Raw genomic sequence first — 57,671 nt, 5'->3', positions numbered from 1 at the left:
GCAGGTTCAAATTGTCCAATTGAAGTTATGAAGGCAGTAATCGAAAAAATGGGAATAACTGAGATTACAATTGCATATGGACAAACGGAGTCTTCTCCAGTTATTACACAAACTAGAACGAATGATCCAATTGAGGTACGGGTTGAAACGGTTGGTAAGGCATTACCAAATGTTGAAGTGAAAATAGTAGAACCTGGCACTTCTAATGAGGTACCACGTGGAGTACAAGGTGAACTTTGTACTAGAGGCTATCATGTAATGAAAGGCTACTACAAAAATGAAGAAGCTACTCTTACTGCAATTGATGAGGATGGATGGTTACATACAGGAGATTTAGCAATCATGGATGAGAATGGCTATTGCAAAGTTACAGGTAGGCTCAAAGACATGATTATCCGTGGTGGGGAAAACATTTACCCTCGTGAAATAGAAGAATTTTTATATACTCATCCAGATGTGTTAGATGTTCAAGTTGTTGGAGTTCCCGATGATGTATATGGGGAAGAAGTGATGGCTTGCATTATTCTTAAAGAAGGAATAAAAATTACATCAGAAGATATTCGAATGTACTGTAAAGGAAAAATTTCAAAACATAAAATTCCTCGATATATAGAATTTGTAAAAGAGTATCCTATGACTGCCTCAGGAAAAATACAGAAATTCCGACTAAGAGAGCAAGCAGTAGAAACTGCCTCAAAACAAGTTTAATTAAACAGATTTAATCAAGAAGAAATAGCAAAGTGAAACAGAAAGCTTTGCTATTTTTTCATTATTTATTTGTAAGGAATATTCAAATAATTAACCGTATTATGGTAAAATGTGGAGACAATAAATTTAAAGGGGATACAAATTTGAAACTACGAAAAAAGGAATCTTCATGGCAAACTTTTAAAATAATAGTCTATTCTTTTACAATCGCATTAATTGTTAAGATTTTTATTTTTTCACCCTTTATTGTTCAAGGTGCTTCGATGCAACCAACCCTACATAATCAGGATTATTTGTTTGTTAACAAAGTCTCATTTCATATTTCATCAATAAATAGAGGTGAAGTAGTCATTATAAAAAAACAAAATGACCCTAAGTATTATGTTAAAAGAATCATTGGTTTGCCAAGTGACAAAGTTAATTTAACGAATGGGCTCCTATATATTAATGGAAAACATATAACTGAAAACTATTTAAACGACCATTTAAAAAATGTCTATAAAGAATATCTTCAATTTAATCAAGTTAAAGTACCTAGCGGGTCATATTTAGTAATGGGTGATAATCGGCTAAATAGTAAAGATAGCAGAAATGGATTAGGGTATATTAAGCAGTCTGAAATAGTCGGCAAAGTTGAAGGCGTTTTTTTTCCTTTTGATCGAGTAAGAATAATACATTAAAAGAAAAAGTAAAATGAATTAAAAAAGGTTTTTTAAAATTAGAAAAAGGTTTTTCATTAAAATTTCATTTTCATTATATAAAGTAAAAAAGTAACAAAATTGATACTTACAGGTATTTTAAGCTGTATTTAAGGAAATAAATCTTAAATATAAGAATAAATTAATCAAAACTGAAAGTAGGAATATATAATGAAAAAAAGTGAAGAGCTGTTATTGGAGGAAGAAATTACAATTAAGAAGAATAATTGGTTATTAATGATCGTAGCGATCATCACGATACCTTTTTTAGTAATAAATATGTAATACGTAAAAGCCTGGAATAGTAAAATACCAGGCTTTTACGCTGTTTAAAGACAATTAAATTAAATTTTCGTAAAAGAAGAATCGCGATCCTGTGGGGTCTCAGGCTTCCTTGATTGTCCATAGGAGTCACCCCTTTAGTTCCAATCAAATTGTTCATCAAAAAATGGATAGATAAAAACCAATCTAATATCCTTTTCTTAAAGTAAAATTACTGTTTCATTTCAGTTTAATGGTGAATTCGTATCGAACAACAACTATAAAACTACACGGACTCATTTAACATTTAAATAATTAATAGATTATTAAAAATAAGAATTTATCATCAAAAATATACACTGAATTTCTACTAATCAAAACTGGACAACAATTTAATTGACTTCATACCTATCTGGGTATATTATTCAATTTATCTAATGTGAAAATTTTACTAAGAAAGGAAAGATTTTTATGACTTATGATGATCAAATAAAAAATAGAGTAAAAAGAATTGAAGGGCAGCTTCGAGGCATTTTAAAAATGATGGATGAGGATAAAGGGTGTAAAGATGTTATCACTCAATTATCAGCAGTAAGAGCAGCAATGGATCGTACAATTGGAGTCATCGTAAGTACAAATCTAATTGAATGTGTAAGATTAGCTGATGAAAATGGAGAAAATGCTGAAGAGCTAGTAAAAGAAGCAGTTAACTTATTAGTAAAAAGTAGATAAAAAACATTCGTAAAACCTATCATTGCCCCAAAAATATTTCTGAATATCATCTTCTTGAAAGTAGGTCTTAAATGGAAATGTTAAATATTCTAATCATCGTATTAATTGCTTATTTTCTAGTACAAACTTTTCTTCCAATTAAAGGGGTTAAGCAAATTTCAACAAATGAATTAAAAAATGAATTGAAAAGTAAGGAAAAACAATTCATTGATGTTAGAACACCTGCAGAATATAAAGGAAGACATATTAAGGAATTCAAAAATATTCCGCTGCATTTGTTAAAGCAAAATTTAAATCATCTTTCAAAAGATCAAGAAACAATCATTATTTGCCAGAGTGGAATGAGAAGTAAAAAAGCATGTAAAGTTCTAAAAAAAATGGGTTATACCAATATTACAAATGTAAAAGGCGGAATGAGTTCCTGGTCTTTATAAAGGAGAATAATGAATGAGAGAAATTACAGCAGAAAAACTAGAAGATCTATTAAAGAATGGAAAATCACTTAATATCATTGATGTTCGAGAGGCTGATGAAGTAGCAAACGGGATGATCCCAGGTGCAACGCATATTCCACTTGGTTTAATCGAATTTCGCATGGCGGATTTAGATAAAAATAATGAATACATTGTTGTCTGTCATGCTGGTGGCAGAAGTAGTCGAGCAGTACAGTTTTTAGAAAGCCATGGATTTAATGTTGTGAATATGACTGGTGGTATGCTTGCTTGGACAGGAGAAATTGAATAAAAAAATGATTAAAATTGCTTATAAATTAATATAGGCAATTTTTTTATTTCGATTGAAAGATCGCCGCATAACTAGTTTTATCGTTCATGAGTAAGGAGATTAGCTAGCTAATAAGTTTGTTTATTGAGTAAGTAAAAAGGAAAAAAAGCAGAGATATAGGACCTCATGAAGGTGTTATGAGTAAGCAAAAAAACGAAAAGCTGATTAAGTCCTTCAAAACTTTCTATTAAAATGCACATTAAATCGGACAAGCTATTGATATAAAAACAGAATATTCTTATAATTAATTAAAATCTAATGTAACAAAAAACAAAAAAAATACAATGTTTATCTTCTATCTGGTTTAACTTATTTGAACAATCTATTTTTATTCTAATATAAAGGGTGTTCAGATGAATCAAGTTAATGAATTAGAAAGTATTACCTATCCGTTTAAAGAGCAGATTTATCGTTACTCTAATAATTCTATTCTATTAGATCCACCTGAAAGCATCGAGATTACTCCTAAATATGAGAATGAAATAAAATTAAAAAGAAGCTTGGTACACAATTCACCTAGCAGTTGTTATCAAGCACTTCCTACTAGTTTTGAAGAGCAATGGGAGATTGTAGAATTAATTATAAATCATTTAATAAGGTATTATCCAAATTATTTAGAAGTTCATAAGACGCCTGAATATTGGACTATTTATAATAAGATTCTAATGGAGGAGGAACAATTACAGCTTTGGGAATCGAAGTTCGGTTTTAGGAAAACCTTTGAATTTCATAGGTAGACACGTCCAAGAGGATTTAATTTATATGAGTCAACGAGATGGCGACTTATTTTTAGATGCTGGACATCTCTATTTCCTTCTAATTGGTCACTTACTTTTAAACTAGGAATGAGATTGAAAGAGATACATCATCCAATCCCTATGTTTAGTGAAAATTCATTAGAGATCGAATTCTCCGTTTCTTAAAAAATATTGAACAAGGAACTCCTTGGAATCGTAAAAATTGGTCACTAATGGCAGGAAAAAGATTAGATACTTCATTAGAAACATTGAATCAATGGGGTAAAGAAAGAAAAAAAGTTACAGTTGATAATGTCGGGAATTTTGTCCATTTACGTGTTGAAGTTCAAAAAGTTATTTAGGTTGGCTACTAGTAATGGGCTCCTATTTACGATTCATACTCACTTATTACCACTAGAGCAATTAAGCTTAAATAAGGAATGGTTAGAGCAATTTTATAAAATTCTATGTGAATTACCGGATTTCATTTTAGATTATAAAGGAATCTCTACATATAAAAAAGAAGTAATAACATATTTAAAAAATAAACTTGATGAAGTTGGGTAGAATGCGATGAATAATTTAATAGTTGAAAGAGCTAGTTTTATAGATGGAAAAAGAAAATATTTAATCTGTTCGAATCATAGGGGGAGGCCGTTAATTCAGCCAATTTTAGAAAGGTTACTTGAGAAAAACTATTCTTTTGATTTTGTCTTCATCGGATTCGATTCAAGTCCAGAACAATTGCAAAATAATCTTAAAACTTGGTTGCAAAGTCAGAAAATGGGTAGTTATTTATATCTAGCTTTAAGTAAAGAAGAGCTTAAAAATTTGCGACCAATTCTAGAAGATGTTGGATTTTTTGAAGATGAAGTACAATATGTTGGATATGGTGAATTGAACTCGAAGGTTTTTTGTTGTCGCTGTCATAGTTTAACTGAATTAAAAAATTTAGAAATTGGTAATGAAGTTCAGTGTCAAAACTGTTATTTATTACTTTCAGTTTCTGACCATTATTCTGTCCATTATGACGCATATTTAGGAAATATCGCTAAATTGTAGATGGGAGTGAATGGATTGATTGAGAATACGATACTAGTTCGTGTTAATGAAATAAAGCAAATAACACAACAGGTTAAAGAATTTAGTTTTATTCCAATTGATGAATTTAATCTTCCAACTTTTAGTGGAGGTTCTCATATTAATACATATGTAGCTGCAGAAAATGAGATTATTTGCAGACCTTATTCTTTAGTTCATCATTCACTTATTAATAACACTTATAAAATTGCCATTCATTTAAGTTCGGAATCAAGGGGCGGTTCAAAATTTTGGCATGAACGAATGAAAGTAGGTGATCGACTACGCATTAGCTATCCAAAAAATCATTTTCCATTAAGTTCAAGAGCGAAACATCATGTGTTTTATGCGGCAGGTATTGGCATAACGCCATTTTTATCGATGATGAAAGAATTAAAGGGTAAGAATAAATCTTTTGAACTTCACTATACTTCCGCAACAAAATCAAATAGTGCATTTTACGATTTTTTAAATGAATATTATAGAGAAGAGACTACTTTTTACTTTACGAAAGAGCTTAATTCTAGTCGAATAAAAGTTGAAACGCTTTTAGACCATTCAATCGGTACTCATGTATATTTTTGTGGTCCGAATCGGTTTATTTCGCAATTTAATGAATCAGCATATGCATTTGGCTATCCGAAATCAAGTGTCCATATTGAGGTTTTTACACCACAATTATTGGCTAAATCAAGACCTTTTGAGGTAAGGCTGGCAAATGGTATGACAAAACAAGTGCCCGTTGATAAAACTTTATTAGATGTTTTACTCGATGAGGGCTTAAAAGTATCCTATTCCTGTAGGGTTGGTAGATGTGGGACATGCGAAGTAAATGTGGTCGATGGTCAAATTGAGCATCACGACTACATATTGGATGAGGATCAAAGAAAAAGTAATAAAATGATTTTACCCTGTGTCTCTAGGGCTAAATCAAATCAAATAATTCTTGAGATATAGTGTTCAATTTTAGTTAAACAGCTAGACTGCCTATTTGGTAGACTAGCTGTTTTATTTTTATACTTTTTTAGAAAAAACTAAAATCATAATCTATTTATAAGTTAGAGGATTTAAAAAATACGTAATTTTCATAATTTTAAAGGATTTCCGAAAGCATTTGTCGAAATTTTAATTATTCTTTGCATTTATATTCTTAATGAAAAGAAAATTCGACTTTATTACTTAGATAATTTCGATGATCTAATTTATTTTTACATCTTATTAAATTAAGAGTTAAAGAAAGGAGTGGCTTTATACATGTCAGAAAATACGAAAACTTCGAACCATCACTTGGAAGAGAATTTATTTGCTGAATTTCCAAAGCCTACTGTACAAGAGTGGAGAGATGTTGTTGAAAAATCCTTAAAAGGAGCCACTATTGAGGAAAAACTTGTAACAAAAACGTATGAAGAAATAAATTTGAAGCCGATGTATGGCCAAGAAGATATCGCTAACTGTCCTTATTTAAACGCACAACCAGGAGAATTTCCTTTCGTTAGAGGAACAAGTGAACAAGGCTATCTTGAAAAGCCATGGGAAATTAGTCAGGAAATAGATTGTTCAACGCCTGAGGAGTTCAATCTTGTTGCAAAACATGATTTAGACAAAGGTCAAACGATGTTAAAGATTCAACTTAATGAGTCTTTTGAAACGAACAGTAAAAATAATCTTTCAAAAAAAGGGTTAATCTTAACATCTATGAATGATTTTAGAATAGCCTTTCAAAATATAAATTTAGAGGAAGTCCCTTTATATATTGAAACAGTTAGCGGCGGACAAGCATTTTTTGGGTCATTTGTCGCATATTTGCAACAACAAAATTACGATTTTAATAAAATAAATGGATTTATTGGTATGGATCCGATTAGTAATTTAGTGAAAGAAGGGACACTTCCTTATTCTCTTGAAAATGCTTACAAAATGATGGCTGAGATCACAAAATGGTCGGTTAGACATACTGCAAATTTAAGAAATATTTTAGTGCAGTCACATCCTTATCACGATGCTGGGGGAAATGCAGTGCAAGAATTAGCATTTGCAATTTCTACTGGTTTAGAGTATTTACGCGAAATGGATAAACTACAAATTCAACTTGATGATGCAGCTACGAAAATACTATTCTCGTTTTCTGTCGGATCGAACTTCTTTATGGAAATCGCAAAATTAAGAGCAGCTAGAATGATTTGGGCAAGAATGATCAAAGAATTAGGTGGGAATGAAGCTTCACAAAAAATGACTATTCATTCTCGTACATCTGCATGGACGAAAACGATTTATGATCCTTATGTAAATATACTTAGAGGAACTGTTGAAGCTTTTGCAGGCGTAATTGGAGGATCTGATTCACTTCATGTTTCACCATTCGATGAATCGATTAAATCGTCTGATGAGTTTTCTAGACGTATTGCGAGAAATACACATTTAATTCTTGAAAAAGAATCAAATTTATCAAAAGTCGCTGATCCAGCGGGTGGTTCTTGGTATATAGAATCACTTACTTACTCTTTGGCGGAAAAAGCATGGGAACTATTCCAAAAGATTGAAGAAAAGGGTGGGTTGGTTAAAGCAATACAAGAAGGCTTCCCTCAAGCATTAGTTAGACAGGTTGCAGAAAAAAAATCGAGCAACATTAAAAATAGAAAAGATAAGTTTATTGGGACTAATATTTATCCAAATCTGAATGAAAAAGGGATAGAGAAAAAAGAATTGGACCTTAAAGAAATTAAAGTGAATAAAGTAAACTTGGAGAGCAGTTTTGAACAATTAACCTTACAGAGTGGTTGTTCAGTTGAGAATATTATTGATGCAGCAAGTAATGGCGCAACAATAACGAGCATTTTAACTGCAATGAATTTAATAAACTCAGAACTTCCTAGAGTTAATCAATTAAACATACATCGTGGTGCGCAACCATATGAATTATTGCGCCAAAATTCTCAAAACTATAAAAATAGTACAGGTGAATTCCCAACTGTTTTTGTAGCTAATTTTGGACAAGTTGCAGCATATAAACCTCGAACGGACTTTGTGACTGATTTCTTTGAAGTTGGAGGATTTAAGGTTCTTCAAAATAAAGGCTTTGCATCAATTGATGAAATAATTGGTGCTTTTAAAAAATCAGAATCGACAATTGCTGTCATTTGTTCAACTGATGATCAATATGTAAAGGTTGTACCTTCTATTACAAATCAGATTAAGACAATTAATCCGAATGCAAAAGTACTTTTAGCAGGAAAACCATCAAAAGAGGATATGAATCTATATAAAGAAGTTGGTATTGATGATTTCATTCATATCAGTGTAAATAGTTTCGAGAAGTTGCAAAATCTTCAAAAGGATGGAGGGATTATGAAATGAACAAACTAACAGACTTTACAAAGATGCCATTTAATACAACATTTTCAGCACCAAATATCGCACCTCCTAAAAAAATGCTAGGAATTCATGATGATTGGAAAACGTTAGAACAAATAGATGTAAAACCATTATATGACTCAAATGATCTTAATCAAATGGATCATTTAGGTTACGTTTCGGGAATTGCTCCGTTTCTACGTGGACCTTACCCTGCGATGTATATCAATAAGCCTTGGACAATTCGTCAATATGCTGGCTTTTCAACTGCAGAAGAGAGTAATGCATTTTACCGAAGAAATTTAGCTGCTGGTCAAAAAGGCTTATCGATAGCGTTTGATTTAGCTACACACCGTGGATATGATTCAGATCATCCTCGTGTTGAAGGGGATGTTGGAAAAGCAGGGGTTGCAATTGATTCAATCCTTGATATGAAAATTTTATTTGATGGTATTCCTTTAGATAAAATGTCAGTTTCAATGACAATGAATGGTGCAGTACTTCCCGTTTTAGCATTTTATATTGTTGCTGCTGAAGAACAAGGGGTACATCAATCACAGCTTACAGGAACGATTCAAAACGATATTTTGAAAGAATATATGGTGAGAAATACTTATATTTATCCACCAGAAGCATCAATGCGTATTATTGCTGATATTTTTTCTTATACTTCACAACATATGCCAAAATTCAACAGCATTAGTATATCTGGATACCATATGCAAGAAGCAGGGGCAACTGCAGATATCGAATTAGGCTATACTTTGGCAAATGGATTGGAATATGTTCGAACTGGTTTAAAAGCAGGAATCGATATTGATTCGTTTGCTCCTCGTTTATCATTTTTCTGGGGAATTGGAATGAACTATTTCATGGAAATTGCAAAAATGAGAGCAGCACGTTTACTTTGGGCTAAATTGATCAAATCATTTGATCCAAAGAACGAAAAATCGATGGCTCTAAGAACGCATTCACAAACATCTGGTTGGAGTTTAACCGAACAAGATCCATTTAATAATGTGACTCGTACTTGTATTGAAGCGATGGCTGCTGTGTTAGGACATACTCAATCACTACATACGAATGCTTTAGATGAAGCAATCGCATTACCAACTGATTTCTCTGCTCGTATTGCCCGTAATACGCAGCTTTATTTACAAGAAGAAACTGGGATTTGTAATGTAGTGGACCCTTGGGGAGGCTCATATTACGTTGAAACGTTAACAAATGAATTAGTTCAAAAAGCTTGGGCACATATTCAAGAGGTTGAGTCGTTAGGTGGTATGGCAAAAGCGATTGAAACTGGTTTACCAAAGATGAGAATCGAAGAAGCCGCAGCAAGACGTCAAGCTCACATTGATTCAGGTAAAGAAACAATTATTGGCGTTAATAAATACCGTCTTGAAAAAGAAGATCCATTAGATGTTTTAGAAGTTGACAATACTGCGGTTCGTGAAGCGCAAATTTTGCGATTACAAGAGCTTCGAGCTTCGAGAGATGAGACGAAAGTTCAGTCAGCATTAGCCGCAATAACTGAGGCAGCTGAGTCTGGGGAAGGTAATTTGTTAGCGCTTGCAATTGAGGCTGCTAGAGCTCGTGCAACATTAGGTGAAATATCAGATGCTTATGAAAAAGTAGTCGGTAGACATAAAGCTGTTATCCGTTCAATTATGGGAGTTTATAGTGCGGAATACGGTGAAAAAGATGAGATTGAGATTGTGCGCAAAATGGCTGATGATTTTGAAGAAAAAGAAGGTCGTCGTCCTCGTATTATGATTGCTAAGCTGGGACAAGACGGTCATGATCGTGGAGCGAAAGTAATTGCAACAGCATTTGCTGATTTAGGCTTTGATGTAGATATCGGTCCATTATTCCAAACACCAGCGGAAACGGCACTTCAAGCAGTTGAAAACGATGTTCATGTTATCGGAATGAGTTCTTTAGCAGGAGGCCATAAAACGCTACTTCCACAATTGATGGAAGAGTTAAAAAAACTAGGTCGACAAGACATTGTCCTTGTTGCTGGTGGGGTAATACCAGCAGGGGACTATGAGTTTTTATTGAAGAACGGAGCGGCGGCAATCTTCGGACCAGGTACTGTTATCCCAGTTGCGGCACAAAAGGTTATTGAAGAAATTAATCGCCGACTTGAGGATTCGATATAAATGGATTACGAAAACAAAAGAAAGAAAAAGCTTTCAGAAGACGACTATGTAAGTGGGGTACTTGAAGGCAATCGAACTATTTTAGCACAAACAATTACCCTTATAGAAAGTAATTCGTCAGCACATATGAATTCTGCACAAAATGTGTTGACGAGGTTACTTCCTCATTCAGGTCGTTCGATCCGGATTGGAATAACTGGGGTTCCAGGAGCCGGTAAAAGTAGTTTAATCGAAAGTTTTGGAACATACTTGTGTGAACAAGGTCATAAAGTAGCCGTTTTAACGATCGATCCAAGTAGCACAATTACTAAAGGTAGTATTTTAGGAGACAAAACAAGAATGGATTCTCTTTCAAAGAATCCCAATGCATTTATTAGACCTTCTGCATCTGGTGGGTCTCTTGGTGGGATTGCACGCAAAACAAGAGAATCAATGCTAGTATGCGAAGCAGCAGGCTATGATGTGATTTTAATCGAAACTGTCGGTGTTGGACAAAGTGAAGTACAAGTTCGTTCTATGGTAGATTTTTTTCTTTTAGTTATGCTAACTGGAGCAGGAGATGAGTTACAAGGAATTAAAAAAGGCATCATGGAATTAGCAGATTCTATTGTGATCAATAAAGCCGATGGACAAAACATATTAAAGGCCAAAGCGGCTAAGGCTGAATTTAATCGAATCCTTCATTTATTACAGCCTTCAACTCCTGGTTGGTCTAGTAAAGCATATACAGCTTCCGCATTACTTGGAGAAGGTATCGAAGAAATTTGGAATGAAATTAATGCTTTCAAAGATTTAACAACTGAATCTGGCTATTTTTCTATGCGCCGTCAAAAACAAATGATTGATTGGATGTATAACATGGTTTTTGAACAGTTGAAACACAGTTTTATGAATCATGAAAGTGTAAAACTAAATTTAAAAACGATTGAAAGCTCAATTATAAATGGTGAATTGACAGCAACTTCAGCTGCAAACTATTTATTATCCATTTTTGAAGGCAATAGGAAGGAGACATTGTAATGCATGAGACTAGTCCAAAAAAAATAAATCATATTGGAATTGCAGTAAGAGATTTAGAATCTTCTATTCAATTGTATACGAATGTACTTGGCTTAAAACTTAAAGGAATTGAAACTGTTGAAAGTGAAAAAGTACGAGTAGCATTTATCGAAATCGGTGAAGTGAAAATTGAACTTTTAGAAGCAACAAGCCCAGAAAGCCCAATTGCAAAGTTTATTGAGAAAAAAGGTGAAGGAATTCACCATATCGCTTTGGAAACAGAAAACTGTGAGAAACAGCTTGAAATGATAAAAGAACACGGAATAAAACTAATAAATGAAGTTCCAAAAAAGGGTGCGCACGATAGCTTAGTTGCATTCCTTCATCCAAATTCAACAAATAAAGTATTGTTCGAGCTATGCCAACCATCATCTAGTGTTAACGGAAAGGAAGTTGAATAAAGTTATGACGACAGCGTATGAGAAAATTAATGAATTAATGGATCGAAAGAGAGTCATTGAACTAGGCGGTGGAGATGAACGAATAGATTCACAGCATAATAGAGGGAAATTAACTGCTAGAGAACGTATTAATCTTTTATTAGATGAAGATACTTTTGTCGAATTAAATCCTTTTATTAAACATCGCGCTACTAATTTTGGAATGGATAAAATGGATAGTCCGGGTGAAGGTGTTGTCACAGGTTACGGTAAAGTCCATGGACGGTTAGTATATGTTTTTGCACAAGATTTTACAGTATTTGGTGGAGCATTAGGTGAAATGCATGCTATAAAAATTGCAAAAGCTATGGATTTAGCTGCAAAAGTAGGTGCTCCATTTATTGGCTTAAACGATTCTGGTGGTGCTAGAATACAAGAAGGAGTAGTTTCTTTAGACGGTTACGGTCATGTGTTTTATCGTAATTCAATCTATTCTGGCGTTATTCCGCAAATATCTGTCATAATGGGACCATGTGCAGGAGGAGCAGTCTATTCACCAGCTATTACTGATTTTGTTTTTATGGTTGAAAAGACAAGCCAAATGTTTATTACAGGTCCAAAAGTAATTGAAACAATTACTGGAGAAAAAATTACAACGGAAAATCTTGGTGGGGCAAAAGTTCATTCTTCGATTAGCGGAGTAGCTCATTTCACCGAAGAATCAGAACCTGAAATATTAGAACAGGTACGCAGATTAATCAGTTTTTTACCTCAAAATAATAGTGAAAAACCAGAAGGAGTTCCATTCTTCGAAAAAGATGATTGGAGAGAAGATCTAATTGATCTAGTTCCAATCGAATCTACGAAAGTTTACGATGTAAGAAAAGTAATTGAACAAATTCTTGATAATGGAGACTTCATGGAAGTTCAATCAAATTTTGCGAAGAACATCGTTATTGGATTTGGTCGAATTGATGGACACAGTGTTGGAATCATAGCAAACCAGCCTAAAGTAATGGCAGGTGGTCTTGACATTAATTCTTCTGATAAACTTTCAAGATTTATCCGTTTCTGTGATTCATTTAATATTCCTTTAATAACATTTGAAGATGTAACAGGCTTCTTCCCAGGTGTAAACCAGGAGCATGGAGGAATTATTCGTCACGGCGCTAAAATTTTATATGCATATTCAGAAGCTACTGTTCCAAAAATTACTGTAATCTTAAGAAAAGCATATGGAGGGGCATACGTAGCAATGAATTCTAAAGCAATTGGTGCGGATGTAGTATATGCTTGGCCAAATGCAGAAATTGCCGTAATGGGACCAGAAGGTGCAGCAAATATTATCTTTGCAAAAGAAATTAATCAAAGTATCGATCCAATTGCAACACGTGCTGAAAAAATTTCAGAATACAGAGAAATGTTTGCAAACCCATATGTTGCAGCTTCTCACGGCATGGTCGATGATGTTATTGATCCAAGAGAAACACGTAAGGTCTTAAAACAATCCTTAGAAATGTTAAGTACAAAAAGTGAAACTCGACCTAAGAAGAAACATGGGAATATCCCGCTTTAAACATTAGGGGATGATAATCACTAAACAGACTATACTATGAATATTTTGATCTAGGTAACAGTCCTTAATACAATAGAAAGACTAGATATACTTTAAGATTAGTATATCTAGTTTTTTTGTGAGAAAATGTTAAAAATTGCATGTTAATAAAAACTACAATTGTATTGACAAATAAAAATATTTGTGATACAATTAAATATTTTAGTGTTGACTGAAAGGGCTGATACCGTTACGATAGTATTTGGAAATGATTACTTAATACAGTTCAGGAGTGATAGTATGCTTAGTAACAGTAAGATTCAAATGTTAAGTATTACAATGAATTCAGGTGGTATGACAAATACAATTCATCCAACATTAATTTGGGATGACGCAGATGTGGTATTAATTGATACTGGTTATCCAGGACAATTAAACGAATTCAGAAATTGTTTTGAACAAGTAGGAGTACCATTGGAAAAACTAAACAAAATACTGATTACTCATCAAGATATTGATCATATTGGGAGTCTATCTGAAATCGTAGAAGAGTCTACTAACAAAATTGAAGTCTATGCGAGTGAAGTAGAAAAACCTTATATTCAAGGTGATAAGTTACTTATTAAAATTACACCCGAAAAAATTGAAAAAGCTGTAGCGTCATTGCCATCTGATATAACAGATGAATTTCGAAAAGCATTTAAAAATAGATTAGAAAACCCGCCCAATGGTAATGTTGACCAGATTGTTATACCAGGAAATGATTTGGCGATTTGTGGTGGTATTACTGTTATTGACACTGCTGGGCATACACCAGGACATGTAAGTTTTTATCATAAAGAGTCGAAAACATTAATTGCCGGAGATGCACTAATCATTGAAAATGGTCAATTAAACCCATCAAACCCTCAATACACATTTGAAATTGAACAATCCTTAAAATCAATCGAGGCATTATTGTCATTAGATATTGAAAAAGTGATTTGCTATCATGGTGGTTTATTTGAGGGGAATGTACAAGAAAGATTAAGTCAAATCATTAAATAAAATTGTCAAAAAATATTTTTGGAGGTTAGAAAAATGAGCAACAAGAATTATCAAGAATTAATTAAGGATCGTGTCTTTTTCGGTGGAGCAGATGACGTTAAAGAGATGATGGAAAACGAAAATGCAGATATTGTTTTTGATCTTAGAGTAAAAAATTACGAAGTTGACCCCAAAATTAACCGTGTACATACTCCGATTGTAGATGATAAAGACGAACAAGCAGAAACGCTTAAAAGAGCGATTGATCATGTAGTAGATGCTTATCAAAATTATCAAAAAGTGTATTTCCATTGTGGTGGTGGTAATACTCGTGCTGGTACAGTGGCAATAGGTGCATTAATTGCACTAAACAAAGCTGAAACAATTGAAGAAGCTGAAGAATTGGCTAGATCAATACGTCCTACAATTAAATCGAATCCTGATATGAAGGAATCGTTAAAAAAGATATTTCCTAATGCTTAAATAAAAATAAAAAAAACGCTAATTATACAAATCCTTTTGTATCATTTAGCGTTTTTTATTAAGAAATACCATTTAAATGATCTTTTACACACTTTATGAATTCATTTCTGTCACTTGTATTTTCTTTCGTAATAGGAGATATTACCCAAAAGTCTTGATAAATATAATCTGTTTCTTTAATTGGGATTATTTTTAATTCGCCACTTAATACTTCAGGAAAATATTTTAAAGTTGTATTATGCACAAAAGTAAATACGCGTCCTTCCTTAATAATTTCAATCAGTGTCATAGTACGATTCGATTTAAGAACAATCTCATTTTTAAATTTTTTAGCTAATTGTACAAAATTTTTATTAGAAAAAGTATACATTACGACTTTTTGATGAAGTAACTCTTCAGCTGTAACATAATCTAATTCAAATAAAGGAGAATTTTTGCCTACTATAATGCACACAATTCCTTTACTTAAGAATTCGAATTTAATATTATTTTCCTTTTCTAATTCCGCTTTTGAAGATACAACTAACGCTAAGTCATAGTCCTCTTTTGTTAAATTGTTAATAATTTGAGGTGTACCTTGTTCAATTAATTCAATAGTAGCTCCATTGTTTTTGCCAGAGTATTTTTTTAAAACATCGTGAATTGTATAAGTAAAAGTAGGTGCACATGCAATTTTCATATGTTTTACTCTTGTTTCCTTAAAATCCGCAAGCTGTTCTTTTAATTCTTTTAAATTCTTTAAAATTTCAATTGATCTAGATAATACTAACTCTCCCTCAAAAGTTAACGTAATGCCGCCTCTAGAACGATTAAATATATTTATTTCTAATTCTCTTTCAAGTTGAGTAATGGCTTGACTAACTCCAGAAGGAGAAATATGCAATTTTTTAGCTGCTTTCGAAATCGACTTCTCATTCGCGATACTAACAACATATTCTAGTTGTTCAAAGTTCATATTTACCTCCTAATACAAAAACTAATATATTCTATCCTAACAATAGTTTAATATATTTAAGTGCTTTACATTGTTAAGTTTTACTTAACAATAGCTTAACATATTAGAAATATAATTTCCGCCTTAATCGATGTAAAATACTACTTAATTCCACAAAACTTTATAGGAATAATTAGAATTAGGCAATGAAATTTCAGTAACTAAAATCTAGTTACTGCTGAAAGTTGGGTATAAAAATGTTTACTAACAATGAATTTAATCACCTAGAAAATAAAACATTTATTTTTGTTGAAAATATTCTTTTCGTATCTGGAATATGTACAATTTTAGAACACCATAATCTAGTTGCTAGAAAAATAGATTTCCATGAAATAAATACAAGCAATCTAAATGAATCATTTTTTATTTGTCATGTGAAAATTGAAGAGATGGAAGTAAAATCTCAGCTTTTAAAATTAATTGATAAAAACATTAATATAGTAATCATTAAAAATAATTTAGATTATAAGGAAATTGAAAGTTTGATGAAAATTGGGGTAAATGGAATTTGCTTAACTGACATTGATGAACAATATTTACTTTATATAGTAAGACAAGTTCAAAAAGGTCAATTCTTCTTAGATTCTCGATTAACAAATTTAATCATTCAAGAAAATACACGACTGCTTGAGACAGGAAACAAAAAGAGAGAACTAGATTATGAAGCTATGAATAATCTTTTGACGAAAAGAGAAATTGAAATTTTACAACTTTTAGCTCTTGGATATTCCAATATACAAATAGGATCTGAATTATTTATTTCGAGTAAAACTGTTAAAAATCATGTTTCAAATATCATTCAAAAATTACAAGTATCTGATCGATTAAATGCTGTGATTTTTGCAATCAGAAATAATTGGATTTCGTTTGATTAAGTAAAAAATTATTAAATTATCGTAACAAAATCGAGCACACTTACGTTCCGATGTACGTTATCCTTTAAGGAACGTTTACTGTTGTATACTTCAAAAAACACTAATCTTTTGCATAAAAAGATTAGTGTTTTTTGAAGTTTTAAGCGCTTTTATAATTTTTACGAAATAATTCCTTATCGAACTAATTCAAACCGCATGAGAGCGATTGTTTGCACCGATTTTTTTATAGGCGGATTTTACATATTGTTTTACTGTAAGTTCACTAATATTCATGGAATCTGCCATTTTTTATGCTTTCGCCCCAAGCAATTCGTTTCATTACTTCTAGTTCTCTTTTGCTTAAAATGATTGAATCTAACTCATTTGCAGTTAATGTAAAAACAGAAAAAGGTGAATATCCTACTCATGAATGGTTAGAGGTGAATAAAATAGAGACTTCCAATTATTAAATTTCATTTATTGTAAGTTGAATTAATCCACAAATTCAGAGTAAAAATAGTATAATGATATGTATTTAAATTTCATTAATAGTATAAATATTCAATTTGTGAGAGTTAAAAAGGGAGAGTTTGAATTTGTCTGCATCAAAAAAATCGATTTTTAAAGGGACTTCATTTAAAAATTTTTGGGTCTCACGGATGTTTACTTCAACTTCATTTCAGATGCTATCGGTAGCAATTGGGTGGCAAATGTATGATTTGACACATGACGCGTTTAGTCTTGGGCTAGTAGGTTTGGCACAATTTATTCCAATGGTCTTACTTACTTTAGTAGTCGGTCAAGTTGCTGACAGAGTGGATCGTCGGAAAATTGTTTTCATTTGCCAAATGGTAGAAGCTTTAATAGCAGGACTTCTATTGTATGGTAATTTTGCTAATTGGCTTAGTAGAGAGGAAATATTAATTGCAGCTTTTATACTCGGTGCATGCCGATCTTTTGAAGGACCTGCTTCTTCGGCGTTACTACCTCAAGTAGTGCCAAAATCTATTTTACAACAAGCTATTTCTTGGAGTACATCTGCAGGTCAAACAGCTCAAATACTTGGGCCATCTCTTGGTGGTGTATTATTTTCTGTAGGACCAGCATACGTATATGCAACGTCAGCAATTGCTTTGTTACTTTCATCAATCTTAACAATTTTTATTAAATTAGATAGTGAATTTATCCGTAAAGCAGAGCCAGTTACTTTACGTACAATGCTTATGGGGTTAGAATTTGTCTATAAACACCCAATCATTTTAGGAACTATATCACTTGATCTATTTGCCGTTTTACTTGGGGGAGCTACAGCACTATTACCAATTTATGCGCAAGATATATTACATACCAAGGCATGGGGATTAGGTCTAATGCGTACAGCTCCAGCTGTTGGAGCATTAATCATGTCATTAATTTTAGCTTATTTCCCACTTAAAAGATCTTTTGGTCCGATTTTATTTGCAGCGTTAGGTATTTTTGGTTTGGCAACAATGCTATTTGCTATTTCAACAAATTTAGTCATCTCATTAATTGCATTATTTATTATCGGAGCTTCAGATGTGGTCAGCGTAGTAATACGTTCTTCTCTTGTTTTGCTACAGACTCCGGATGATATGAGAGGTAGAGTAAATGCTGTAAATTCGCTATTTATTGGTACTTCAAATCAGCTCGGGGAATTTGAATCTGGAACGATGGCTGGATTAATTGGTGCTGTGCCAGCCGCATTTGTAGGAGGCTTTGGAACGATACTAGTCACAGGTCTATGGATGTATTTATTCCCTTCACTTAGAAGAATTAATTCACTTTCTGGAGACACAACAGAAAAAGTAGGATAATAAAGGAGAATTTATGGAAAATACTAAAAAAACATTTGAAACGATTGATGAATATATATCACAATTTCAGCCTGATGTTCAGGAAAAATTACAAGCCCTAAGAAAGATTGTAAAAGAAGTTGTACCAAATGCTGTAGAGAGAATTAGTTACCAAATGCCTACATTTGCTTTAAATAAAAATTTAGTACATTTCGCTGCATTTAAAAATCATATTGGATTTTATCCTGGCGCAAGTGGTATTGCAGCATTTAAAGAAGAATTATCAGTTTATAAAGGCGCTAAAGGATCTGTACAATTTCCAATAAACGATCCACTTCCTTTCGATTTGATAAAAAAGATTGTAAAGTATAGAGAACTTGAGGATATCAAAAAAGCTGAAGAAAAATTAAAAAAGAAAAAATAGTTAATATTTTCTAAAGCTAATTTTTGTTATAGAGTATCTTTAGTAAAAAGTACTGCTTACTTTAAATCGTCACTAAAAAAACATAAAATTACAAAAAGAAACATTCTTGGATTATTAATCTAAACAGGTTGTTTCTTTTTATTATATAAATATGAGTGGGTAGTAGTGTGACCATTTTAAATAGTTAAAGGAATTTTGACCATTTTTGGTAAAATATAGTAATAATAAGGGGCGTAAAAAATGGGATATATTGAAGAGTTAAGGAGTTTTGTTGGACATAGACCTTTAATATTTGTTGGCTCAGTTACAATCATCATTGACCAATCCGGTAAATGAATATTACAACTTAGGAAATTTCCAAATGGCTATTGGGGAATACCAGTAGGACTAATGGAGTTAGGAGAATCTACTAAAGATGTAGCCAAAAGGGAAGTTTTTGAAGAAACAGGACTAATTGTAGATGAATTTAATAAATGTTTATTCAGGACCACAAAACTTCGTTAAAGCTGAAAAAGGAGATGAAGTTTTCGTAGTTACGGTTGCTTATTATACAAAAGATTATAAAGGGAAATTAAGTGTTAATGATTCTGAATCTATTACATTTGAGTTCTTTTATCCAAATGATTTACCAAACAATATTGTTAAAAGTCAAAAGGTTATTTTAAATGAATTTTTAACAAAAATTTATCATGAATTGGGTTACGAATGAGCTTACGACAATAGTTCTTATTTTTTATTTGATGAAATGTTAATAGACTACTAGGAATCGAATTAAAAAAATAGAATTATTAATTACAGTTGAAAAAATATGGGGTGACTTATTTGGGTAAAATTGTGCATTGTGATCGGTGTTTAAAAGAAATAAAGATTAGAGGAGATCTCGTTACTGCTACGATGTTTTTTCAAGTCGTTCCATATCATGAAGATTGTTATGCAAAAGATTTAAAAGGTGCCAAAACACTTTTTTTAAACAATCAACCAATTAATGGTTTCTCAGGAAACTTTCTTACATTACTAGCATTTGCGGTTTTTATCGCGTCATTTTTTATTGATGACAATTCGATGATCTATTTATCAATTTTAGCACTAATCGCAATATTGTATAGATTTTATTCTTTCATTATTTTTGAAAGACACTTAGAGAAATAGAAGTATTAATTGAAGGTGAAAAGGCTAAGTGATCTATTTGGTTGGAAGTTAAAAAAAATATTCGTGAAATAAAGGAAAAAAACTCTGATAAACAGAGTTTTTTCTTTATTATTTACCAAAATTTCCAGCGAATTGCATTACAACTGCCTTAACTTCTTCAAGTTTATCAGGCTTTAATAAAGTAATCATCTTAGGAACAAATTGTTGAACTTCTTCTAATGAAAAAGTACCTTCATCTTGTTTTCTGAAGTTTTCTAAAAGAATTTCCCTTGCTTCATCTTCTTTACCTTCTTGAACTCTTTGTAAAATGAAATTTAAAAACATTTCTTGACCTTGCTTGTCCATTTTTGTTGCCTCCTATAAATAATTTATACAACCATAAGGTGTTATTTAAATTATAACACCTTATGGTTGTATGTCAATTTTATTTTTCTGTGAATCGTTCTTCGTTATTTATTCGCTATTTAATAAAAATTTATTATCTATTTTTAAACATTAATCATATTTCGGCGCTCTTATTTAATTTAAATGAATATTAATTGATTGAAAATGCTATAATTTTTTTATGGTAGATGATGGAAACTTTGACAAATAGGAGACTTAAAAATTTTTATCTCATAAAAAAGGTGGTAATCCCAATTAATAAGAAAAAAATAGCAGTATCTTTTAGTGGTAAAGATTCAACTTTGGCATTGCATGATCTTTTGCATTCTGATCAATTTGAAGTTGTGGTACTAATTGCATCAGTAACTGAAGGATTTAATCGGACAAGCATTCACGGAGTGAGGGTTGAATTATTGGAGGCACAGGCACATTCAATCGGTCTACCATTAAAGAAAATTTGGATACCTGAAAATTGTTCTAATCAAAAGTATCAAGAAATTATGACTAAGGTTAATTTAGAGCTAAAGGAACAAGGTATTGAACATATTGCATTTGGAGATTTATTTCTTGAAGACGTACGAAAGTATCGAGAGGAAATGCTTAAGCCATTAGGAATGAATCCCATTTTTCCATTATGGGGTGAAGGTACCACAAATGTGATTGAACGCTTTATTTCCTTGGGCTATAAAACAGTTATTACATGTGTTGATTTAACTAGATTATCAGAAGAATTTTCTGGTAAAGAAATAGATTATCATTTAATCAACGAACTTCCAAAAGAGGTTGATCCTTGCGGTGAGAATGGAGAATACCATTCATTTGTATTTGATGGTCCTATTTTTAATAAACCTATTCAATTTGGCATTGGGGAAAAGAAGTTAACTGTTGATGTTTATACAGGTGAAACTAGATTTTGTTATACAGATTTAGTTCTTACTTGAAATCGGTTTTTAACGGAGAATGTTGTATAAATAAAAGTTTAAAATAGACTGTTAATCTGAAACAGTCTATTTTTGGTGTAAGAATAACTAAAAATAAGTTAGAAATATAACGATGAAAATCGTAAAGGAAAGAAATTCAATAAAATACATAGTTATGGAGAGTAATTAATGACTGCCTGCAGTACAAGGAAATGTTAAAAAATGTCGAATTTTAATAGGGAAAAATATTATAAAGGGCGTGGTGCCAAATGATAACGAACTTATACTTGGTAAGACATGCGCATTCAACTTATACTCCTGATGAATTGGGTCGACCATTATCTAAAAGAGGATTTTCTGATGCAAATCTAGTAACTGAACTACTAACTAAAGAAAAAATCGACTACGTTGTTTCGAGTCCATTTAAACGCGCAATTCAAACAGTTGAAGGGATCGCCAAATCATTAAATTTAAAGATTATTATTGAAGAAAATTTTAAAGAAAGACTCCTATCACAAAAGCCTCTCTTGGATTTTGAAAATGTTATCAGACAAGTTTGGAATGACTTTAATCAATCATGGAATGGTGGAGAGTCAAATTTCGCGGCTCAAAAAAGAGGAATAGAAGCAATTAACAATTTACTAAAAACTTATTGCGGTAAAAACATTGTTATTGGTACGCATGGCAATATGATGGTATTAATTATGAATTTTTTTGATCAAAAATATGATTTCAATTTTTGGAATGAACTTGCAATGCCAGATATTTATAAATTAACGTTTGAAGATGAGATATTAACTGAAGTGAATAGAATTTGGCGTTAATGGAAAGGTACATTAAAAGGTATTTTCTCATTTTTAGTAAGGATAATGAGTATATAAGTTTTTAAGAGTAGCAGTTTCTATATTTTTTGGAATTCTTCTAAAAAGGTATATTTGAATATGGTGAAAGAAGTTTAAGATTATTTATTTTTCAGGAAATTAAACAATCTTAGAATGAGAGATGTTATAATATTTCAAAGCTATTTCCACTCTAAATGGTTAATGGACATGATTTTATGCAAAAGCAGATTTAGAAAAACTTAAGTGAGGATCACGCATGTTAGAATTTAATGGAAAATACAATAATGGAAAAATATTACTTGATTATGTAGATACAAATGTCATTACACGATTAAAAACAATCTTAGATACTGAATGCTTTGAAAATTCAAACATTGTTGTCATGCCAGACTGCCATATTTCTAGCGGAGGTGTTATGGTAGGTTTTACGATGACATTGAATGATTTTATTATTCCTTCTATCGTCGGTGTAGATATTGGATGTGGAGTTAGTGCATACCATCTAGGGCGTATGAAATCAATAAAAAGTGAAAAACTTGATAAATTTATCCGAAAAAATATCCCGATTGGTTCAAATATCCATGAGGAACCAGTGATTGAACCGGTAGAATTTGCAGAAGCGATTGAGAGACTTAATCTAAACTATCTGTATATAATGAACAGCATTGCAACGCTAGGTTCCGGAAACCATTTTATTGAAATCGATAAAGATGAGAATAATCATTTTTGGCTTGTAATCCACACTGGTTCAAGAAATTTTGGATTTGAAATTGCAAAACATCATATGAAAGTCGCTAAGGAAAATATGAAACAATTATTTGGAGAAAGTTATAAAGGATTCGAATACTTATCTAAACAGGAAGACAAAGATGCATATATAAGTGATTTATCAATTGCTCAACATTTCGCTTCGTTAAATAGAGAAACGATTGCTAAGATCATAATTGAAAAATATTTTAAACTTGATTTTGATTCAATTAAAAAAATAGAATCGGTACATAATTACATCGACCTTCAAAACAATATTCTTAGAAAAGGTGCAATATCAGCTCGCGAGGGTGAAGAAATAATTATCCCATTTAATATGGCATATGGTTGTGTTGTAGGAAAAGGTAAAAGTTCAAGTGACTACAATTATTCAGCACCACACGGGGCAGGCCGAATAATGAGCAGAACAGACGCGGTCCATAAAGTCGACTTAGATGTTTATCAAAAAGCAATGAAGGGCGTATTTACAACATCTGTCAACAAACATACAGTCGATGAATCACCAATGGTCTATAAAAAACCTAAATTAATATTAGAAAATATTACTGAACAGATCGAGATCGATTTCTTTATGAAACCAGTATATAATCTTAAGGCTGAAAAATAACCTCTCTATTTTGAGAGGTTTTAGACTGCCCGATAAACGCTGGCTTTCTTCGTTGCTTCGCCTGCCTGCGCGGTGCTCATTACCGTCTAAGGTAACTCAGCTCCTCACCAGGCTTCGCGCCTCGAAAGAAAAGCGCTTGCAATCAGTCTTAAAAATCAAGCTTTAAGTATTTTGTCTACAAACTGTAACCTCTCTATTTTGAGAGGTTTTTTTAGTAGAAACACGGAGCACGTTTAGATACAATTTTTACCAATTAAGTTCTTTCTCTCGATTATCAGTATAAAATTATATTAATTTACTTATTTTGACACCTAATCTTTTACATAATGGGGGATTACTATGCTGAATAAGTTTATAAGGTTCGTATTAGTACTTCTCATTTTTGTTTTGTATCTTGGATTGTCGTTGTTAGTTGGAAATTTTCTTTGGAGAATGGTAGTTGTTTAGAATGGATAATCATAAAAGAATAAATGGTTTGGTACTTCTCCTTTGAATATCATTTATAAAGGAGAGAGAAATAAATTCCGTGAAAATTTGTTTTATTATAAGTGAATTTTTATCTTTATTTCTGGAATACTCATAGGTGCGTTTTAAGCTTTAGAACAACAAAGAGTTGTGAAAGATGATTTTTATAAGTTGGGGCACTTAAATAAAGACAAATTCTCCATATAATCAGGAGCAATTGGCATTTTTATTTGGATTGGAGGACTTGAATACGATCTTAAATCATTTTTTATGACTTAATTCAATCATAACTCAAATAGATTAATAGCTTTGAACATAATCGACCTTTTTGTCGATTTTTTTTATTGTGATTATTTCACAGTAGGTCAATATGATTATTAGTAGGGGCATAAATTAAATGAAGTAGAAATTACATTTGTTGTGGCTATTATTAGGAGGTGCGAAATTGAAAATCGTTTTTTTTAGAAATCTCAATAAAATTGAAACATATGCAGCAAATAGAAAACAAATAAAGTTGAATCTTCCTAGTAAAGAAGAGGCTAGTGTTATATTTGGCCTGACAAGAAAGTTTGAATTTGATAATCGTTGTGCAAGACCACCACAAATCAGCGGTACTGTTGTAGCTTCTGTTACTTGTAATAGAGATAAGGATATTAGAATTTATTTCTATCCAATCTCTCAAACTATTTATCCCGAGAAGGCGAAGTCTCAATTTCATAATGATGTATTACCTAAACTTAAGAAATGGATTGAGCATCAAGTTTCAAAACCTGAAACAGCAGTTTTAGGGATTGAAGAATATATAATCGAATGGAATGGAAAAAATCATTTATTCCACCAAATAAAATTTTTATAAAAAATGATAAAAGACGGTAAAGTTAAATAAAACTTACCGTCTTTTTTATTTTTTTACATCTATTCAGCGGTAACTTAAATAACGTAATTAAATTAAGTTATTTAAGTTTTTTGTGGAAAAACTAAAAAAAATTATATATAATATTTTTAAATTAACACTTTAAGAAATACTCAAAGGAGCATTAAACGATGTATCAAGAACAAAGATTAACTTTGATATTACAATATTTGGCTTCAAATCGTGAGATTACTTTAGAAGAAATATGTACAATGCTTAGCGTTTCAAAGGATACAGCTAGAAGAGATCTCGTCAAACTAGAAGAACGCGGTGAAATTATGAGAATAAAGGGTGGAGCAACACTTCCAACTTCTATTCGAAATTTAACGGAATATAAAGAACGAAATGCAACAAAAGGCAAGGAGAAAATTGCACAAAGAGCATCGTTACTTATACGAGAAACTAGTGACTTATTAATGGATACATCCTCAACTTGTGCACTCATGTCAAAATTTATGTCAGGTAAACAAGTTAATGTGATTACAAATTCAATTGATCTAGTTGATTTATTAGGTGAGTATGAAGAAATTCAAACCTTTATGCTACCAGGAAAATTTAATCGAAAAAATAGAAATTTAGTTGGTCCTAGGACAATTGAAACACTTAATGACTACAAAGTTGATCAGCTATTTTTAGGTGCTTGTGGAATTAGCACAGACGGAATAACTTCACCTGATGAAGAAGAAGCTTTTTTAAAGAAAAAAATGATCAGTTGTGCAAAACAAGTAGTTTTATTAGCAGATCATACAAAGTTTGAAAAAGTATTCCTACACAAAGTAAGTGATATTAAGGGAATAGACATCATTATTACAGACAAAGACCCGGATGAAGAATTTAAAAGAAAAACAATCGAATACAATATTCATTTGATTAGTTTAGAAGAAGAGGAAAGTGAGAGGATTTTAGATGAAAAAAATTAAGGTTGGTTTAGTTGGATATGGCTTTTCGGGAGCTACGTTCCATGCACCATTTATTCGTGTTCTAGAAGAATTTGAATTAACAAAAGTTGTTAGTTCAAAAAAGGAAGATGTAAAAAGAGATTTAGGTGAAGTAGAGATAGTTAGTAGTTTAGATGAGGTTCTAAAAGATAAATACATTGACCTAGTTGTTATTACTACTCCAAGTGGTATGCATTATGAAATGGCAAAACAAAGTTTAGAAGCTGGTAAACATGTCATTTTAGAAAAGCCGATGGTTGTGGAAACTTGGGAAGCAGAAGAGTTAATTAAGATTGCTGAAGAAAAGAATTTACTACTTAGTGTTTATCATAACAGAAGATGGGATAACGACTTTTTAACGGTTAAAAAGTTAATAAATGAAGGGGTATTGGGAGAAATCAATACATATCAAGTTCATTTTGACAGATATAGACCAGAAGTAAGAAATCGATGGAGAGAAAAGCTAGGTCCAGGGTCGGGCATGTTGTATGATTTAGGTTCACATTTAATTGATCAAGCTTTAAGCCTTTTTGGTCAGCCTCAATTTATCTTTGCAGATGTATTTGCACAAAGAGAAAATGCAGAAACAGATGATTATTTCCATATAATCTTAGGTTATGACAAACTACGTGTAATCTTACATTCTGGCTCCATTATTCCAAGTAATGGACCGCGTTTTCAAGTACATGGAAACAAAGCTAGCTTTATAAAGTATGGAATAGATGGACAAGAAGCTGCACTAAAAGAAGGTAAAAAACCTACTGAACATACATGGGGAACGGATGAACCACAATTTTATGGAAAGCTCTATACTGTAGACGGAGAGAAAGAAATGGAAGAAACGATTGAAACAAAACCTGGTTCGTATACAACATATTACAAGAAAATTGCTGAAAGTATTTTAAATGGTTCCAATGCTCCCGTTACAGGTATAGAAGGCTTATCTGTTATTAAAATCATTGAAGCTGCACTTAAAAGTAGTGAAGAAAAGAAAGCAATCTTTCTATAATTGGAGGTTGTAAAGAATAGATAACGATTTAAAAAAATTTAAAGGGGAAGGAAACAAAAACATTACCAGATAGAATTATCGATCTAGAGATAATCTAATATTGTTCTTGGTCATTATTGCAGCACGTATAATATGAGACTTTACGGGATGAAAAAAGATCCTATAATGAATTTTACACGGCAAGCCGATTTGCTCGATCGGTTATATAATTTATTAAAGAGCGAATTAGTTTTAATGGTTTAGCGGATATACTTTGCAAAATAAATAGGACCTTTCTTACTTATCTTCGTTCCTACTAAATATGAAACATTTGCACATTTTTCGATTGAGAATTGTAGGTGGAGGTACTAGATGGATTTTCAATAAATTTCGATTGGAAAATCAAAAAAATTATAAGCTTGCGTTATGTTGGTAGTTTTAGTAAATAGTGGAAAAATTTTAAAAAAAATTACCATTTTCATTTTCCTTTCATATTTGTATGGGATTATAAATTGTATTTTAATTACATATGAAAGGGAATGATATTTTCATGTCAAATGCAAAAAATGTTTTAAAGTCGTCTGTTGGCAAAATACCTCAATTGACTCTAATGTTTTGGATTATGAAGATTGCAGCGACAACACTAGGAGAAACAGGGAGTGATTTAGTTACAGTACCTGGAACAGAAGATAATTATTTAACCCCATTTCTGTTTTTCGTGGGAGTATTTGCAGTCTTTTTAATCATTCAATTATTTGTTAAGAAATATGTACCATCTGTCTATTGGACTGTTATTTTATCTACTAGTCTTGCGGGGACAGCATTTTCTGATTATATGGATCGCTCATTAGGGTTAGGTTATATGAAAGGTTCACTCATTCTAATCAGTTTGCTAGCTATCATTTTTATCTTTTGGTATTTTACAGAGCCAACTTTAAATGTGAAAAATATTGAAACAAAACGAGTTGAGGTTTTATATTGGGTTGCTATTCTTGTATCGAATACTTTAGGGACTGCAGCAGGTGATTTTTTATCGCATAAAGCTGATGGGGTAAGTAAGTTAGCAGGTGGTGGTAATTACCTGGAACAAGGATTAGGTCTTACGATTGCTCAAGGGGCTATGCTTACAGGTGGCTTAATCTTATTAATACTTTTAGCATATAAATTTACAAATTTAAACAGAGTATTTTTATTTTGGGTAGCGTTCGTATTGACACGACCTTTCGGAGCAACATTTGGAGATTTCCTAATTAAACCTCAAGAAAAAGGCGGATTAGGATTAGAGAATGGTACACAAATCGCATCTGCAATTTTATTAGGTGTTCTTATCGTCTGTATCATCATCGAGTATGTAACAAATAAATCAACATTAAACAAATCGAAAATGAATGAATCGGATATTCAAGTAAGTTAATTTCATTGAAGGTTTATCTAATAGGAGAGTGGGAGGAAGTAAGATTACTAACTCCTCACTCTCTTTCTTATTATTTTAGAAGAAAAAAGCTGCCAAAGCAGCTTAAATTAACCTATAAACTTTAATTAATCTCTTTTAAATCTAGCCATTCAGAATAAGTCAAAATATTTAGTTCGTCTCTTTTACTTACTACATAATTAACAATCGTTTTAAACTTTTCTGGATCAAAATTCATTTGAGCCTTATCAGCATTTTTGTCAAATCGATGGTTAGTAAATACAATTGATTGATTGGTCTTAATTGCTAGGTCAATTTGATCTTTTACCCATGGAATGTCTGTACTAGGAAGTAAATTAATCGTACGAACTTCATATTTTTTGATATTGTTTGTTTGTATTCCATCCTTAATGGTACGAGCACTTCGATAATGTTCTTCCTGTAAGGTTTTTAAAGTATCTTGATTAAAGGACCCATATGGATAAACAGCGATATTACTAGCTCTTGTAAAACAGCGTTGATCAAGCCATTGACGTGCATCGTTCAATTCACTTTTTTGCTCTTGTTTATTTAAACTCGCTAAATGTCGATGTGTATTTGTATGATTCATCAAGTCCCAACCAGAACGATATAAAGTATTCAATTGACTTAATGACATATATCCTTTAGTACCTATTTTCGAAGGGATGACAGCAATACTGCCTTTTATATCATTTTCTTTTAAGATTTTAAACCCCTTCGTAAATTGCGTTTCCCATCCATCATCCATTGTAAAAATAATGTTAGCTTTTTTGGGGTTTAGAATTTCTTGTGATGTTTGTACTTTATTTTGCAAATTTTTACAATTAGTAGTTTGCAGCAAATTATTTTTTTGTTTAGGTTCTGACAAATAAGATGCACTACTTTTCATAAACGGATATGCTATCAAAAATGTTGAAATTAGAACAGCATATACTATAACAAGTTTTTTATCCAACGTTCTTCATTCCTTTTTCCTTTTCTAGCTCATAAATTCTCCCAGATCGTGAAACTTTGTTCCAATCATTACGGTTTATAAAATAGGAAATAGTTCCAAATAATACAAAAAATAATGTTACAAATCGATAGATAAATAAGTCTAAAATAATTGTAACTGTTAATCTTATTTTTTCTTTGCCTTTAAATTTAACACCATAATAATTAGCCAAATACATAGCAAAAAGACTATAAATTAAATTTAAAGATACCACTCCGAGCAGATAGAATAATAGTAAATTTTGAGCATGTCCTATATTTGAAAACAACATATAGCCAAAATTAAGAAGCGTAAAATAAATTGCAACTGTACCTAAAATAAAAGAATCGATTAACATAAAGAAAGAAACAGTGCGAAATAAAAAGGTCTTTATAAGCATCGGAAAATAATAAATGACACAGTCAATAAATGCCTTTTGCCAGCGAATTCTTTGTTTAAATAAATCCTTCCAAGTTTCTGGACACTCTGTATAACAAACAGCATTGGGCACAAAAACCATTTTCTTGCCTGGATTTTTTAAAATGTATTGTTGAAATTTTAATGTAATGTCGATATCTTCTCCTAAAGTCTTTCTATATCCACCAACTTTAAATAAAATTTCTCTATTAAAAACCCCGAATGCCCCGGAAATAACGGAGAGTGCATCGAATTTCGCAAGTGAAACTCTATTAATATAGAATCCTTTTATAAATTCAAAAATTTGAAATCGAATGACATGATTAACGGATAAAGTTCGCTCAATCTTTTTATGATTAAATTGGACACCTTGAAGGGGGTGTACCATTCCTCCTGCTGCTAAAACATCAGGATCTTGGAAAACTTCATTTAGAACATGCAATGCGTCGTTTGCAAGTATACTATCTGCATCTAAAGTTACGACTAATTCATTTTTAGAGTATTCGATTCCAGCGTTTAACGCGTCATGTTTACCACCATTTACTTTGTCTATTACGTATACATTTGGGTAAATAGTCGATTTATAAAAGTTTTTGATTTGATTACTCTTTAACTGATTTGATATTTTTCGCTCTTCCGGTGAAAGACAAAGAAGTTTATGTAAAATTTTCATGGTTCCATCTTGAGATCCATCGTTAATATAAATAACTTCTTTTGCTAAATAATCTAATCTATTAATACCTTTAATAGCAGTTTCGATAATGCTTTCTTCGTTAAAGCATGGTATGAGTATGCTGATGCTTTTATTCGTAAGTACTTTGTCTTGATTACTTTTCTTACGATTATAAAAGATTGGAAGTGCATTGATCATATGTAAGATTGGGAAAAAGGTACATAAGAATAGAGTAAGTATTGTAACAAATTGCATAATTAAATCTCCTTAAAACTTGTGATATGACGTAATTTCTATATCTGAATATCAATTAGTCATAACAAAAATAGATTTCTACTTCGATTATTTTAACGAGATTTTGGTTTATTTAATATGTTATTTTATAAACAAATTATTTCAAAATAAATACTAACAATACAAATATTAAATTGTTTTAGAAAATCGGTAAAAATTTCACTTACCGTACTAAATTTAGTATGAAAATAAGATGTTTTGATTAGATTTAAAAGGACTTTTTCAATTATTACTTAAATGTGCACTAATTTCTAAAAGACATTTTTTCAAGTGTAATGACAAAAATCATAACTCATTTAGGTAACAATGTATTTTCTAATCAATGTAGAATTAATTGCTTGAATTATTTAGGGAATTTGTATTGCTAATGAATAAAACAAAACAGCCGAAAACTTTAAAAAAGATTCGACTGTTTTATTTTACGTAATTTATGAATCGTTATTTTACAAATAATCCTACAATGGTTCCTGTTAAAACTGAACCTAGCGTAGCAACTAATAATACTTTTAAACCAAATTTAGCAAAAAGCTCTGATTGTTTTTTATCAATTGCAGCAATCGCACCATATATAATACCAATTGATGAAAAGTTAGCAAATGATACTAAAAATGATGACACAATCGCTACAGTTTTTGTTGCTAAATTAGGAATGATTTTTTGGAAATCAAGCATTGCGACAAACTCATTTGCAGCAACTTTTGTCCCCATTATTGATCCTGATCGTACTAATTCATCTGTAGGGATACCCATGATGAAAGCAACAGGTGCAAAAACATATCCTAAAATTTCAGTAAATGTCATTCCGATAATCGAATTGAAAACAAAATTAATCATTGCAAGTAAACCAATGTAAGTTATTAACATTGCACCTACAATTAAGGCAACTTTACCACCATCAAGTGCACCGTTACCGATCGCCTCAAATAATGACTTTTCTTTAATCATTTCTTTGACATTAATATCTTCATCTTGTTCAGATGTAACAGGACATGCCATGGAAGAAAGAATTAAACCAGAGAAAACATTGATAGGAAGTGCAACTAATACATATTCAGGGGGAATCATTTGCATATAGGCACCTAAGATTGAACATGATACCGCTACTAACGAAGATGTAACGACAACAAATAATCGGTTAGGTGTTAGTTTATGTAATTCTGTTTTAACCGAGAGAATCGCTGTTGTATCACCGAATACCATACTATTTACGGCAACGAATGACTCAATCTTTGGTAATCCTGTAATTTTTGCAACTGCACCACCGATATATTTAATTGCTAACGGTAGTATTCTTGTGTAAGTCAAAATTGATAATAATGAAGATACGAATATAATCATCATTAAAACATTAATCCAGAAATAACCCTTTGTCGATAAATCACCGAATACAAATGCAATACCTTCGTTACCAAATGATAAAACTTTATTAAAGAAAGAGACGATCTTTTGTAAAACTGTTCTTCCAATCGAGGTTTTTAGCATGAACCAAGCTAAAATCAATTGAACAACTAACATAATTGCAACAGCTTTATAGTTAATGTTCTTTTTATCATTAGACATTAGCCAACAAATAATCAGTATTAAGATAATGCCAATGATTGCGATAATATATGACATTTATTTTCCTCCAAACTACAAAATCGTAGAATAATTTCTAATTTGCAATCTTATTGTTTCCAATCAATATAAAAATATCATTAAATAAAAATAAGGTTTAATTAGATAAATAACTGTACTAATTTCATTCCACCCCACACACCAATAATCCCACAAATTGCTGAAAATACAGGTGGTGCCGGGATTGGTAATTTAATGAGAGTAAATACAACTCCAACAATTAAACCTGCGATTAAGCTCATAATTATTTCATGCATATTTACTAACTCCTTTTTGTTTAACACTTTTTTAGAATTGATACTGACAGCTAATCTTCTCTGTTAATAGGGTATTATCCCCAAAAAACATAGCTAATACAAAATACTCGAATATAGAAATTTTTTGTATATGGTAGGTAAAGAAATGTTTTTAAAGAATATATTTTTAAAGAAAATTTTGATTGATCACATAGATACTTTTAAGTTGAAAGGGGATATTGAATGAAACAATCGCTGTTGCAAGAAATTCATGATTTTACTTAATTTGGTGAACATGGCCCAACAGCAAGCTGCCTAACTTGAAATGACCAGTCTAACTTTATGGGGTCAGTACAAAAGTAAAGGTGGTTTTTTGTGTCAATTGCATAAGTTATATTGCAATGGAAAAACTAACCAATATGATTAACTGTACTATTGGAGGGCAAAATGTATAAATCAATTGTATCGCTTATGCTTTTAGTATTTCTTGGTTTTTCTTTCGATCATTTTATGGTTGCAGAGGCTAGTGTTTTTACGAAAGAAATGATAAAAAAAGAAATCGAGAATTACGGAGAAAAAGCAACTAATAAAATTCCGGCAAACTATAGTAAAGAAGATGCGCTAAAAAATGGAGACATATTAATAATAGGAAGAACTACTAACCATAATGAACGGATTCAAAAATTTATTAAGAATGTAAAAAATAAGAAGCCTGACTTTATTCGATTTGTTGAATTTACTTCAAAAAGTGATCCAGTAATTACTGAATATCAATATAATGGAAAATTAATATACTATCGATTTGATAGTTCAAGGGATCGAACAGATCGTTATCGAAAAGGTACATTTGCGATGAGCAAATTTGTTACAGGACCAAAAGTATTAGAAGACTATTGCCAAAAGTTAGTCGTAAATTCAAAATCGTCCTATTTAACAAATTGTTACCATTTTGACAAGGTCGAATTTTAGTTTTTAAAAACGTCGGTTAAATAATCGGCGTTTTTTGTATTAAAGTACATGAAAGTGGAAGAAATTTCATATACCGTAATTTTTATAAAAAAAGTTTAGAACTTTGAATTTAATGCCTTAATGAACTGCTATTTAAACTTAAAAATTTCACTTACCGTAATATTTCTCGAAACTTATTTCTTTTACAGATAAGATGGACAAAAAGTTCCAAACTAAACTATAATTTTTAAATATAACGTATAAAATTACAACTAAAATCTGTAAATAAAAAGTTTCACCAAAGGAGTAAATAAAATGACAGAAAATATGGTTCAAAATGAGAAAACGGAGTTAATAAAATACATACCTCCAAAAGGAGAATTTACAAAATTTTTATCTGAGGAGGATTATTTAGAAAAAGGACGTTCTTGGGGGTTATTTAATAAAAATCCAAAACACGATTTCTTATTCAAAGGTCAAGACTTTCAAGTAAATGTAAAACTTGTTGGCTATGAAACTTATGGGGTAACAGATGAGTATCATACAATTATTATTGAATTTGAAGATGGCAATTTAACTTGTATTCATCCAGCTTATTTAAAAGAAATGCAATCTCCAAGCTTCAAAAAAGTATACACAGTTGGTGAAAGTGATACGAAGAACAGTGAAGAAAAGAAAACAGAATCAGAACCAGTAACAAAGTCAAAAGAAAGTGCTTCTAAAGCTACTACTAAGAAAAAAGTAGAAAAGAAAGAGGAAATTTCAATTACATTACCAACTGATAAATCACATTTTAACGGTACGGTTAAAGAATTTAGTACAAAATATAATCATTTTAATGATAGCGAAGAAGAGATTGTTATTTGGGAAAACGTAGCAGTCAAAGGAGATCAAGATTTAGTAATTGGAAATGCTTGGTGTTCATTGAGTAAAACTTTAAAGGCAGCTGAATTAGAGGTAGGCAAATCTTATCAATTTGATGGGAAAGTAGTTGATAAGAAACTTAACAAAGAAGTTAAATACAAACTAAATAACCCTTCAAAAGTTGCTGAGATTTAAATTTAAAGCGAGAATAGAAATTTCAATTTAATCTCTAATTAGATTAGGAAAATTCACAAAAAGCTAACTTATACAGTTAGCTTTTTTAAATTCTCAATTCCTATTAACAATTTAAAGTTAAATAGTTACATGTTTTTGTTCATTTAGACAAATAATTTAATAAAACACTAAATGTATAAAAAAGCATTTAGAGTATAATCCTGAATATTTGTAACTTAAGTCTTGTATTACTACTTTTTACTAATCATAAAAAGAAGTTTAGTATCTTAATACACTTATTTAAGGGGGCGTATTTGTTGAGAAGAAGAAAAATTGTAATAACGTTTCTTACATTTGCTTTAGCAGGTTCTTTATTTTCAAATACAGCACTTGCAAAAGATGATAAAGTTAATACTTATGAAAAGATTGATCTTGTTGGTCTTGGAGACTCTATAACATTTGGTTTCAATTTAGGTACTAATAATAAAATACCATCAAACTATGCGTTCCCTTTTCTAATTGGTGAAAACGCAAACCTTGAAGTTCGTGACTTGGGCGTTCCAGGTTGGACTACAGCCAATCTTTTGCAAGCAATTAAATATGATACCAATTTCAGACAATCAATAAAACATGCAGAATACATTACTTTGGATATAGGAAATAATGATTTGTTACATACTTTGAAAAAGAGTAATCATTTAGATCAACTTCCTGGAAAAATTGCTTCAATGATGCCGAAGTTAACAGGAAATTTAAATGAAATAATTAAGGAAATTCGTGAACTTAGTGAAGCTCCGATTGTTTTGTATAATTTTTATAATCCATTTCAAGTAAATAATCAACCGATGCATAAACTATCAAATCAATTGTTATCGTTTATCATTAACCCTAAAATTGCTACTATTGCAGGTAAATACAAAAATGTAAAAATAGCTGATGCTTTTTCTGCGTTTGATGAAAAACAAGCTACGTATGTTAGAAAGGGAGATATACATCCAACAAAAGATGGACAAACTGTACTAGCCAATATCGGAAGGAACGCACTCGGTATAAAAAAATAAAAATTCTATCATAACTGTTTTTTATTTAATTTATCAATTAACCATAAATTGTGGTTAATCTTTTTTTATTTGTACCTATTTCGAAAGTTAATTAATTATGAAACGAGACATAACCCATTCATCATAGAACTATATATAAATATTATTAAAATGTCGTTTTGAAATAAAATGATTTTATTTTTAGGAGGGATTTAATGGAAAGTATCCATGAGGTACTAAATGAGCTTACATCATATAAAGATGGTGATGTATTAGCTACAATTATTCACGTAGAAGGTTCTGCATACAGGAAAGAAGGAACTTCCATGTTATTTAAGGGAAATGGAAAAGAGGTTGGCTTACTAAGCGCTGGTTGCCTTGAAGCAGATTTGTCATATCGAGTTCAAGAAACAAGAGTAAGAAAAACATCTCAAATTGTGACGTATGATATGAGTGCAGAAGATGATTTAACATGGGGCAATGGAGCAGGGTGTAACGGAATTATTACTGTGCTTTTGGAGCCAATTAATGAAAGTATGTTTAATTTACTAACTAAATTAAAAACATTCCTATTAAATGGTAAAAGTGTATCGATGATGAAAATTTTATCTGATGATCATAACGACGTTGAAACTTTGTTCTTAGTAGATAAAAAAAACTTTTTTGGAAGTTGTAATGAGCGGAAATTAGATAATCTTATAAGTGTTCTAAAAGAATTACATTATACGAATCAAAAAAGTGGGCTCCTAACAATCAATCAGCTAGGAAGTAAATTGTATTTACATACTTTTCATCCAAAGCCTCGTTTATTCGTGTTTGGTGCAGGTAAGGATGCGATTCCTTTAGTAAAAATTGCATCACTAGCAGGATTCTTTGTAACGATAACCGATTGGCGTCCGGATCTATGTTCTAAAGAATACTTTTCAGACGCAGAACAAATACTTGTAGGTTTTCCGAGCGAAATCATACCAAGACTTCAATTGACTTCTTCTGATTCTGCAATAATCATTACCCACCAATTCCAAAAAGACAAGGAAATTTTAGATCAAATTTTAAATAGTAATCTTAAGTATTTAGGAGTTCTTGGTGGAAAGAAACGAATCGAACGACTGTTGGAAGGTAAAAAATTAAATACAGAAATTAATAGTCCAGCAGGTCTGCAAATTGGTGCTGAAGGTCCAGAAGAGATTGCAATTAGTATTGTTGGTGAATTAATTCAGAGACAAAGAATAATGAAGAAATCTAAGCATGAAAAATAGTAGAATCGTTGCAATTTTACTTGCTGCAGGCAGTAGTAGTAGAATGGGTCAGAATAAAATTTCTCTTCCATTAGGTAATTCTACAATTGGAAGCTTAGGTTTACGTAATTTTATAAATTCAGATATTGACCATGTTTTTGTAGTAACAAAAGAAGATGATACACTAAATTGGATTAGCAAAGATCTTTTACAAAAACCTTATAAAGATTTTTGGACGCATGTTCCATGTACTAGTGCTAACAAGGGGCAATCATACTCTTTAAAATGTGGTTTAACTCAAGCTCTAGTAACAAAACCTTTAGGGATTATGATCCTTCTCGCAGACCAACCTTTTTTATCGATTCAAACGATAAATGAATTACAACAGCATTATTTAAAGCGGTTTAGTGAGAAATCAACAATTCCTTTTATAGCAGCAAGCTTTCAAGGTGTTCCAAGACCACCAATTATCCTATCGGCAAATACAATACCTGACTTATTCATGTTAAATGGAGATGAAGGAGCAAGAGCAATTATTCGGAATCATCCTAATATAGAAGATTTGTTAGTTGAATTTGAGAATAAGTGGGATTTTTTCGATATCGATACAAAAGAAGCGTATGAAGTAGCGAAAAGTAATGAATAGAAAGGAATTTAGAAAAGGTGTCGCTACTTTTGTGAGAAGTTAGGTGTAGAGCATGTCTATGATGACTAGTTAAAACTAATTATGAACGATAATACTTTGTCGCCCTATAGTATAGGGGGATTTTTTTGATTAGAGGTATTCTTTACTGTGAATTTACTGATTTTATGTTTTGAAAATTATAAGCAATCCTAAAACCAAATACATATAAAGTTAGTGTAAATTCTAGATAAAGTTTATTTTTTGTGACAAAATTCATAAAGTTCTATTTATGAGTGAGCAGAAAATAAGTAGTTAATTCTAGTTAACGTGTTCAACTTGTAAAAGTCATAACAAACAAAAAGGTGGGAATTCTATGTTTTTAGTAATCGGATTTGGTACAATGCTATTATTTTATTTAGTCGCAATCACAACAATAGTTATTATGAAGACAAGGGCAACAAGATTGTATAATGGTTGATGTCACGAAATTAGCACATAAGTAAATTTTTATTGATACTACATAATTCATTAAATGGGGTGCCTAAAAATTCGGTAGAACGAAATTTCGGCACCCCTTATCTATTGATTAGCAGGAACTTAAAAAGATACAATTAATACATAAATAAAAGTTCATTAAAAAACAACAAAGTCTAACATATTTCATAATTTAAATAGAAGAACTTCTATTTGGCTAACAGACAAAAGGAGTGTGCAAGATGGAACGGAAAAAAATAAAAAAACTTTTAATTTGGATGTTAATTTTGTCTCCGGTTTTATTCTTCTTAATACCGATATTAGTCGGTTTAATTTTAACGCATCCATTTAGAAGAAAAACAAAACAAACCCCTGCCGATTATAATTTGCAATTTGAAGAGGTTGAATTTAAGAGTAATCTTGATCAAGTTGTGCTTAGAGGATGGTGGATACCTGCAAAAAATTCAACATCTAAAACTGTCATAACTGCACACGGCTATACAGATGAACGAAGTCAAAAAAAGATTAATGGTCTTAAAATTGTGCAATCAATTCATGATCAAGGGTATAATGTATTGATGTTTGACTTCCGTAATAGTGGAAAATCAGGTGGACGAACAACAGGGATTGGATATTATAAACAGCATGATTTATCGTCGGCCGTGGAATATGTGATTAATCAACGAAATCAACAAGAAATTATTTTGCTTGGATGGAGTATGGGAGGGGCGACATGTTTACTGGTTGGTAGTCTTCATCCGCAAATTAAAGGAGTTATTGCAGATAGTCCATTTCATGATTTACAAACTTATTTGGAAGATAATTTAAGTGTTTGGTCAAAATTACCTAAAAAACCGTTTACTTCAATCATTTTACGTTCGATGAAACATTTATTAAAGATTGACCCAAAAGAAGTGTCTCCTGTCATATCCGTTCAAAAAGGAAATTCTACAAATTATTTGTTAATTCATGGAAAGAATGATTTGAAAGTACCATTCAGTAGTAGTGAAATGATTTATGAACAAATTCCTGATGAAAACGAAAAAACATTATGGCTAACAGAACATGGACATATTACAACATTTATTGAAGAACCGGAACCATATACGAAGAAAGTAATTGATTTTATTGAAAAGACGTTTTCGTCTAATGAAATGAAATAACTAATTAGATTTTACGAAACGGATGAACCTTTAAGAGTGGTTTATCTGTTTTTTTATTTAAGAAAGATATTTCTTCAGTACATGAAAGTAGAGCGTCTAGAAAATACTATTATTTATAAATTGGTTTAAATAAAAAGGTATAATTTTTGCCCCAAAAGCTCTATTTTACTAAAAAGGCAGGCGAACTAAAATGGCAAATGAATATCGTTCGCGAGAGGAACGTAAACGGCTGGAAAAGCCTTCTAAAATTTCCAATAAGTCTGAAGGCTTATGGAAAAAAATTACTGTAACATTATTATCAATCGTCATTGTTTTCATACTGATTGGTGTAGGAATATTTTCATATTTAGTTAGCGGAGCACCCGCATTAGATGAATCAAAACTTAAAGTACCGCTATCCTCAACTATTGTTGATATGGATGGCAAAGTTGTAGCAGAGTTAGGTAGAGAACAACGTACAAAAGTGTCCTACAATGAAATTCCTAAGGTTGTAGAAGACGCATTTATTGCTACCGAAGATGTTCGGTTTTATAAACATAAAGGCGTAGACATTCGAAGGGTATTCGGTGCAGTATTAGCGAATATTACTGGAGGTTTCGGTTCGCAAGGTGGAAGTACGATCACGCAGCAAGTAGTAAAAAACTCATTTTTATCTTCTCAAAAAACAATTAAGCGTAAAGTTCAGGAATGGTACTTAGCATTTAAATTAGAACAAAGATACTCTAAACATCAAATATTAGAAATGTATTTAAATAAAGTTTACTTTTCAAATGGACTTAAAGGACGAGGAGTATATGGTGTAGCCAAAGCTTGTGAAACTTATTTTAGTAAAGATCTATCTAAAATTACATTACCAGAAGCTGCAACTTTAGCAGGTATGGTGAAGGCTCCAAATAGCTACAATCCTGCAAAGCACCCTACTGAGTCACAAAATCGTAGAAATACAGTTTTAAGTCAAATGAAAAAATATGGCTATATTACAGAGGAACAATATTCAAATGCAAAAGCAATACCAATGAAATCATTAGTAAAGATTCATGAATCTGGCGGTACAAAATACAATTCATTTATCGATGTAGTCGTAAATGAAGTAGAAAAAAATAGTGATGCAAATGTTTATACTGATGGGCTAACGATTGAAACAACCTTAGACCCTAAAGCTCAAGATAAAGCAGATGAAATATTAAGTAGAGGAAAAAGCTTCTATCCTAGTGATGAATTTCAAACTGGATTTGTATTATTAGATACGAAAACGGGGGAAATTCGAGCAGTAGGTGCTGGTAGAAATACAAGTACTGGTGGTTTAAATTTCGCTACTGATATTAAAAGACAGCCAGGATCTGCAATTAAACCGATACTTGATTACGGCCCAGCTATTCAATATTTAAAATGGTCAACTTATCATCAAATTCTTGACGAGCCTTATACATATTCTAATGGTACACCTATTAGGAACTGGGATCGAAAATATAAAGGTGACATTTCAATTCGGTTAGCATTAGTCGACTCTCGAAATATTCCTGCATTAAAGACTTTCCAGGCAGTAGGAAGCGATCGTTCTAGAGAATTTGGGAATGGTTTAGGGTTTAATTTTTCAAAAAATACTTTTTATGAATCTTATTCTATAGGAGGATTCACAGGTGTATCAGCAATGGAGATGGCAGGAGCTTATGCTGCATTTGGAAATGGTGGAATTTATAACAAGCCACACTCCGTAAAAAAAATTATTTATCCTGATAAAACTGAAAAAGTATTTGCAACTGAGCCTAAACAAGTTATGAGTGATTATACTGCATATATGGTAACAGATATGCTTCGGGATGTAGTAAAAACACCACTTGGTACCGGAAAAAGAGCAAATGTACCTGGTCTTGATATGGCAGGTAAAACAGGTACCACAAACTACTCTGATGAAGTAAAACAAAAATATGGATTTCCGGATAACGCAACCCGTGATAGTTGGTTTATTGGCTATTCTTCTGATGTTACAATGGCTGTTTGGACAGGGTATGAAAAAAATAAAAAGAATAATTTTCTTGGTAAAGGTTCAACGAATATTGCCAAATTCATTGCAAGAGATATGTTAGCTTCCAATGGAGATCGAAACGCAATATTTAGAAAACCTTCATCAGTTGAAGAAATTCGAAATGAATTATACATTCGAGGAGAAAAAGTAGATGATATTCCGAAAGATATTGTGATTGAGTCTGCAAAAAATGTTAAGGCAAATTATGATCCTGTTACAAGTAATATTTCATTAAATTGGACGTATCCTGCAAATCTGCTTCAAAAAACTTCTTTTGACGTAAGTTATACTGTAAATGGTGCAGCGGGACAAACTCAAAAAATACAAGGTACAGCAACAAGTATTAATGGAATTGTCCCTGGAGATATTGTAAAAATAACGATTATTGCTACGAGTACTGAAGGTAAGAGTGGACCAGTTACAGTTACTGTTGATTTAACTTCAACAGAACAACAAACTACTCCACCTGGAAATGAAGGTGGGCAAGGAACAGGAAATGGACAGGGAACTGGAAATGAGCAAGGGAATGGAAACGGGAACGGAGAAGGTACGACGAATCCAGGTGATCAAAAGCCTGGTACAGGAGATGGGAATGGTAATATCGTAAATCCAATTGTCCCTAATCCTAATAATCCACAGTAAATCTAAATAAAAAACGCATTGAGAAAATATCAATGCGTTTTTTTATTTGAGTAATGTTAAAGGAGTTTTAAAATAGAAGAACAATTAAGTATTAATTTTTTAAAAGTTATTATAACGATGAATATATAACCTAAGTATAATCTAAATTACACTACCTATCCATTTTAACGGATAGGCTTTTTTTCGTGTCTACTATAAGAGGATCATATCATTAGCGTTTTTTTGTATGTTGAAAAAAATCATTTGTAAAAAATTTTAAGCCAAGTCATTATTTCTGTAATTTATTAAACTAAAAAATCAGAATGATAAATATAAATGAGTAATAGAGCATAAATAGAGTATAGCGGAGGAGTGAAAGATGATAAAGGGATTAAAATTAGTGGGGCTAATCGCTTTCATTACGATTTTGAATGTGATTGTATTCTCTCCAGGTTTAATCGGAATCCAATTGATTAATGCTAGTGCATTTCAAACTGCATTTGGAGTATCGTTCATAATAGCGAATTTGTTAGTACTTCTATTAAGTCTGTTTCATCTGTATTTCAAGCGTGTAAAAGATAAACCAATTAAGCAGCTAAAAACAAATGAAGATTTCGTTCTTGCTTTAAGTCGATATAAAAATAATAAAGTACTAAAAGAAGATATTATTATTTCAATTGAGCAAATCGAACGAATGAAAAAGAAAAAAGGCGTATTTTATAACTTATTAACAGATCGATTTTCTCCAACTGAAATTACATACAACAAGTTTGCATCTGTTGTGGACGAGGTTGAGACATTATTTTATTTGAGAATAAGAAACATCATAAACAAGATTAGTACTTTTGACGAACTTGAATATAAAAAAATAAAGGGGAAAGACGGATTACGCTATTCAAAGTCATTAATTCAAGAGAAAACAAATCTTTTTAATGAATATATCAAATTTGTAAAAAGGGCGATTGAAATGAATGAAGAGATCCTTGTTAATATTGATAAATTAATATTAGAAATATCAAGGCTAGATGAAATAGGAATCGATGATATTGAAAAAATGGAATGTATGAAAGAAATCGATACATTAATTCAACAGACAAAATATTATAGGCAATGAATGAAGGGATGATAACAATGAAGAAGTTTCTTTTTGCATCTATTGCAGTGATCGTTGTAGTTTTTCTTCTTGTCTATATTGGAGTTAATATGACTTCTGGAGATAAGGTTGTGAAAATTACCGATAAAAATAAAAATCAGCAATTAGCTAAAATGATCTCGAAAATTAATATTTCGAAATCAAAACCAATTAAAGGTCAAATTGACTTAAGTACAGCTGATGTCGCAAGTGAACTCCCTGATATATCAAAATTTCCTGTAACCGTAGATAATACGTCTGATAGTTTTGTTGAAATTTTTTCATCTACTGAAAAATCAAGTGATGGGAAAAATGGTTGGTTAAACGAAGTTGCAAATAAGTTTAATGATGCAAAATTCAATCTAAATGGTAAGCAAGTATCTGTAAAAATTAGAAACATTGCATCTGGTACTGCAACAGACTTTATTAAATCTGGAAAGTATGTCCCTGATGCTTTTACACCTTCAAATGAACTTTGGGGTCGAATGATCACAGCAAGTGGTGTACAAACAGAAACTGTATCCTCGCGATTAGTTGGAAATGTTCCTGGAATTGTCATTTCAAAGACAAAATATAATCAGTTAATGAAAAAGTATAGTAAAGTCGATCCGAAAACCGTTATCGAGGCAATGACAAAAAATGAACTATCAATGGGATATACCGATCCATTTACTAGTTCAACAGGATTAAATTTTTTAATTACGACTTTAAATTCCTTTGACTCAAAAGATCTACTAAGCGATACTGCTGTGAGAGGGTTTGAAAGCTTTCAAGCAAATGTACCGTTCACTGCTTCTACTACTCTACAAATGAGTGATGCAGCGGAATCAGGCGTCCTAGATGCATTTGTCTTAGAATATCAAACATTTGTTAATTCACCTGATTTAAAAAATAATTACGAATTTATACCATTTGGAGTGCGCCACGACAGTCCACTTTATGCATTAGGAAATTTACCAAAAGAGAAAATGGATATTTTAGATAAATTTGCAGAATTTACTAGTCAAAATAATCTTCAAACACTTGCGAAAAAAGATGGATTTAATGGGTTAAATAATTACAAATCGGAGCTTAAATCGATGGATGGAGATACTTTAAGTGCCGCACAGAAACTTTGGAAAGGAAAGAAAAATACTTCAAATCCAATTGCTGCGGTTTTTGTAGCAGATGTTTCAGGTAGTATGGATGGTAAACCATTAAATGAGCTAAAAGAATCACTACTTAAAGGTCAAAAATATTTAGGTAGAGATAATAGTATTGGTTTAATCTCATACTCTGCTGATGTTACGATCAATCTTCCAATTGCAAAATTTGATGCAAATCAACAGTCAAAATTTGTCGGAGCAGTATCTAGCCTGGATGCTAGCGGAGATACAGCAACAAATGATGGAATTCTGGTTGCAATTAATATGCTGAAAGATGAAATGAAAAAAAATCCAAATGTTAGACCGCTCATTTTTGTTCTAACCGATGGCGAGACCAATCATGGGAATTCATTGAAGAATGTAAAAGGAATCATAAAAGCATATAAAATCCCAATTTATACGATTGGTTATAATGCAAATATTAAAGCGCTTGAAAGTATTTCGAATATTAACGAAGCGGCAAACATTAATGCTGATTCAGATGACGTAATCTATAAAATTCGTAATCTCTTTAATGTTCAACTTTAATAAGTAGGAGGATTTAAGAATGTCATTTTCCATGCAAGTTGTAAATGAAGAAGAAATAAAGGCAGTTATAGAGGAGCAAGTAAAGCCTGTACCCGAGGAATTAATAAAATTAAAAGCAACCGCGGATGCAAATGTAGCGATGATTATGGAATTAGACACTGTTTCAAAGGAAACGTACGAAAAACGAAAAGAAATTCTTCAATCAATCGAATCATTTGGATTACAGACGATGAAATCTTCTTCCAATAAAAATTCTCTACTAAAGGTTTCACTTGGTCAACTTGCAAAAAGTGGAGATGAGGGAGGGCAAGTTGCAAAAGGATTATCAGAGCTCCAAGTTCAATTGAAGGATTTAGATCCAAGTGTAATTAATTTTGCAAAATCGGGTTTTTTAGGTAAGTTATTTAATCCTATTCGTTCATATTTTCAAAGATTTGAAAAAGCAGATGTTGCAATCGCAGATATTGTAAAGTCACTTGATAAGGGGAAAAAAATTCTTGAAAATGATAACACGACATTAGAGCATGAACAACTATCACTTCGTATGCTTTCAAAAACGCTAGAAAAGGAAATCCAACTTGGAACATTAATGGATGAGTCAATTCAAACTCAAATTGAAAAAGCAAAAATCGAAGGGGAAGATCAAGAAAAAATTAAATTCATCTCAGAGGAAGTTCTTTATCCATTACGACAACGAGTCATGGACCTACAGCAAATGTTAGTTGTAAATCACCAAGGAGATATGTCATATGAAGTTGTTATTCGAAATAATCGAGAATTAATTCGTGGTGTTGAACGTGCAAAAACGGTAACGATTTCTGCACTGAATACAGCAGTAACTGTAGCAAGTGCTCTATATAATCAAAAAATTGTTTTACAAAAAATCACTGCTTTAAATCAAACAACAAATACGATTATTGAAGGTACTTCTAGATTATTAAAGGAGCAAGGAGTTGCAATCCAAAAGCAAGCGATGGAGTCAGCGGTTTCTGTTGAAACACTAAAAAACTCATTTACAAACGTAATAGCCGCATTTGAATCGATCAGTACATTTAAACAAGAGGCTTTGCCAAAAATGCGTCAAACAATTCTACAATTCCAAGAATTAGCCGAAGTCGGTTCACAGCAGATTCAAAGACTTGAAAAAGGGGATCGGATTGGATTATAGAAGCTATTGAAAAAATATAAGTAGTAAGTAAAGAGTACCCTATAGAATAGACCATAAAAAAGTCTATTCTATAGGGTATCAGTGTTGAATTTTTAGAAAAAGTGGATCAGAAATTTTTAAATTGAGGAGTTATCCAAAAAATATACTAGGTTTTTGATAAACAGACCTATTTAAAAGTCCGGTCATAAACAAATATAATGTGAAAAATTACACATTATTCTAGTAATAAAGTAGAATAATTTATGAATGAGAATTATTACTCTTTATTTCGTAGTTTTTAAGTCTATAACTGGAGGGTTATTTTTCTTAGTTTTTTATTTTATACGATTTTACATCATGTGATTATTTCGCCCTCATTCGTTTAAGATCTTTCTTTGGAGGAAAACCAAATTACCGAGAGTATTCTCAACTGAACTGAGAAGGACTTTCATAGCCTACTCGGAATGCTACTTCTGCTGCATCTGATGATATGGACAGTAATAGAAGTCACGCTTCCTGCAAGCTCTTCAATTCGTCGTTTTAGAAGGTATGAGTTAACGACCGATACTTCTTTCTATGCATAATTAAGTAAATCAAACATATCTTCAAAACTATAATATTATCATTAAATGTATAACCCATAAAGGGAGAGATTGACATGAAACTTATTGCATTAGACTTGGATGGTACTACACTTAACACGGAAAAAATAATAAGTAAAGAAACGTTAAACTCGATAAAAAAAGCTCAGGCAGCAGGACATATCGTAATAATTTTATCCGGGCGGTCACCAAGTTCAGTAAAGGATGAACTTTTAAAGTATGGCTTAGATTGTCCAGTTGGAGGCCATAACGGAACTGCATTATATGTAAATGATAAATTAATTGAACTAAATTCAATAGGGAGACCTCAAGTGCAAAAAATTGCCCTAGAAGTTGAGAGTGAAGACTTACCGTACAATATTTCTACAAATAAGGGAATATTTGCCCCTAGTAATTGGGATAAACGTTTTGAAAATGTTGTGTCATCTGGGCGTGTTCCTAAAGAATACTTCGAAAACAGACACTTTAAAATGTTTACTACACCCCCAACGGTACATGGGCATTCGTTTTTTAATAAAGTTCATGAAATAATTGATAATGATGATTTTACGATTCAAAAGTTTCTTATTTTAACCCTTGATAGGAAACAAATGGAGAGACTTGAAAGAAAATTAAGATTCATAGATGAGATTTTTGTTACGAGTGCCTCACCTTTTAATCTTGAGGTTACACATATAAATGGAAATAAAGGGTATGGTTTAAAAGCATTGGCATCATATTTCAATATTCCATTAGAAAATACAGTAGCTATTGGGGATGAAAAAAATGATCTTCCAATGTTAAATATAGCCGGATTATCAATAGTAATGGGGAATGCTGAAGAAGAAGTAAAGATCTCAAGTGATGTTGTGACATTAAGTAACGATGAAAATGGCGTTGCTTATGCATTCGAAAAATATATTTTTACAGAGTCAAATGTACTATAATAGTAAAGAAATCTAAATACATCTAAATAAGCAATGTTTTCCTTGGGTAAATATGTGAGTTTGTTAATTTATCCAAGGTTGTTTTTATTTGTCCATTTATATCAATCGATTAAAATATAGAAAGGTAAGGGGGAGGAAATTTTGGTTAGACGGATAAAAGATCTATTTGCCATTAAGGGGTATAGTTTATTTGTCATCTGTTTGTTATTTGTAGGGATCGGACTTTCAATCACAACTCCTTATTTATCTCTATATTCTACAAAATATATAGGGATGAGTACTGGAGCATTCGGTATCTTCATGGCTGTGATTTCATTAACTGGAGTTTTAGTTAATACATTAATTGCTGAACGTTCTGATCGAGGGATTGACAGAAAATGGATCATTATGATTGCGATGATTTCATCGGCTATAGGTTATGCCTCCTATTTAATATTTCATAACTACTATTTATTATTAGTTTTCGTGGCTTTATTTAATGGATTAGGTGCAGCGGCTATGCCACAAATTTTTGCATCCGCACAAGAATCGGCTAATGCAAGTTTATCAAAAGACAAGACTTTAGCATTATCAACTTTACGATCGCTTGTTTCTTTAGGATTTTTAATTGGACCATTAGTAGGTACGATCATTTTAAGAGCAAAAGGATATCATGGACTATTTTGGGGAACATCTAGTATTTATGTAGTGATTACGCTTCTAGTATTCTTCTTTTTAGAAAAGAGAAAACCAGTTCAGAACCATATAAAAAAGAAAAACAAAACCAATGTCACAGCCGCTAAACGAAAACAACTAAGACTACCATTTATAGCTTTTATCTTATTATTTGCTGTTAGTTCGATAAATTGGATCAACACACCTCTTTTTATCGTTAATGAGTTACATGGTACTAATACAGATGTTGGATTAGTTGTAAGTTTATGTGCAGGTTTAGAAATTCCAATTATGCTTGCATTAGGAGTACTTTCTAAAAAAATCTCAAATCATGCATTGATGATCTACGGTTGCTTTATTGGTTTAGCCTATTATTTAGTCTTAAGCATTTCGACCCATACATGGGAGCTAATCATTGCACAGTTGCTACAGGCAACATACATTGCAATCGTTATGGGGAATGGCATAAGCTATTTTAACGACCTATTACCAAATTCGCCAGGTTTTTCTGCATCAATTTATGCGAATTGCTCGACAATTGGAAGTTTAATAGGAAATTTAGGCGGAGGTCTGTTTGCACAAATAGCAGGCTTTCGAAATGTATACTTACTTTGTATATTTTTTGTAATTTGTTCACTCTTTATATTATGGAAATCTAAAAACAATGTGGAAATGGAAATATCGACAGGTCATAGTCAATCTGTGTAGTTGATTAATTGTTGATAAATTACACATAAATAACGTATAATTGATTGTTTTTATAAAGCAGATTATACTTGAACAGGAAAAAGCACAGACCTTGGTTTGCCAATTGCTAAAAGTTTAATGGAAAAAATGAAGGGAAATATAACTGCAGAGTTTAAAGAGAATAAATTATTTGTGATATGTGAATGGTTTTAGAGTTAGTGTTAATTTTAAGTAAAGTCTAAGATGTAAAATATAAAAATAGTTGAGATTAGAGGTTAAGTTCCCTTCGTGATAGGGACTTAACCTTTTTTTATTAATTGGATTAATTTAAGTAATTTACCTCCTATTTATCTATTTTTGTACTAATTTGGGAGTTTAGAAAGTTATGAGAAGATTTTAAAACATTTTACAGAAGGATTACATTATATAGATTTCAATTTAATAATAGGTAGATAAGATAATTATGTCCATGGGCAAATGAGAACTTAAAAACAGGAGTGATAAGATGGGTAGGAGAAGGAAGTTGAAGCATTTATTTTTAATTATTATGTCAGTATTACTTATTTTAAGCAGTGTGAGCTACATTCGACCAGTGTATGCCTCCACTGATGGGTATAAGCTGTCAGAAGCAGAAAGTTTTAGTTCCAAGTCGGGTTCAAATCTTAAAGTTGAATCTTGTCCAGACGGTGGACAAAGTGTAGGTGGTACGAATGATAACCAGTATTTGGAATACGAGAACTTTGATTTTGGAAGCGGTATCAGTGGTGCTACAAATTTCAGTGCAAGAGTCGCAGTTAAGGGATCAAATGCTGGTGGAGACATCGAAATATGGATTGACGGTCCAAATAGTACGAATGGGAAGAAAGTAGGTACCCTTTCAGTTACTGCAACTGCACCAGACAATTGGAATGTTTATCAAACTATGTCTACTGGTATTTCTGAGGTTACTGGAGTACATAATGTCTATCTTGTATTAAAAGTTACGGCTGGAAAAACATATGTTGCCAATATCAACTGGTTTCAATTTTCGAAATCTTTGAACAGTATTTCTCTTACAAAACAACCAATAAAGACTTCCTATCGCATTGGTGAAAGCCTTGATCTTACAGGGTTAGAGGTCACAGGTACGTATATTGATGGTACAAAACGTGTAGAGGAGATTAGAGCTTCAGATGTGAGCGGATTCAATAGTTCTTCGGTAACAACAAATCAAACCTTAACGATCACAGTACGAGGTAAGAAAGTTACTTACTCAGTAAATATAAATTCAAAGATTCTACAAAGTATTATCACACCTAAATCAATCACAGGGGTAGAAAATGGCACAGCACCTTCAACGGTCGCATTAGGTTTGCCCAGTAATGTTGTACTAGTTACTGATGCAGGAAATGTTAATGCACCGGTTAAATGGGATATTGACTCTTCAGGATATAATCCAGCTATAAAGGATGAGCAGAGCTTTTCGATTACAGGATTAGTAAACAAGCCTCAAGACATTACAAATCCAAATAATGTCGCACTGTCAACACAAATAAATGTAACTGTACTAGCTTCATCAACACCTGAAAAAGATACTAGTTATAAATTCAGTTTTATGGCAATTTCTGATACACATTCGAATGTAAAAGGGGATAGTAATGATATTATATTAAATGAAGCAATGAACGATGCAGTAAATAATAATGTAAAATCGGTTAGCGTCGTAGGAGACCTTACTGATTATGGAACAGATGCACAATATGACACCTTTATGTCAACAATGAATAAATATCCCAATTTAAATCGCAACTATGTATTTGGGAACCATGATGTAAGATGGATGAACGGATTCGAAACCGCTAAAAATACATTTCTATCACATACAGGAATGCCAGATGTGTACTTTGATAAATGGATCAATGGATATCATTTTATCTATTTGGCAACCGAGACGGATGATAAGGACAGTGCTTACCTTTCGGATACCCAACTTAACTGGTTAAAAATAAAATTGGCCGAGGGCGCTAATAAATCTAAACCAATCTTTTTATTCGTTCACCAACCATTAGGTAATACGGTTTCAATGACAAGGCCAGAGGATGGCTATCAAAGTGATGAAGTACAGGATCAAAAATTTAAAGATATTGTAGGTGAATATCCACAAAGCGTTTTAATAACAGGACATGTTCATGATGATATTAGACTACCTGGTACTTTATATAATAAACAGTATTTTTCGATGATTAGAGATGGTGCAATAAAATATATACCTTCTTATACTAAAGAGCCAGGTGCTCAAGGGCTGATATTTGATATATATGCCGATAGAGTTGTTATTAATGGAAGAGACTTCGCTAAAAAAAGTACAATCGCTACTTGGACAATTAATAATTATACGCCGGATGCACTTGAAGCGGATCAACTAGCACCAACAACACCGTCAAATTTCACTACAAAGTTAGTAACGGACAAGACGGCAATTCTATCTTGGGATGCATCAACAGATAATTTTAAAGGAAATGTAGGTGTAACTGGCTATGATATTTTTAACGGTGACATTTTGATTGGATCTACAACTGGTCGTACAAACTTTGAAGTAACAGGACTAAAAGCTAATACACCCTATCAATTTACAGTCAAAGCAAAGGATGCAGCAGGTAATGTATCAGAAGAAAGTAGTGCAATTAATGTTACAACATTAGCATATGATCCAGCACCATTCAATTTGACTTTAAACAAGACAGCTACATCAAATGGTAGTTTAATAGGCAATGATCCTTCAAAAGCTGTTGATGGTTCTGCCGAATATGGTAGTAAGTGGTCTTCAAATACTAACGGAGACAAATGGCTAATGGTGGACCTTGGGCAAAATTATTATATTAGTAGATGGATTGTGAAGCATTCTGGAGAAGGTGGAGATAGCTTATCTCTAAATACTAAAAATTATAAACTACAGGGCAGTCTAGATGGAACTACTTGGAAGGATCTAGACAACGTTGCAGGTAATGTATCTAATAGCACGGACAGGTATTTTAATAAAACCAATGTAAGGTATGTAAGACTTTACATTACGACACCTCAAAATTATGCTGAAACAGGAGCAGCAAATATTTATGAATTTGAAGTATATGGACGAAGCGAAGATGTTGATTCGCCTATTACAACAGCAACAACTGACGGGTCTATTGGTGACGATCTGTGGAATATAAAGAATGTAAATGTTAAGTTCAATGCTGAGGACAATTTGAATGGTACAGGTGTCAATCGTATTGAGACAAGGATAGACGAAGGTGAATGGGTAACCCGAAACCAATTAACTTTGACAGAGGAAGGCATACACAAAGTTGAATATCGTGCGATTGATAACACAGGAAATGTTGAAGTAACAAAAAAACTTATAATTAATATTGATAAGACGGGACCAATTGTTACAGAATCAGTACCAGTCGATGGTAGTATTTATGAAAATGATGGCAAAATTACACCTAACTTTAAATTTACTGACAATTTATCGGGTGTTGATAACAATAAAACGATGATTACACTCGATGCTGATCCTTACAAAATTGAAACACCAATCGCATTATATCAATTGTCACTAGGCCTGCATTCATTAGTAATCTACTCAGTAGACAATGCTGGTAATATCTGTACCAAAACTATTCAATTTAAAACAATTGCAACCTATGAATCTATATATGGACTAGTAAAGCGATTTGCTTATTCGGAATGGATTGACAATGCAGGAATCGCAAATAGCCTCCAGGAAAAGTTAGGAAATAATAATTTGAAAGGCTTCTTGAATGAAGTTAAGGCTCAAAGTGGTAAACACATCACAACTGAGGCTGCAGAATATTTACTTAGAGACGCCCAATATTTGTTATCACAACAATAATTTACAAAAGATAGCATAGTGGTTTAAAGGATCAATAGGGTAGAGGTGGAAGTGCCGCGTCACTCTTGGGTGTTATTCCTTACTGGGGGTGGTGACAACCACTGGTATTCCCCAAATTAAGAGTTAAATACCTTTCTACGAAATAGATGTTATTTGAAAAAAGTGATCGCTAAATTTCTATTGGGCGATCACTTTTTTTGTTAAAAATTACATCTCATTATAACTGCCCATACTTCTTCATTTTGTTATAAAGTGTCACCCTGGAAATACCAAGCATTTTTGCAGCAGCTGATTTATTTCCATATGTTACTTTTAGGGCATGTATTATTAGTGACTTTTCATCCCCTTCGTGTAATTCCGCTTCTTCGAGAATAGGTGATTGAGAATTTGTGTGTCTTTTAAAAAATTCATTTGGCAATTGTTCAGATTTAATTATATTATCATCTGTAAATATCATTACTCGCTCAATTATATTTCTAAGTTGCCTGATATTGCCGTTCCAAGGAAAATGCATGAATGTTACCATCACTTCCGGAGAAATGACTGGAACCGGCTTTTGGTATTTGATGGAGAACTCTTTTAAAAATAATTGGACAAGTTCGGGAAGGTCTTCCTTTCTGTCTCTGAGGGGCGGGACAGGGATTGTAACCACATTTAACCGATAATATAAATCTTCACGAAATAAACCTTCTTCCACCATTTTCTCCAAATCCCGGTTTGTTGCTGAAAGAATTCGCACATCTATTGGAATAGGTTGGTTTCCGCCAACTCGATAATATTGTTTCTCCTGCAAGACACGCAGCAATTTTACTTGAAGCTCTAATGGCATTTCCCCAATTTCATCGAGAAATAATGTTCCACCCTTTGCTGTCCCTATTTTTCCTAGCTTCCCTTCTTTTATTGCCCCTGTAAATGCACCTTTTTCATAACCAAATAATTCACTTTCAAAAAGCGCCGAGGGAATGGCCCCGCAGTTAAGATCAATAAATGGTCCTTTTGAACGAGGACTTGCTTTGTGAATAGCCTGTGCAAACAACTCTTTACCAACACCGCTCTCACCAGTAATCACGACGGTTGCATCTGTATGGGCGACTTTCTTGGACAAAGAGATGGAAGTTTTTATCGCTTGGCTTCTTCCTTTTATTTTGTGGAAGGGATCGATAATATCCTTGTTCCTAATCTGATTTTCCAAATCTTGAATATACGCAGTAGTAGTTGTAAGTTCATTATTTAGTTTTACAATTTCTGTAATATCACTTTCAACCGAAATCCCACCTACCACCTTATCACTGATGAATATTGGTAAGGTGTTAATTAATACATGGACATCTTCCTGCGGCTGGTTATAATGCCGAATAACCCCTTTTCCTTCCTTCATTGTGGACATTAAAACTACTGAATCCTCTTTAAAGCGATTTGTAATTTTAGAGCCGATCATTTCTTTTGCAGAAGTTTTGTACAAATCTTCTGCCTTAGGATTCCATGCAACAACTTTTCCATCGCTGTCTACTATTGTAATGGCATTATCTACGGCACGCAGAAGCGTCTGATAAACACCTGAAAGATTTTGCCACTCTTGAAAAATAGCATTTATTAATGTAGTAAAGGGGACCCTGCGTACTTGTCTTCCAGCTTCATCAACAAGAACAATATCTTGGTCTTGAACTATTTCTTTAACCTCTGAGAGCAAGGTGTGAACAGAGAATTGTTTTATTTTTTCTGTATGAATCTCCTCATCTAAAGGAAGGGAAATGGACAGAAGTGAAACTTTTTCTTTTAACATAACCAATCACCTTATCACTGTTTAATGGTTTACAAAAGTGTTTATATTTTACACTCCGTTTACACTTTTGTAAATCTATAGTTTACACATTTTTCGAAAAATCAAGTATAAAGTAGTTTTTTAAGTTGGCACAAAAATTGCATTTAAATAAAGCAACAAAGAATTTGAGGGGGTAAAAACTTGCTATCTTATAAACACGAACCTTTTACAGACTTTTCAAAAGAGGAGAATATAAACGCTTTTAATTAATCGTTAGATCTTGTAAACTCACAACTTGGGAAAGAATATCCCCTAAACATTGGTGGGGAAAAAATTATAACGGATCACAAAATCACATCATTTAACCCTATAAAAAAATGAAGTGGTAGGGGTTGTATCAAAAGCAAACAAAGATTTGTAGCAGGAAAATATGGGAGGAATCAATATGATATTGAAAGATTTTTTTATGGCCTTATCACAAAATCAATTTCTTAACAGTGCCGCTAAAAAGTATGGTTTAAAAATGGGGGCGCAAAGTGTTGTAGCTGGTACAAATATTGAAGAAGTAATTAAAAGCATTAAAGAGCTAAATAAACACGGGATCTCATGTACCGTCGATAACTTAGGGGAATTTGTCTTTAAAAAGGAAGAAGCAATCCAGGCTAGAGAACAAATTTTGAAAGTCATCGAAGCCATTCATAAGAATAAAGTAGATGCACATATCTCGTTAAAACCGACTCAATTGGGCTTGGACATTGAGTACTCTTTTTGTTTGAGTAATTTAAAGGAAATTGTTCACCATGCACATCAATATGGGATTTTTGTTAATATTGATATGGAAGATTATGGACACTTAAAGCCTTCGTTTGAACTTTTAGATGAACTTTCTTTGGAGTATGATAATGTAGGAACCGTTATCCAGGCATACTTCTATCAATCTCAAGAAAATCTCGAAAAGTATAAAGATTTTCGCCTTCGTATTGTAAAAGGTGCATATAAAGAGCCTGAGGAATATGCGTACCAAGACAAGAAAGATATTGATAAAAACTTTATTAAGTTGATAGAATGGCACTTGTTAAATGGAAAATTCACTTCTATTGCAACACATGACCACAAAATCATCCAACATGTTAAAGATTTTGTAAAAAGAAATAATATTCCGAACGATAAATTTGAAATCCAAATGCTGTACGGCTTCAGAAAAGACCTTCAATTGAAACTAGCAAGTGAAGGCTGCAATTTCTGCACTTATGTGCCATTTGGAATGGACTGGTACGGTTACTTTATGCGTCGGCTTGCGGAAAGACCACAAAACTTAAACCTTGTAGCAAAACAGGTCTTTAATAAAAAAACCAACACCATGATTGGCTTAGCTGTCGGTGCCTTTACATTAGGAAGATTATCTAAAGTAAACAAGAAAAAACAGAAATAATAAAAAAATAAGGCGTTTGTTAAAAATGGTGGATGTGTAGCAAGAGATTGTATACCAATAACAATCTATTAAATAATAAAACTTGTAATCGAGTTCCACTGTTTTTTACAAATTTCAATAAGATCGTAAAAGGACTGTCAAAATTTGGACAGTCCTTTTTCAAATATTATAAGACTCGACTCTGAATTTAATAGATTGAAGGTCTTTTTACTTTCATATTTTATCTGAACAGATGGATTTGAAAATAAACATTTGAATTGTCTACTTTTACTCAATTCCAACCATCTTTAGGATAAATCTCATGAAATGACTATCTGTTAGCTAAAAGTGCCGTCCTATTTTCATAGTCTGTTGATCAAAAAAGGATATTTCCAATATAAAATTGAATACTTAATTGGGACTTTAAGATTAAAAATTACTTAAATAAAAAGGATGATCTAATTTGACATTAAAATTAACACTTATGAATAATCAAGATTTTCAGAGGTTCCTAGAAATAGCAACTGTGAATTTTGCAAATGATAAAGTGAAAAATGGAAGTTGGAAAGAAGAAACAGCTTTAGAACAATCTAAGGCAGCTTTTCAATCTTTATTGCCAGAAGGTGAAAATACTGAAAATAACTATTTGAAAAACATCGTTTTAAATGAAAGAACGATTGGTTATATTTGGTATTCTATTAGCATAAAACAAGAGCCAAATTATGCTTATTTATATGAAATTCTCATTTTTCCAGAATATAGAGGTCAGGGATATGGTAAAGAAGCGATGAGTAATTGTATAAAAGAAATAAATGAATTAGGAGTAGATGATGTATGGCTACATGTTTTTGGCCATAATCAAGGCGCATTGAATCTCTATCAACAACTTGGATTTGAGATTACCGATTATAACTTAAAGGTTAGTTCAGCTAGATTTAAATAAAATTAATAGAATAAATTTATAGTTAGAAAGGAGCTGGTGGTCATTCAGCCCCTTTTTTCAACTGTTGTACTGGTAATATTTAAATCTGTTTGTCAAGATATTTAGATAGAATTTTCAAACCAGAATTTAAATCCTCTAAAGATTGGGTAGAAGACAGTGCAATACGTAAATACTTTTCAGAAGAAGATTGTCCACTTAGAAAACGATCAGAATGAAACACACGTACACCTAGTTTTTTCAAATCTGCTTCTAAGTTTAGCCCGTTACTATGGCCATGAATTGGAAGCCAACGGTAAAAACTAAGCGGATGACCAATCTTATTTACAGGGAAATAGGATGTATAAATTTCGTTTACAGTTTCAGCTAACTGTTTCTTTTGTTGAACGATTTCATGCGCTTTGCCTGATAAGATTAGTTCAGTAATTACTTCCACATCAAGTGATGATGTTTTTACGTTAAGATTAAAAATAGCCTTCAAAATTTTTTCGTGTAGTGCATCCCCAAAAACCATGAAAGCAACTCTCAATCCAGAACAGATGGACTTTGATGTACCACAAATATATACGCTTTGTTCCGGAAGTAGGTTATACATCGGTTGTTTGTAATCAGAAATTATTCCCGCAGTTATAAATGCATGAATATCATCTTCGATTAAGATTAAACGATGCTTCCTAATTACAGAAGCTAGTTCAAGTTTTCGAAAGTCAGAAATCATAATAGTAGTTGGGTTACTACAAGAAGGCATTAAGAATATGCCATGAATATTTAATTGGCTACATTGTTTTTCAAGTTCATCTGGCAACATTCCAAACTGGTCGGAATGAATAGGGATTAATTGAATATGAAGCGTTTTTGCTAACTCTATAAAATTCGAAAAGGTGTAAAAGTCTGTTGCAATTCGATTACCTGGCTCAAATAAACTTGCTAAAGCAATGACCAAAGCGTTTTGAGTACCAGATACAATCGC

51 protein-coding genes and 3 pseudogenes (2 of these 54 only partly in view) are annotated in these 57,671 nt (G+C 32.0%); 45 read left to right on the top strand and 9 right to left on the bottom strand.

Features of this window, described 5'->3' with window-relative positions:
- The 17 genes and pseudogenes from RAH41_RS10335 to RAH41_RS10255 form a co-directional block, all read left to right on the top strand.
- Positions 1-708, top strand: partial view of an AMP-binding protein gene (locus RAH41_RS10335; protein WP_331222333.1) — the final stretch only. It extends 936 nt beyond the left edge of the window; only the last 708 of its 1,644 coding nucleotides appear in the window; the start codon falls outside the window, past its left edge; it ends in the stop codon at positions 706-708.
- Positions 709-851: 143 nt separating this feature from the next.
- Positions 852-1,388: a signal peptidase I gene (gene lepB, locus RAH41_RS10330; protein ID WP_331222331.1), complete on the top strand. Its 537-nt coding sequence runs from the start codon at positions 852-854 to the stop codon at positions 1,386-1,388.
- Positions 1,389-2,138: 750 nt separating this feature from the next.
- Positions 2,139-2,399, top strand: a complete 261-nt coding sequence (locus RAH41_RS10325; protein WP_331222329.1) for a metal-sensitive transcriptional regulator — start codon at positions 2,139-2,141, stop codon at positions 2,397-2,399.
- A gap of 71 nt (positions 2,400-2,470) precedes the next feature.
- Entirely contained in the window at positions 2,471-2,833 is a 363-nt protein-coding gene (locus RAH41_RS10320) for a rhodanese-like domain-containing protein (protein WP_331222326.1), read from the top strand.
- Between the two features lie 13 nt (positions 2,834-2,846).
- On the top strand, positions 2,847-3,143 hold the full coding sequence (locus RAH41_RS10315) for a rhodanese-like domain-containing protein (RefSeq protein ID WP_331222325.1): 297 nt from the start codon (positions 2,847-2,849) through the stop codon (positions 3,141-3,143).
- Between the two features lie 392 nt (positions 3,144-3,535).
- A pseudogene (locus tag RAH41_RS10310) lies at positions 3,536-4,105 on the top strand (heme-dependent oxidative N-demethylase subunit alpha family protein).
- A complete protein-coding gene (locus tag RAH41_RS10305) occupies positions 4,078-4,281 on the top strand; it encodes a heme-dependent oxidative N-demethylase subunit alpha family protein (protein ID WP_331222442.1) in 204 nt (67 codons plus the stop codon). Before RAH41_RS10310 ends, RAH41_RS10305 begins: the two are co-directional and overlap by 28 nt.
- Position 4,282: 1 nt before the next feature.
- Positions 4,283-4,486 (top strand): heme-dependent oxidative N-demethylase subunit alpha family protein, encoded by a 204-nt coding sequence (locus RAH41_RS10300; RefSeq protein ID WP_331222324.1) that lies wholly within the window; start codon positions 4,283-4,285, stop codon positions 4,484-4,486.
- Positions 4,487-4,492: 6 nt separating this feature from the next.
- The gene (locus tag RAH41_RS10295; protein WP_331222322.1) at positions 4,493-4,981 is read left to right on the top strand and encodes a hypothetical protein; all 489 of its coding nucleotides are present in this window, start codon (positions 4,493-4,495) and stop codon (positions 4,979-4,981) included.
- A gap of 15 nt (positions 4,982-4,996) precedes the next feature.
- Positions 4,997-5,956, top strand: coding sequence for a PDR/VanB family oxidoreductase (locus tag RAH41_RS10290; protein ID WP_331222321.1), 960 nt, complete (start codon positions 4,997-4,999; stop codon positions 5,954-5,956).
- 297 nt (positions 5,957-6,253) lie between these two features.
- Positions 6,254-8,353 (top strand): methylmalonyl-CoA mutase family protein, encoded by a 2,100-nt coding sequence (locus tag RAH41_RS10285; RefSeq protein ID WP_331222320.1) that lies wholly within the window; start codon positions 6,254-6,256, stop codon positions 8,351-8,353.
- The gene (gene scpA / locus RAH41_RS10280; protein WP_331222318.1) at positions 8,350-10,515 is read left to right on the top strand and encodes a methylmalonyl-CoA mutase; all 2,166 of its coding nucleotides are present in this window, start codon (positions 8,350-8,352) and stop codon (positions 10,513-10,515) included. Before RAH41_RS10285 ends, scpA begins: the two co-directional genes overlap by 4 nt.
- Positions 10,516-11,535, top strand: coding sequence for a methylmalonyl Co-A mutase-associated GTPase MeaB (gene meaB / locus RAH41_RS10275; protein WP_331222317.1), 1,020 nt, complete (start codon positions 10,516-10,518; stop codon positions 11,533-11,535).
- A complete protein-coding gene (gene mce, locus RAH41_RS10270; protein ID WP_331222315.1) occupies positions 11,535-11,975 on the top strand; it encodes a methylmalonyl-CoA epimerase in 441 nt (146 codons plus the stop codon). Before meaB ends, mce begins: the two co-directional genes overlap by 1 nt.
- A 4-nt stretch (positions 11,976-11,979) precedes the next feature.
- The gene (locus RAH41_RS10265) at positions 11,980-13,530 is read left to right on the top strand and encodes an acyl-CoA carboxylase subunit beta (RefSeq protein ID WP_331222441.1); all 1,551 of its coding nucleotides are present in this window, start codon (positions 11,980-11,982) and stop codon (positions 13,528-13,530) included.
- 279 nt (positions 13,531-13,809) lie between these two features.
- On the top strand, positions 13,810-14,556 hold the full coding sequence (locus RAH41_RS10260; RefSeq protein WP_331222313.1) for an MBL fold metallo-hydrolase: 747 nt from the start codon (positions 13,810-13,812) through the stop codon (positions 14,554-14,556).
- A 33-nt stretch (positions 14,557-14,589) separates the two neighbouring features.
- Entirely contained in the window at positions 14,590-15,018 is a 429-nt protein-coding gene (locus RAH41_RS10255; protein ID WP_331222311.1) for a protein-tyrosine phosphatase family protein, read from the top strand.
- A gap of 58 nt (positions 15,019-15,076) precedes the next feature.
- On the opposite strand, the gene RAH41_RS10250 is transcribed toward RAH41_RS10255, so the two are convergent.
- Positions 15,077-15,973, bottom strand: coding sequence for a LysR family transcriptional regulator (locus RAH41_RS10250; RefSeq protein WP_331222310.1), 897 nt, complete (start codon positions 15,971-15,973; stop codon positions 15,077-15,079).
- Between the two features lie 236 nt (positions 15,974-16,209).
- Here RAH41_RS10250 and RAH41_RS10245 point away from each other — a divergent pair, with 236 nt between their 5' ends.
- Positions 16,210-16,887 carry a response regulator transcription factor gene (locus RAH41_RS10245; RefSeq protein ID WP_331222309.1) on the top strand — a complete coding sequence of 226 codons (678 nt, stop codon included), beginning with the start codon at positions 16,210-16,212 and terminating at the stop codon, positions 16,885-16,887.
- Positions 16,888-17,073: 186 nt separating this feature from the next.
- Here RAH41_RS10245 and RAH41_RS10240 read toward each other — a convergent pair whose 3' ends face one another.
- A complete protein-coding gene (locus tag RAH41_RS10240; RefSeq protein WP_331222308.1) occupies positions 17,074-17,172 on the bottom strand; it encodes a LuxR C-terminal-related transcriptional regulator in 99 nt (32 codons plus the stop codon).
- Between the two features lie 290 nt (positions 17,173-17,462).
- On the opposite strand from RAH41_RS10240, the gene RAH41_RS10235 reads away from it, so the two are divergent.
- From RAH41_RS10235 to RAH41_RS10220, 4 genes and pseudogenes are all read left to right on the top strand, one after another.
- Complete coding sequence (locus RAH41_RS10235) at positions 17,463-18,701, top strand: MFS transporter (RefSeq protein ID WP_331222307.1); 1,239 nt, start codon at positions 17,463-17,465, stop codon at positions 18,699-18,701.
- A gap of 13 nt (positions 18,702-18,714) precedes the next feature.
- Entirely contained in the window at positions 18,715-19,104 is a 390-nt protein-coding gene (locus RAH41_RS10230; RefSeq protein WP_331222306.1) for an iron chaperone, read from the top strand.
- 240 nt (positions 19,105-19,344) lie between these two features.
- Positions 19,345-19,813: pseudogene (locus tag RAH41_RS10225) on the top strand (NUDIX hydrolase).
- Between the two features lie 113 nt (positions 19,814-19,926).
- The gene (locus RAH41_RS10220) at positions 19,927-20,253 is read left to right on the top strand and encodes a hypothetical protein (protein WP_331222304.1); all 327 of its coding nucleotides are present in this window, start codon (positions 19,927-19,929) and stop codon (positions 20,251-20,253) included.
- A 108-nt stretch (positions 20,254-20,361) separates the two neighbouring features.
- Here RAH41_RS10220 and RAH41_RS10215 read toward each other — a convergent pair whose 3' ends face one another.
- Positions 20,362-20,598 (bottom strand): hypothetical protein, encoded by a 237-nt coding sequence (locus RAH41_RS10215; protein WP_069032177.1) that lies wholly within the window; start codon positions 20,596-20,598, stop codon positions 20,362-20,364.
- 239 nt (positions 20,599-20,837) lie between these two features.
- Here RAH41_RS10215 and RAH41_RS10210 point away from each other — a divergent pair, with 239 nt between their 5' ends.
- From RAH41_RS10210 to RAH41_RS10180, 7 genes are all read left to right on the top strand, one after another.
- Positions 20,838-21,578, top strand: coding sequence for a diphthine--ammonia ligase (locus tag RAH41_RS10210; RefSeq protein ID WP_331222301.1), 741 nt, complete (start codon positions 20,838-20,840; stop codon positions 21,576-21,578).
- A gap of 248 nt (positions 21,579-21,826) precedes the next feature.
- Positions 21,827-22,381, top strand: a complete 555-nt coding sequence (locus RAH41_RS10205; RefSeq protein ID WP_331222300.1) for a histidine phosphatase family protein — start codon at positions 21,827-21,829, stop codon at positions 22,379-22,381.
- A gap of 274 nt (positions 22,382-22,655) precedes the next feature.
- Positions 22,656-23,774, top strand: a complete 1,119-nt coding sequence (locus tag RAH41_RS10200) for an RtcB family protein (RefSeq protein ID WP_331222298.1) — start codon at positions 22,656-22,658, stop codon at positions 23,772-23,774.
- 910 nt (positions 23,775-24,684) lie between these two features.
- Complete coding sequence (locus RAH41_RS10195) at positions 24,685-25,095, top strand: hypothetical protein (RefSeq protein ID WP_331222296.1); 411 nt, start codon at positions 24,685-24,687, stop codon at positions 25,093-25,095.
- Positions 25,096-25,283: 188 nt separating this feature from the next.
- Positions 25,284-26,072, top strand: a complete 789-nt coding sequence (locus RAH41_RS10190) for a DeoR/GlpR family DNA-binding transcription regulator (protein ID WP_331222295.1) — start codon at positions 25,284-25,286, stop codon at positions 26,070-26,072.
- Positions 26,059-27,099 (top strand): oxidoreductase, encoded by a 1,041-nt coding sequence (locus tag RAH41_RS10185; protein ID WP_331222293.1) that lies wholly within the window; start codon positions 26,059-26,061, stop codon positions 27,097-27,099. Before RAH41_RS10190 ends, RAH41_RS10185 begins: the two co-directional genes overlap by 14 nt.
- A 529-nt stretch (positions 27,100-27,628) precedes the next feature.
- Positions 27,629-28,492: a hypothetical protein gene (locus RAH41_RS10180; protein WP_331222291.1), complete on the top strand. Its 864-nt coding sequence runs from the start codon at positions 27,629-27,631 to the stop codon at positions 28,490-28,492.
- Positions 28,493-28,613: 121 nt separating this feature from the next.
- Here the strand turns inward: RAH41_RS10180 and RAH41_RS10175 are convergent, their stop codons facing one another.
- The 4 genes from RAH41_RS10175 to RAH41_RS10160 all read right to left on the bottom strand — a co-directional run bounded on the left by RAH41_RS10175 (position 28,614) and on the right by RAH41_RS10160 (position 32,741).
- Positions 28,614-29,465 (bottom strand): polysaccharide deacetylase family protein, encoded by an 852-nt coding sequence (locus tag RAH41_RS10175; protein ID WP_331222290.1) that lies wholly within the window; start codon positions 29,463-29,465, stop codon positions 28,614-28,616.
- The gene (locus RAH41_RS10170; protein WP_331222288.1) at positions 29,458-30,828 is read right to left on the bottom strand and encodes a glycosyltransferase; all 1,371 of its coding nucleotides are present in this window, start codon (positions 30,826-30,828) and stop codon (positions 29,458-29,460) included. Before RAH41_RS10170 ends, RAH41_RS10175 begins: the two co-directional genes overlap by 8 nt.
- Positions 30,829-31,305: 477 nt before the next feature.
- Positions 31,306-32,484, bottom strand: coding sequence for a NupC/NupG family nucleoside CNT transporter (locus tag RAH41_RS10165; RefSeq protein WP_331222286.1), 1,179 nt, complete (start codon positions 32,482-32,484; stop codon positions 31,306-31,308).
- A 101-nt stretch (positions 32,485-32,585) separates the two neighbouring features.
- Complete coding sequence (locus RAH41_RS10160) at positions 32,586-32,741, bottom strand: XapX domain-containing protein (protein ID WP_025671048.1); 156 nt, start codon at positions 32,739-32,741, stop codon at positions 32,586-32,588.
- 426 nt (positions 32,742-33,167) lie between these two features.
- Between RAH41_RS10160 and RAH41_RS10155 the strand changes: the two genes are divergently transcribed.
- From RAH41_RS10155 to RAH41_RS10095, 13 genes are all read left to right on the top strand, one after another.
- Positions 33,168-33,689 (top strand): DUF4362 domain-containing protein, encoded by a 522-nt coding sequence (locus tag RAH41_RS10155; RefSeq protein WP_331222282.1) that lies wholly within the window; start codon positions 33,168-33,170, stop codon positions 33,687-33,689.
- Between the two features lie 294 nt (positions 33,690-33,983).
- Entirely contained in the window at positions 33,984-34,727 is a 744-nt protein-coding gene (locus RAH41_RS10150) for a hypothetical protein (RefSeq protein WP_331222280.1), read from the top strand.
- Positions 34,728-35,023: 296 nt separating this feature from the next.
- A complete protein-coding gene (locus tag RAH41_RS10145; RefSeq protein ID WP_331222278.1) occupies positions 35,024-35,767 on the top strand; it encodes a GDSL-type esterase/lipase family protein in 744 nt (247 codons plus the stop codon).
- 194 nt (positions 35,768-35,961) lie between these two features.
- Positions 35,962-37,005, top strand: a complete 1,044-nt coding sequence (locus RAH41_RS10140) for an XdhC family protein (protein ID WP_331222276.1) — start codon at positions 35,962-35,964, stop codon at positions 37,003-37,005.
- Positions 36,995-37,630 (top strand): NTP transferase domain-containing protein, encoded by a 636-nt coding sequence (locus RAH41_RS10135; RefSeq protein WP_331222274.1) that lies wholly within the window; start codon positions 36,995-36,997, stop codon positions 37,628-37,630. The genes RAH41_RS10140 and RAH41_RS10135 overlap by 11 nt, the downstream gene beginning before the upstream one ends.
- Positions 37,631-38,325: 695 nt before the next feature.
- Entirely contained in the window at positions 38,326-39,246 is a 921-nt protein-coding gene (locus tag RAH41_RS10130; protein WP_331222273.1) for an alpha/beta hydrolase, read from the top strand.
- Between the two features lie 190 nt (positions 39,247-39,436).
- Positions 39,437-41,914: a PBP1A family penicillin-binding protein gene (locus RAH41_RS10125; RefSeq protein ID WP_331222271.1), complete on the top strand. Its 2,478-nt coding sequence runs from the start codon at positions 39,437-39,439 to the stop codon at positions 41,912-41,914.
- A gap of 358 nt (positions 41,915-42,272) precedes the next feature.
- A complete protein-coding gene (locus RAH41_RS10120) occupies positions 42,273-43,007 on the top strand; it encodes a hypothetical protein (protein ID WP_331222269.1) in 735 nt (244 codons plus the stop codon).
- Between the two features lie 8 nt (positions 43,008-43,015).
- Positions 43,016-44,698 carry a VWA domain-containing protein gene (locus RAH41_RS10115; RefSeq protein WP_331222267.1) on the top strand — a complete coding sequence of 561 codons (1,683 nt, stop codon included), beginning with the start codon at positions 43,016-43,018 and terminating at the stop codon, positions 44,696-44,698.
- Positions 44,699-44,717: 19 nt separating this feature from the next.
- Positions 44,718-45,866 (top strand): toxic anion resistance protein, encoded by a 1,149-nt coding sequence (locus RAH41_RS10110; RefSeq protein WP_331222265.1) that lies wholly within the window; start codon positions 44,718-44,720, stop codon positions 45,864-45,866.
- Positions 45,867-46,503: 637 nt separating this feature from the next.
- The gene (locus tag RAH41_RS10105; RefSeq protein WP_331222264.1) at positions 46,504-47,373 is read left to right on the top strand and encodes a Cof-type HAD-IIB family hydrolase; all 870 of its coding nucleotides are present in this window, start codon (positions 46,504-46,506) and stop codon (positions 47,371-47,373) included.
- Positions 47,374-47,514: 141 nt separating this feature from the next.
- The gene (locus tag RAH41_RS10100) at positions 47,515-48,735 is read left to right on the top strand and encodes a sugar efflux transporter (RefSeq protein WP_331222263.1); all 1,221 of its coding nucleotides are present in this window, start codon (positions 47,515-47,517) and stop codon (positions 48,733-48,735) included.
- A gap of 502 nt (positions 48,736-49,237) precedes the next feature.
- Complete coding sequence (locus tag RAH41_RS10095) at positions 49,238-52,588, top strand: carbohydrate-binding protein (protein ID WP_331222261.1); 3,351 nt, start codon at positions 49,238-49,240, stop codon at positions 52,586-52,588.
- A gap of 217 nt (positions 52,589-52,805) precedes the next feature.
- On the opposite strand, the gene RAH41_RS10090 is transcribed toward RAH41_RS10095, so the two are convergent.
- Entirely contained in the window at positions 52,806-54,371 is a 1,566-nt protein-coding gene (locus RAH41_RS10090; RefSeq protein ID WP_331222260.1) for a sigma-54 interaction domain-containing protein, read from the bottom strand.
- Between the two features lie 180 nt (positions 54,372-54,551).
- Here RAH41_RS10090 and RAH41_RS10085 point away from each other — a divergent pair.
- The 3 genes and pseudogenes from RAH41_RS10085 to RAH41_RS10075 form a co-directional block, all read left to right on the top strand.
- Positions 54,552-54,765, top strand: a pseudogene (locus RAH41_RS10085) (L-glutamate gamma-semialdehyde dehydrogenase); the annotation flags it as partial.
- Positions 54,766-54,795: 30 nt separating this feature from the next.
- Positions 54,796-55,782, top strand: a complete 987-nt coding sequence (locus RAH41_RS10080) for a proline dehydrogenase family protein (protein WP_331222258.1) — start codon at positions 54,796-54,798, stop codon at positions 55,780-55,782.
- 442 nt (positions 55,783-56,224) lie between these two features.
- Positions 56,225-56,704 (top strand): GNAT family N-acetyltransferase, encoded by a 480-nt coding sequence (locus RAH41_RS10075; protein ID WP_331222256.1) that lies wholly within the window; start codon positions 56,225-56,227, stop codon positions 56,702-56,704.
- 79 nt (positions 56,705-56,783) lie between these two features.
- Here RAH41_RS10075 and RAH41_RS10070 read toward each other — a convergent pair whose 3' ends face one another.
- On the bottom strand, positions 56,784-57,671 hold the 3' portion of the coding sequence (locus RAH41_RS10070) for a PLP-dependent aminotransferase family protein (protein WP_331222255.1). The gene runs 507 nt beyond the window's last position; only the last 888 of its 1,395 coding nucleotides appear in the window; its start codon lies off the right edge, out of view; its stop codon occupies positions 56,784-56,786.

Source organism: Gottfriedia acidiceleris (genome assembly GCF_036421055.1).
In the GTDB taxonomy this organism is placed as follows: Bacteria; Bacillota; Bacilli; order Bacillales; family Bacillaceae_G; genus Gottfriedia; species Gottfriedia acidiceleris_C.
This window is presented reverse-complemented; position numbering and strand designations above follow the sequence as displayed.

Coding starts and splice junctions, on each gene's coding strand:
- RAH41_RS10200 (WP_331222298.1), top strand. CDS start 22,656: ATGTTAGAATTTAATGGAAAATACAATAATGGAAAAATATTACTTGAT.
- RAH41_RS10160 (WP_025671048.1), bottom strand. CDS start 32,741: ATGCATGAAATAATTATGAGCTTAATCGCAGGTTTAATTGTTGGAGTT.
- RAH41_RS10130 (WP_331222273.1), top strand. CDS start 38,326: ATGGAACGGAAAAAAATAAAAAAACTTTTAATTTGGATGTTAATTTTG.
- RAH41_RS10285 (WP_331222320.1), top strand. CDS start 6,254: ATGTCAGAAAATACGAAAACTTCGAACCATCACTTGGAAGAGAATTTA.
- RAH41_RS10245 (WP_331222309.1), top strand. CDS start 16,210: ATGTTTACTAACAATGAATTTAATCACCTAGAAAATAAAACATTTATT.
- RAH41_RS10090 (WP_331222260.1), bottom strand. CDS start 54,371: ATGTTAAAAGAAAAAGTTTCACTTCTGTCCATTTCCCTTCCTTTAGAT.
- RAH41_RS10115 (WP_331222267.1), top strand. CDS start 43,016: ATGATAACAATGAAGAAGTTTCTTTTTGCATCTATTGCAGTGATCGTT.
- RAH41_RS10120 (WP_331222269.1), top strand. CDS start 42,273: ATGATAAAGGGATTAAAATTAGTGGGGCTAATCGCTTTCATTACGATT.
- RAH41_RS10185 (WP_331222293.1), top strand. CDS start 26,059: ATGAAAAAAATTAAGGTTGGTTTAGTTGGATATGGCTTTTCGGGAGCT.
- RAH41_RS10125 (WP_331222271.1), top strand. CDS start 39,437: ATGGCAAATGAATATCGTTCGCGAGAGGAACGTAAACGGCTGGAAAAG.
- RAH41_RS10325 (WP_331222329.1), top strand. CDS start 2,139: ATGACTTATGATGATCAAATAAAAAATAGAGTAAAAAGAATTGAAGGG.
- RAH41_RS10180 (WP_331222291.1), top strand. CDS start 27,629: ATGTCAAATGCAAAAAATGTTTTAAAGTCGTCTGTTGGCAAAATACCT.
- RAH41_RS10150 (WP_331222280.1), top strand. CDS start 33,984: ATGACAGAAAATATGGTTCAAAATGAGAAAACGGAGTTAATAAAATAC.
- RAH41_RS10260 (WP_331222313.1), top strand. CDS start 13,810: ATGCTTAGTAACAGTAAGATTCAAATGTTAAGTATTACAATGAATTCA.
- RAH41_RS10255 (WP_331222311.1), top strand. CDS start 14,590: ATGAGCAACAAGAATTATCAAGAATTAATTAAGGATCGTGTCTTTTTC.
- RAH41_RS10105 (WP_331222264.1), top strand. CDS start 46,504: ATGAAACTTATTGCATTAGACTTGGATGGTACTACACTTAACACGGAA.
- RAH41_RS10320 (WP_331222326.1), top strand. CDS start 2,471: ATGGAAATGTTAAATATTCTAATCATCGTATTAATTGCTTATTTTCTA.
- RAH41_RS10135 (WP_331222274.1), top strand. CDS start 36,995: ATGAAAAATAGTAGAATCGTTGCAATTTTACTTGCTGCAGGCAGTAGT.
- RAH41_RS10230 (WP_331222306.1), top strand. CDS start 18,715: ATGGAAAATACTAAAAAAACATTTGAAACGATTGATGAATATATATCA.
- mce (WP_331222315.1), top strand. CDS start 11,535: ATGCATGAGACTAGTCCAAAAAAAATAAATCATATTGGAATTGCAGTA.
- RAH41_RS10140 (WP_331222276.1), top strand. CDS start 35,962: ATGGAAAGTATCCATGAGGTACTAAATGAGCTTACATCATATAAAGAT.
- meaB (WP_331222317.1), top strand. CDS start 10,516: ATGGATTACGAAAACAAAAGAAAGAAAAAGCTTTCAGAAGACGACTAT.
- RAH41_RS10190 (WP_331222295.1), top strand. CDS start 25,284: ATGTATCAAGAACAAAGATTAACTTTGATATTACAATATTTGGCTTCA.
- scpA (WP_331222318.1), top strand. CDS start 8,350: ATGAACAAACTAACAGACTTTACAAAGATGCCATTTAATACAACATTT.
- RAH41_RS10295 (WP_331222322.1), top strand. CDS start 4,493: ATGAATAATTTAATAGTTGAAAGAGCTAGTTTTATAGATGGAAAAAGA.
- RAH41_RS10240 (WP_331222308.1), bottom strand. CDS start 17,172: ATGGCAGATTCCATGAATATTAGTGAACTTACAGTAAAACAATATGTA.
- RAH41_RS10110 (WP_331222265.1), top strand. CDS start 44,718: ATGTCATTTTCCATGCAAGTTGTAAATGAAGAAGAAATAAAGGCAGTT.
- RAH41_RS10215 (WP_069032177.1), bottom strand. CDS start 20,598: ATGGACAAGCAAGGTCAAGAAATGTTTTTAAATTTCATTTTACAAAGA.
- RAH41_RS10265 (WP_331222441.1), top strand. CDS start 11,980: ATGACGACAGCGTATGAGAAAATTAATGAATTAATGGATCGAAAGAGA.
- RAH41_RS10205 (WP_331222300.1), top strand. CDS start 21,827: ATGATAACGAACTTATACTTGGTAAGACATGCGCATTCAACTTATACT.
- RAH41_RS10165 (WP_331222286.1), bottom strand. CDS start 32,484: ATGTCATATATTATCGCAATCATTGGCATTATCTTAATACTGATTATT.
- RAH41_RS10155 (WP_331222282.1), top strand. CDS start 33,168: ATGTATAAATCAATTGTATCGCTTATGCTTTTAGTATTTCTTGGTTTT.
- RAH41_RS10080 (WP_331222258.1), top strand. CDS start 54,796: ATGATATTGAAAGATTTTTTTATGGCCTTATCACAAAATCAATTTCTT.
- RAH41_RS10315 (WP_331222325.1), top strand. CDS start 2,847: ATGAGAGAAATTACAGCAGAAAAACTAGAAGATCTATTAAAGAATGGA.
- RAH41_RS10170 (WP_331222288.1), bottom strand. CDS start 30,828: ATGCAATTTGTTACAATACTTACTCTATTCTTATGTACCTTTTTCCCA.
- RAH41_RS10250 (WP_331222310.1), bottom strand. CDS start 15,973: ATGAACTTTGAACAACTAGAATATGTTGTTAGTATCGCGAATGAGAAG.